At 29.6% G+C, this 43,868-nt stretch carries 50 protein-coding genes and 1 other annotated feature; of the genes, 38 read left to right on the plus strand and 12 right to left on the minus strand.

The window, feature by feature from the left end:
- Positions 1–96: 96 nt before the first annotated feature.
- The 9 genes from noc to rpmH form a co-directional block, all read right to left on the minus strand.
- A complete protein-coding gene (gene noc / locus EK368_RS10635) occupies positions 97–897 on the minus strand; it encodes a nucleoid occlusion protein (protein WP_129599554.1) in 801 nt (266 codons plus the stop codon).
- A gap of 122 nt (positions 898–1,019) precedes the next feature.
- The gene (gene rsmG, locus EK368_RS10640; protein ID WP_129599556.1) at positions 1,020–1,739 is read right to left on the minus strand and encodes a 16S rRNA (guanine(527)-N(7))-methyltransferase RsmG; all 720 of its coding nucleotides are present in this window, start codon (positions 1,737–1,739) and stop codon (positions 1,020–1,022) included.
- Positions 1,732–3,624 carry a tRNA uridine-5-carboxymethylaminomethyl(34) synthesis enzyme MnmG gene (gene mnmG / locus EK368_RS10645; RefSeq protein ID WP_129599559.1) on the minus strand — a complete coding sequence of 631 codons (1,893 nt, stop codon included), beginning with the start codon at positions 3,622–3,624 and terminating at the stop codon, positions 1,732–1,734. Before mnmG ends, rsmG begins: the two co-directional genes overlap by 8 nt.
- A gap of 12 nt (positions 3,625–3,636) precedes the next feature.
- The gene (gene mnmE, locus EK368_RS10650) at positions 3,637–5,016 is read right to left on the minus strand and encodes a tRNA uridine-5-carboxymethylaminomethyl(34) synthesis GTPase MnmE (RefSeq protein WP_129599560.1); all 1,380 of its coding nucleotides are present in this window, start codon (positions 5,014–5,016) and stop codon (positions 3,637–3,639) included.
- A 200-nt stretch (positions 5,017–5,216) separates the two neighbouring features.
- A complete protein-coding gene (gene jag, locus EK368_RS10655; protein WP_129599562.1) occupies positions 5,217–5,834 on the minus strand; it encodes an RNA-binding cell elongation regulator Jag/EloR in 618 nt (205 codons plus the stop codon).
- Position 5,835: 1 nt separating this feature from the next.
- Entirely contained in the window at positions 5,836–6,498 is a 663-nt protein-coding gene (locus EK368_RS10660; protein ID WP_243109405.1) for a YidC/Oxa1 family membrane protein insertase, read from the minus strand.
- A 26-nt stretch (positions 6,499–6,524) separates the two neighbouring features.
- A complete protein-coding gene (gene yidD, locus EK368_RS10665) occupies positions 6,525–6,734 on the minus strand; it encodes a membrane protein insertion efficiency factor YidD (RefSeq protein ID WP_129599563.1) in 210 nt (69 codons plus the stop codon).
- A 6-nt stretch (positions 6,735–6,740) separates the two neighbouring features.
- Complete coding sequence (gene rnpA, locus EK368_RS10670) at positions 6,741–7,076, minus strand: ribonuclease P protein component (RefSeq protein WP_129599564.1); 336 nt, start codon at positions 7,074–7,076, stop codon at positions 6,741–6,743.
- A gap of 152 nt (positions 7,077–7,228) precedes the next feature.
- Complete coding sequence (rpmH, locus tag EK368_RS10675; RefSeq protein ID WP_129599567.1) at positions 7,229–7,363, minus strand: 50S ribosomal protein L34; 135 nt, start codon at positions 7,361–7,363, stop codon at positions 7,229–7,231.
- Between the two features lie 581 nt (positions 7,364–7,944).
- Here rpmH and dnaA point away from each other — a divergent pair.
- From dnaA to trpS, 34 genes are all read left to right on the plus strand, one after another.
- Entirely contained in the window at positions 7,945–9,285 is a 1,341-nt protein-coding gene (gene dnaA / locus EK368_RS10680) for a chromosomal replication initiator protein DnaA (RefSeq protein WP_129599568.1), read from the plus strand.
- 233 nt (positions 9,286–9,518) lie between these two features.
- Positions 9,519–10,622, plus strand: coding sequence for a DNA polymerase III subunit beta (gene dnaN, locus EK368_RS10685; RefSeq protein WP_129599570.1), 1,104 nt, complete (start codon positions 9,519–9,521; stop codon positions 10,620–10,622).
- 72 nt (positions 10,623–10,694) lie between these two features.
- Entirely contained in the window at positions 10,695–10,904 is a 210-nt protein-coding gene (locus EK368_RS10690) for an RNA-binding S4 domain-containing protein (RefSeq protein WP_129599572.1), read from the plus strand.
- A gap of 21 nt (positions 10,905–10,925) precedes the next feature.
- On the plus strand, positions 10,926–12,035 hold the full coding sequence (gene recF, locus EK368_RS10695) for a DNA replication/repair protein RecF (RefSeq protein WP_129599574.1): 1,110 nt from the start codon (positions 10,926–10,928) through the stop codon (positions 12,033–12,035).
- A gap of 85 nt (positions 12,036–12,120) precedes the next feature.
- Complete coding sequence (gene remB / locus EK368_RS10700; protein ID WP_129599576.1) at positions 12,121–12,441, plus strand: extracellular matrix regulator RemB; 321 nt, start codon at positions 12,121–12,123, stop codon at positions 12,439–12,441.
- A gap of 89 nt (positions 12,442–12,530) precedes the next feature.
- Entirely contained in the window at positions 12,531–14,441 is a 1,911-nt protein-coding gene (gene gyrB / locus EK368_RS10705) for a DNA topoisomerase (ATP-hydrolyzing) subunit B (protein ID WP_129599578.1), read from the plus strand.
- A gap of 15 nt (positions 14,442–14,456) precedes the next feature.
- Positions 14,457–16,892 (plus strand): DNA gyrase subunit A, encoded by a 2,436-nt coding sequence (gene gyrA / locus EK368_RS10710; RefSeq protein WP_129599580.1) that lies wholly within the window; start codon positions 14,457–14,459, stop codon positions 16,890–16,892.
- A 120-nt stretch (positions 16,893–17,012) separates the two neighbouring features.
- Entirely contained in the window at positions 17,013–17,333 is a 321-nt protein-coding gene (locus EK368_RS10715) for an STAS domain-containing protein (protein ID WP_129599581.1), read from the plus strand.
- A gap of 6 nt (positions 17,334–17,339) precedes the next feature.
- Entirely contained in the window at positions 17,340–17,792 is a 453-nt protein-coding gene (locus EK368_RS10720) for an ATP-binding protein (RefSeq protein WP_243109406.1), read from the plus strand.
- Entirely contained in the window at positions 17,792–18,580 is a 789-nt protein-coding gene (locus tag EK368_RS10725; protein ID WP_129599583.1) for a SigB/SigF/SigG family RNA polymerase sigma factor, read from the plus strand. The genes EK368_RS10720 and EK368_RS10725 overlap by 1 nt, the downstream gene beginning before the upstream one ends.
- 26 nt (positions 18,581–18,606) lie before the next feature.
- A complete protein-coding gene (locus tag EK368_RS10730; protein WP_129599585.1) occupies positions 18,607–19,017 on the plus strand; it encodes a bacteriohemerythrin in 411 nt (136 codons plus the stop codon).
- Between the two features lie 156 nt (positions 19,018–19,173).
- The gene (locus EK368_RS10735; protein WP_129599587.1) at positions 19,174–20,145 is read left to right on the plus strand and encodes a polyprenyl synthetase family protein; all 972 of its coding nucleotides are present in this window, start codon (positions 19,174–19,176) and stop codon (positions 20,143–20,145) included.
- Between the two features lie 100 nt (positions 20,146–20,245).
- Entirely contained in the window at positions 20,246–21,298 is a 1,053-nt protein-coding gene (locus tag EK368_RS10740) for a polysaccharide deacetylase family protein (protein WP_129599589.1), read from the plus strand.
- A 188-nt stretch (positions 21,299–21,486) separates the two neighbouring features.
- Positions 21,487–21,837 (plus strand): ethanolamine utilization microcompartment protein EutS, encoded by a 351-nt coding sequence (gene eutS, locus EK368_RS10745; protein ID WP_129599591.1) that lies wholly within the window; start codon positions 21,487–21,489, stop codon positions 21,835–21,837.
- A gap of 10 nt (positions 21,838–21,847) precedes the next feature.
- The gene (locus tag EK368_RS10750; RefSeq protein ID WP_129599593.1) at positions 21,848–22,276 is read left to right on the plus strand and encodes a EutP/PduV family microcompartment system protein; all 429 of its coding nucleotides are present in this window, start codon (positions 21,848–21,850) and stop codon (positions 22,274–22,276) included.
- Positions 22,277–22,295: 19 nt separating this feature from the next.
- Complete coding sequence (locus EK368_RS10755; RefSeq protein WP_129599595.1) at positions 22,296–22,871, plus strand: ANTAR domain-containing response regulator; 576 nt, start codon at positions 22,296–22,298, stop codon at positions 22,869–22,871.
- Between the two features lie 12 nt (positions 22,872–22,883).
- Positions 22,884–24,299 (plus strand): sensor histidine kinase, encoded by a 1,416-nt coding sequence (locus EK368_RS10760; protein ID WP_129599597.1) that lies wholly within the window; start codon positions 22,884–22,886, stop codon positions 24,297–24,299.
- A gap of 98 nt (positions 24,300–24,397) precedes the next feature.
- Positions 24,398–25,828 carry an ethanolamine ammonia-lyase reactivating factor EutA gene (eutA, locus tag EK368_RS10765; RefSeq protein ID WP_129599599.1) on the plus strand — a complete coding sequence of 477 codons (1,431 nt, stop codon included), beginning with the start codon at positions 24,398–24,400 and terminating at the stop codon, positions 25,826–25,828.
- A gap of 19 nt (positions 25,829–25,847) precedes the next feature.
- On the plus strand, positions 25,848–27,212 hold the full coding sequence (locus EK368_RS10770; RefSeq protein ID WP_129599601.1) for an ethanolamine ammonia-lyase subunit EutB: 1,365 nt from the start codon (positions 25,848–25,850) through the stop codon (positions 27,210–27,212).
- A 30-nt stretch (positions 27,213–27,242) separates the two neighbouring features.
- On the plus strand, positions 27,243–28,121 hold the full coding sequence (gene eutC, locus EK368_RS10775) for an ethanolamine ammonia-lyase subunit EutC (RefSeq protein WP_202976469.1): 879 nt from the start codon (positions 27,243–27,245) through the stop codon (positions 28,119–28,121).
- A gap of 13 nt (positions 28,122–28,134) precedes the next feature.
- A complete protein-coding gene (gene eutL / locus EK368_RS10780) occupies positions 28,135–28,788 on the plus strand; it encodes an ethanolamine utilization microcompartment protein EutL (protein ID WP_129599605.1) in 654 nt (217 codons plus the stop codon).
- 8 nt (positions 28,789–28,796) lie between these two features.
- On the plus strand, positions 28,797–29,375 hold the full coding sequence (locus EK368_RS15275; protein WP_129599607.1) for a BMC domain-containing protein: 579 nt from the start codon (positions 28,797–28,799) through the stop codon (positions 29,373–29,375).
- Entirely contained in the window at positions 29,376–30,839 is a 1,464-nt protein-coding gene (locus EK368_RS10790; protein ID WP_129599609.1) for an acetaldehyde dehydrogenase (acetylating), read from the plus strand.
- 43 nt (positions 30,840–30,882) lie between these two features.
- Positions 30,883–31,167: an ethanolamine utilization microcompartment protein EutM gene (gene eutM, locus EK368_RS10795; RefSeq protein WP_129599611.1), complete on the plus strand. Its 285-nt coding sequence runs from the start codon at positions 30,883–30,885 to the stop codon at positions 31,165–31,167.
- A 55-nt stretch (positions 31,168–31,222) separates the two neighbouring features.
- Positions 31,223–31,975, plus strand: coding sequence for a cobalamin adenosyltransferase (locus tag EK368_RS10800; RefSeq protein WP_129599613.1), 753 nt, complete (start codon positions 31,223–31,225; stop codon positions 31,973–31,975).
- A 13-nt stretch (positions 31,976–31,988) separates the two neighbouring features.
- Complete coding sequence (pduL, locus tag EK368_RS10805; RefSeq protein ID WP_129599615.1) at positions 31,989–32,609, plus strand: phosphate propanoyltransferase; 621 nt, start codon at positions 31,989–31,991, stop codon at positions 32,607–32,609.
- Between the two features lie 18 nt (positions 32,610–32,627).
- The gene (gene eutJ, locus EK368_RS10810) at positions 32,628–33,449 is read left to right on the plus strand and encodes an ethanolamine utilization protein EutJ (protein WP_129599617.1); all 822 of its coding nucleotides are present in this window, start codon (positions 32,628–32,630) and stop codon (positions 33,447–33,449) included.
- Between the two features lie 12 nt (positions 33,450–33,461).
- Positions 33,462–34,124, plus strand: a complete 663-nt coding sequence (locus EK368_RS10815) for a hypothetical protein (RefSeq protein WP_129599619.1) — start codon at positions 33,462–33,464, stop codon at positions 34,122–34,124.
- 20 nt (positions 34,125–34,144) lie between these two features.
- A complete protein-coding gene (locus tag EK368_RS10820; RefSeq protein ID WP_129599621.1) occupies positions 34,145–34,417 on the plus strand; it encodes a EutN/CcmL family microcompartment protein in 273 nt (90 codons plus the stop codon).
- A gap of 25 nt (positions 34,418–34,442) precedes the next feature.
- Complete coding sequence (locus EK368_RS10825) at positions 34,443–34,730, plus strand: hypothetical protein (protein WP_129599623.1); 288 nt, start codon at positions 34,443–34,445, stop codon at positions 34,728–34,730.
- A complete protein-coding gene (eutH, locus tag EK368_RS10830; RefSeq protein ID WP_129599625.1) occupies positions 34,720–35,817 on the plus strand; it encodes an ethanolamine utilization protein EutH in 1,098 nt (365 codons plus the stop codon). Before EK368_RS10825 ends, eutH begins: the two co-directional genes overlap by 11 nt.
- A 15-nt stretch (positions 35,818–35,832) precedes the next feature.
- The gene (locus tag EK368_RS10835) at positions 35,833–36,294 is read left to right on the plus strand and encodes a cupin domain-containing protein (RefSeq protein WP_202976468.1); all 462 of its coding nucleotides are present in this window, start codon (positions 35,833–35,835) and stop codon (positions 36,292–36,294) included.
- Between the two features lie 66 nt (positions 36,295–36,360).
- Positions 36,361–37,515 carry a 1-propanol dehydrogenase PduQ gene (locus tag EK368_RS10840; RefSeq protein WP_129599629.1) on the plus strand — a complete coding sequence of 385 codons (1,155 nt, stop codon included), beginning with the start codon at positions 36,361–36,363 and terminating at the stop codon, positions 37,513–37,515.
- Positions 37,516–37,561: 46 nt separating this feature from the next.
- Positions 37,562–37,766 (plus strand) — a binding site (T-box leader).
- Between the two features lie 44 nt (positions 37,767–37,810).
- Positions 37,811–38,806, plus strand: coding sequence for a tryptophan--tRNA ligase (trpS, locus tag EK368_RS10845; protein ID WP_129599631.1), 996 nt, complete (start codon positions 37,811–37,813; stop codon positions 38,804–38,806).
- Positions 38,807–38,832: 26 nt separating this feature from the next.
- Here the strand turns inward: trpS and pdxT are convergent, their stop codons facing one another.
- Complete coding sequence (gene pdxT / locus EK368_RS10850) at positions 38,833–39,396, minus strand: pyridoxal 5'-phosphate synthase glutaminase subunit PdxT (protein WP_129599633.1); 564 nt, start codon at positions 39,394–39,396, stop codon at positions 38,833–38,835.
- The gene (gene pdxS, locus EK368_RS10855) at positions 39,397–40,275 is read right to left on the minus strand and encodes a pyridoxal 5'-phosphate synthase lyase subunit PdxS (protein WP_129599635.1); all 879 of its coding nucleotides are present in this window, start codon (positions 40,273–40,275) and stop codon (positions 39,397–39,399) included. It abuts the gene before it with no gap.
- A gap of 291 nt (positions 40,276–40,566) precedes the next feature.
- Between pdxS and EK368_RS10860 the strand changes: the two genes are divergently transcribed.
- Positions 40,567–40,770, plus strand: coding sequence for a cold-shock protein (locus tag EK368_RS10860; protein ID WP_129599637.1), 204 nt, complete (start codon positions 40,567–40,569; stop codon positions 40,768–40,770).
- 89 nt (positions 40,771–40,859) lie between these two features.
- A complete protein-coding gene (locus EK368_RS10865) occupies positions 40,860–41,453 on the plus strand; it encodes a YdcF family protein (RefSeq protein ID WP_129599639.1) in 594 nt (197 codons plus the stop codon).
- A gap of 2 nt (positions 41,454–41,455) precedes the next feature.
- On the opposite strand, the gene EK368_RS10870 is transcribed toward EK368_RS10865, so the two are convergent.
- A complete protein-coding gene (locus EK368_RS10870; protein ID WP_129599641.1) occupies positions 41,456–42,508 on the minus strand; it encodes a tetraprenyl-beta-curcumene synthase family protein in 1,053 nt (350 codons plus the stop codon).
- Positions 42,509–42,620: 112 nt separating this feature from the next.
- Here EK368_RS10870 and EK368_RS10875 point away from each other — a divergent pair, with 112 nt between their 5' ends.
- Both EK368_RS10875 and EK368_RS10880 read left to right on the plus strand, forming a co-directional pair.
- A complete protein-coding gene (locus tag EK368_RS10875) occupies positions 42,621–43,196 on the plus strand; it encodes a uracil-DNA glycosylase (protein ID WP_129599643.1) in 576 nt (191 codons plus the stop codon).
- Positions 43,183–43,755, plus strand: a complete 573-nt coding sequence (locus EK368_RS10880; protein ID WP_129599645.1) for a uracil-DNA glycosylase — start codon at positions 43,183–43,185, stop codon at positions 43,753–43,755. The genes EK368_RS10875 and EK368_RS10880 overlap by 14 nt, the downstream gene beginning before the upstream one ends.
- Positions 43,756–43,868: the final 113 nt, after the last annotated feature.

A 43,868-nucleotide genomic window follows, 5' to 3' on the forward strand; every position in this document is an offset into this window, starting at 1 on the left:
TCTCTAATAAAGTAATGGAGCAGGATTATGAACAATCCCACCCCAACTATTGACATAGAGCCACAAAAAGCTGCAGGATTAATGCCTGCAGCTTTTTTACTGATTTTTAGGAATTTTTACAACTACTTCTACATATTCGCCTTTATCTAATTGTTTATATTCTGCATTTAGCCCAGTTTCTTTAATCGCATTGTATGCATTTTTTAAAGTATTCAAATAGATTCTAAAATTAAAAGCACTTTTCATTCTCTGTTTTGAATTTTCTTCTATAGGCCTTGTCATTTCTTCTAATATTTCTGTGATTCTTTTTTCTGTCTTTTTTACATTTAAATCTTTTTCTATAATCTCTTTCATCATCATAAGTTGTAGCTTTTCATCATGAAGTTTAAGCAATGCTCTTCCATGTCTTTCTGTTAATCCATTTTCAATAAGCAATTCTTGTATTCTATCTGGAAGTTTTAATATTCTTAATTTATTGGCAATGGTAGATTGATTTTTTCCTACATTCTTTGCAATTTCTTGTTGAGTCAAATCATGATCTTCCATTAAATGAAGATATCCTAATGCTTCCTCTATAAAATTTAAATCTTCTCTTTGTAGATTTTCAATTAATGCCAAAACAGCAGAATCTTGGTCGCTCATTTCTGATACAATCGCTGGGATCATGTTAAGATTAGCAAGCTTTGCAGCTCTTAATCTTCTTTCTCCTGCTACAAGTTCATAACTGTCCTCACCTATTTTTCTAACACTAATAGGCTGTAGTACTCCATATGTTTTTATAGATTCACTCAATTCTTCGAGATTGCTTTTTTTAAATACTTTTCTAGGTTGATAAGGATTTGGTAATATGCAATCGACAGGAATTTGCAGAACCGCTGTGTTTTGATCTTTTATCATCACTGATCTTCCCCTTATACAAAACTATTCTAAATTATATTTATTCGTCAAAAATATGATACTTCCTTCCATTTTTTAAATTTTTTTCATACTTTTATTCAACAAAATACTTGACAATTTCATTATATTAGTGGTTTTTTAGTTGGAGTTCCTGCTTTTCTTGGGTATTTTGTTGGAGTTTCTTTAATCTTTTGTATCACAACAATATTATGATGAAGATCAGAGAAAGGAAGAGATATATCTTTTCTTTCTATAAATTTTCCTCCTAATATTTGAATGGATTTTTTTGCATTTTCCATTTCTTCATCAATATTAGGTCCCTTTTGACAAATAAAATATCCTCCAACCCTTACAAATGGCAAACAATATTCACATAAAATATTTAGTTGTGCTACAGCTCTTGCCACAGCCACATCATATTTTTCTCTAAAATTTTTATTTTGTCCATAATCCTCTGCTCTTCCATGTTCAAAGGATACATTTTTAAGATCTGTCTTAAGACATACTTCTTGTAAAAACTTAATTCTTTTATTTAAAGAATCTAACAAAGTTAATTTTATATCCGTATCATAAATATAAATTGGAATACCAGGAAATCCAGCTCCAGTTCCTACATCTATTATTGTATCACCTTTTTTTATATAAGGAAGACTCATGCAAGATAAAGAATCTAAAAAGTGCTTAATCATTACTTCCTGATCCTCTGTAATAGCAGTTAAATTCACATTTTTATTCCATTCTATCAAGAGATCTTTATAAGTTAAAAATTTATTAATTTGCTCTTCATTCAAAGAAATTCCTAGCTTTTTTGATCCTTCTCTTAAGATCTCTTCATTATTCATTTTTTTCACCTCTTCTTCTTTGTTGTTCTAAATAAATTAAAAGAACAGAAATATCTGCTGGAGATACTCCAGATATACGAGAGGCTTGTCCTACTGAAAGAGGTTTGATCTCATCTAACTTTTGTCTTGCCTCAATTCTTAGTCCTTCTATTTTGCTATAATCTATATCTGTACTTAATTTTTTCATTTCAAGCTTTTTAAATTGTTCTATTTGCTTTAATTGTTTATCAATATATCCTTCATACTTAATTTGTATTTCACATTGTTCTATTACTTCTATAGGAAGATTTTCTCGATTATTATCTGCTTCTTCTAAAGCCTTATAAGTAATCTGAGGACGTTTTAATAAGTCGTATAAAGAAATACTATTTTTTAAAGGTGCTTCATTCATTTTTTCTAATAAATCTTTAACTTGAGATGGCTTTATAATCATTTCTTTTAATCTTTTCATTTCTTCTTCTATTTTTTCTTTTTTATCTACAAATTTACAATACCTATCCTTTGTCACAAGTCCTATTTCATAACCTTTTTGTGTAAGTCTTAAATCTGCATTATCTTGTCTCAGTACAAGCCTATACTCAGAACGTGAAGTCATCATTCTATAGGGTTCATTTGTTCCTTTTGTTACTAAATCATCAATTAAAACACCTATATACGCCTCAGAACGATCTAATATAAAAGGATCTTTTCTATTCATTTTAAGGGATGCATTAATTCCTGCCATAAGACCTTGTGCTGCAGCTTCTTCATACCCTGAGCTTCCATTAAACTGCCCTGCTGAAAATAATCCTTCAATATCCTTACACTCTAATGTTAAATTTAATTGCAAAGGATCTATACAATCATATTCAATTGCATAAGCAGGTCTCATGATTTTTACATTTTCAAGACCTGCAATACTTCTATAAAATTTTACTTGTACGTCTTCTGGAAGACTTGTAGACATTCCTTGTACATACATTTCATTTGTATGTAACCCTTCTGGTTCAATAAACAATTGGTGTCTTTTTTTATCTGCAAATCTAACTACCTTATCTTCTATAGAAGGGCAATATCTAGGTCCTGTGCCTTCAATATCTCCTCCATACATAGCAGATCTATGAATATTTTCTTTAATAATTTCATGAGTATTTTCATTTGTATATGTAAGCCAACAAGGAACTTGCTCTTTTTCTAAAGAATCATTCATAAAAGAAAAAGGAACAATTCTCTCGTCTCCAGGTTGCTCTTCCATCTTTGAAAAATCTAATGTTTTTTGATCTACTCTTGCAGGTGTTCCTGTTTTAAATCTTCTCATATGAAGACCAATATTTTTTAAACTTTGAGTAAGCTTTTTAGAAGGAGCAAGTCCATTAGGTCCACTTTCATAATTGATTCCTCCTATAAATATTTTTCCTCCTAGATAAGTCCCTGTAGCTAAAATAACAGTCTTTGAATAATATACAGAACCAGTACTAAGTACTACACCCTTTACCTTTTGATCTTCTACAAGAATTTCAATAACTTCTCCTTGCTTTAAATCTAAATTAAGTTCATTTTCTAATACCTTTTTCATTTCCATATGATAAAGATTTTTATCTGCTTGAGCTCTTAGAGAGTGAACAGCAGGTCCTTTTGCAGTATTAAGCATTCTACTTTGTATAAATGCTTTATCAATATTAAGACCCATCTCTCCCCCTAAAGCATCGATTTCTCTTACTAGGTGTCCTTTTCCTGTCCCTCCTATAGAAGGATTACACGGAAGCATTGCTATAGAATCTAAATTGATAGACAATAACAAAGTACTATGTCCCATTCTAGCTGTAGCCAAAGCAGCCTCACATCCTGCATGTCCTGCTCCAATAACGATTGTATCAAAATTTCCTGATTCAAATTTTTCAAACATATATTTTTCCTCCTACTTTCCTAAACAAAAATTAGAAAATATTGTATCTAGTACATCTTCTCCTACTGTATCCCCTGTAATCTCTCCTAAATATTCCCATGTATTTTTAATGTCTACCTCTATAAAATCTAGTGCAAGTCCATCATCAATAGCTTTAATACCTTCTTTTATGCTACTTATTGCTCTCTCTAAAGCATTTTGATGTCTGACATTTGTAACAAAAGAAACTTCTCCTTGTTTCACTTCTCCTCCATAAACCATATTCACAATTGTATTTTCTAATTCTTCCATTCCTTCTCGTGATAAAACTGATAATTTGATTATTTTTTTGTTTGGAAGTATTTTTTGTATATCATCTTTCGTAAAAACTTCAGGAAGATCTATTTTATTAAGTATTACAATAGCTTGTCTATTAATCAGAAGTTTCATAATTCTTTGATCTTCATCTGTTAAAGGCTCTGAAGCATTTAAAACAAATATGATTAAATCTGCTTTATTAAAAAACTGTTTACTTCTTTCTACTCCTATTTTTTCTACTATATCTTCTGTTTCACGAATTCCAGCTGTATCTATAATTTTAAGAGGAATTCCTTTTATACTTACATATTCTTCAATTACATCTCTTGTAGTTCCTGGCACATCTGTTACAATAGCCCTTGATTCTTTTAAAAGAGCATTCATAAGAGATGATTTTCCTACATTAGGTTTTCCTATGATTGCAGTACTTAAGCCCTCTTTTAGAATTCTTCCTGTTTGAGCACTTTCTAAAAGCTCATGAATACCCTTATAAATATGCTTCGCTTTTTCCTTTAATTCATGATAAGTAATTTCTTCTATATCTTCATCTGGAAAATCAATATTTACTGTAATATGAGCCATCATCTCTAAAATATCATTTCTAATTTTTTTGACTTCTTTCGATAAAGATCCTTCTAATTGACCTAGTGCCACATCAAAACTTTTATCTGTTTTTGCACTAATAAGATCCATCACCGCCTCAGCTTGTGATAAGTCAATTCTTCCATTTAAAAAAGCTCTCTTTGTAAATTCTCCAGGTTCTGCCACTCTTGCTCCATATCTTAATACGATTTCTAATATTTTTTTTACTGGAACAATTCCTCCATGACAATCTATTTCTGCTATATCTTCAGCAGTATATGTAAAAGGTGCCTTCATATAAGTAACTAAAACCTCATCGATCACATGTTTTGTACTTGGATCTATAATTTTTCCATGAGTTAATCTTCTAGAGGAATAATCTTTTATAGATTTTCCTTTTGTAGGAATAAATATTTGATCTAATATTTTTATAGAATCTTCTCCACTTAATCTTACAATACCAATACCAGCTTCTCCTGGTGCAGTAGCAATAGCTGCAATTGTATCACTCATTTTTTTCACCTCTTTATTTAAATCCCTATATATTTTATATCAAAACTTCTCATCTTGCTATGATAAGTACTCTTTATATAAAAAATTTTTTCACTTCTATAGTAGTATGCCTCATAAATACAATGAAATTACACAACAATGAATTTATACTCTTTATAAGATAACAATAAAACCCAGTAATACCTACTGGGTTTTTAAGCTTATTTTGCTACAATAACAACTTTTCTATAAGGTTCTTCCCCTTCACTTTTTGTATATACATAAGGATGGTTTTGAAGAGTAGCATGAATAATTCTTCGTTCATATGGATTCATAGGCTCAAGAATAATATCTTTTCTTTTTATTCTTGCTTGACTAGCAAGCTTATTTGCAAGTCGTATTAAGGTTTGTTCCCTTTTTTGTCTATATCCTTCTGTATCTAGCACTACTCTTATGTAATCGTCCCTGTCTTTATTGACTACTAAGCTTACTAAGTATTGAAGGGAGTCTAGAGTTTGTCCTCTTCTCCCAATTAAGATTCCCATATCAGCTCCTATAATCTCTACTTCTAATTGATCCCCTTTTTGTTGTGTTTTACATTGTACCTCTATATTCATATCTTTAAATATATTTTTTAAAAATTCTATTGCTTTATCTCCTGGAGAATCTATAACAGTTACTCTTACTTTTGCTGGCTTTGTCCCGAAAAATCCTAAAATGCCTCTGCTGGGTTCTTCTATTACTTCAATTTCTACTTGATCACGTACAACTTTTAATTCATCTAGGGCATTTTTCACAGCTTCTTCTACAGTTTTTCCTGTTTTATCTGTGAATTTCATGTTATTTTAATTCCTCCTTAGTTGTTGCAGCCTTTGGCATTAAAACTTGCTGAACTATTTGGAATACATTACTTACTACCCAATATAAGCTAAGTCCTGCTGGAAAACCTCTTCCCATCCATAAAATCATAATTGGAAATACCATATTCATAGTTTTCATAGTTTGATTTTGAGCTGCATTTCCTGTACTTGCAGTATTCATAGAAAAATAAGTCGTAACAGCTGCAAGTATTGGTAATATAATCGTATCTGGTTGACTTAAATCCGGTATCCATAAAAAGGCTTCCTGTGTAGCATGAATAAAACTAGGATCTAAAATATATTTTGTAGGATCTTTTAGTACTGAAAAAAGTCCAAATATAATAGGCATTTGAATTAATAAAGGTAAACATCCTCCAACAGGGTTTACTTTATATTCCTTATAAAGCTCCATAGTTTTAATGTTCAATTTTTCTTTGTCATTTTTATATTTTTCTTGTATTTCTTTTAGTTTTGGTTGAATTTCACTCATTTGCCTTGTGCTTTTTAGCTGCTTTATAGTAAGTGGTACTAAAATTAATTTGATAATCACTGTAAATAATATAATAGATATACCATAATTTCCAATTAACTGATAAAACCAATTTAAAAGCAAACTCATGGGTTTAGCTATAATAGCTATCAAATTTTTTACCCCCTGTCATTTATATTCTATTTTAAAGGGTCATATCCTCCTGGATGAAAGGGATGACATTTTAATATTCTTTTTATACTTAATAAAATTCCTTTTATTGCACCATATTTTGTAATAGCCTCTACTGCATATTGAGAACAGGTCGGATAAAATCTACAAGTTTTATTTTTAAAAGGTGAAATATACTTTTGATAAACCTTCAGCATTCCTATTAATAGTTTTTTCAAATGATTTCACTTCAATATCTTAGATTTTTTTAAAATATGAGATATAGATTTCTCTACCTCTTGGTAAGAGGCATCATTTATATTGACTCTTGCAATAAAAATTAGATCATATCCTTTTTCTATTTGCTGATCATATATACGAAAAGCTTCTTTCATCAGTCTTCTAGCTCTATTTCTTTTTACACTATTTCCAACTTTTTTACTAGCAATAAAACCTATTCGATTGTCTACTTGATTATTTTTCATATAAAATACTACTAATTGTCTATTGGCTACTGAATTTCCTTTTGCATATATTTTCTTAAAATCAGCATTTTTTCTTAATCTTAATGTATCTTTCATTCATTTTCCTTCCTTTTTTCTACAAAGTACCCATTAGAATAAGATCTTCCTGTGGAAGGTTTATAGTAAGTAGAATTTGTTATAATACATATGAAATTATGAAAAATTCACAATTTCATATGTATTATAGAAAAAGGCCACTTTATGCGGCCTTATGCAGTCAGTTTCTTTCTGCCTCTTAATCTACGTTTTTTTAATATATTTCTTCCAGCTTTAGTACTCATTCTTTTTCTGAATCCATGTTCTTTTTTTCTTTGTCTCTTTTTTGGCTGATATGTTCTTTTCATATACAAACACCTCCTTCAAAACTTGCATATATATTTCAATGAATATAATGTACTCTAAAATTGAGCATTTACTAAATTATTATAACTGGCTATTAAAAATATGTCAAGGAGGTTATCTTTTTTAGTTTTTTGTGGATAATTTAAACACAGAATATTTTTGTTGTGGATAATTTTTGTCATATCATTGAAATCACTTTTTTATTTTGATATGATTAAGAAAGATTGTTTATATGTGAAGAAATTATTAACTTTATTCACTTTTATGCACAGGGTGTGGATAAAAGTGTGCATAACTTTTATCATATCTATTGATTTTCTTTTTTTTTCGCATATTTTTTATGTGTATATTTTTTTTCCATTTTTTTTCGTTTTTGTGTATAACTTTATAAACTTTTATATTACAAAACATTTATCCACATACTTATTCATTTCCTAGTTTATAATTTTTATACTGTTCGTTTTTAATTTTTTTATGATTCATCCACATTTTTTGTGGATATTTTGTGGATATTGGTTTTTTTTATATTAAAAAATATTTTTTCTTTTATTTGTCAAAGCTCTTATTAAAGGAGGTTATTTTTATGAACAATTACCTATCAGAAATATGGGAAGAAGCCTTACACCTCATCAAAACAGAATTAACCGAAGTAAGTTTTAATACATGGCTAAAGCCCATAGAACCTTTAAACATAAATGGAAAAACCATCGTACTCGCTGTCGCAAATGATTTTTCAAAAGGGATTTTAGAAGCTCGATATGCAACTTTAATTATCAATGCAATTAAACAAATTACCAGTGAAGAATATTCTCTTGCATTTACAGTACCAGGAACTGAAGCATATTTAAAAGCTTCTCAATCTCAACCTACAAAACAAATCAATAAAGATAGCTTTGACACTTTAAACCTCAATCCAAAATATGTTTTTGATACTTTTGTCATAGGAAATAGCAATCGTTTTGCTCATGCAGCTTCTTTAGCAGTTGCAGAATCTCCAGCTAAAGCCTACAATCCACTATTTATATATGGAGGAGTAGGTCTTGGAAAAACCCATTTAATGCATGCTATTGGTCATTTTATATTGGGTCAAAATCCTAATGCGAAAGTTGTATATGTATCTTCTGAAAAATTTACAAATGAATTAATTAATTCTATTAGAGATGATAAAAATGTGGAATTTAGAAATAAATATCGTAATGTCGATGTCCTACTAGTAGATGATATTCAATTTATTGCTGGAAAAGAACGGACTCAAGAAGAATTTTTCCATACTTTTAACGCTCTTCATGAAGCAAATAAACAAATTATTATTTCTAGTGACCGGCCACCAAAAGAAATTCCTACCTTAGAAGATAGATTAAGGTCTAGATTTGAATGGGGACTTATTACAGATATTCAACCCCCTGATTTAGAAACTAGAATTGCAATTTTAAGAAAAAAAGCAGAAATTGAAAATATAGACGTTCCAAATGAAGTAATGCACCATATTGCAAAAAAAATTCAATCTAATATTCGAGAATTAGAAGGTGCTTTAATTAGAATCGTAGCTTATTCTTCTTTGACAAATAAAGAAGTAACTATTGAACTTGCTAGTGAAGCACTAAAAGATATTATTGCATCTAGTCAACCCAAACAAATTACAGTCAATTTAATCAAAGAAGTAGTATCTGAACATTTTGGAATTAAATTAGATGATTTTAATTCTAAAAGAAGAACAAGATCTATCTCTTATCCAAGACAAATTGCCATGTACTTGTGTAGAGAGCTTACAGATTTATCTTTACCTAAAATAGGAGATGAATTTGGAGGACGAGATCATACTACAGTAATTCATGCTCATGAAAAAATTTCAAAAGACATTGAATCTAAACCTGAATTTAAAACAAAAATAGATGCAATTATAAAAGATATACAAGGAAAATAATACACACTGCTCTGTGTTTATTTTCTTAATAATATGTTTATAACTTATACTTTTATAAAATTGATATGTATATGTGGATAAATAGGTCCTATCTATTCACATTTTATTATTGTCCACAAATAAGTAATTGGTTTAATCATAAGGCTTATCCACAAATTCACAGGCCCTACTACTATTACTACTAAAAATTTATATTTATTTGTTATGTATATTTCAAAGGAGGTTATCCACAGATGAAAGTAATCTGCAATCAAAAGCTATTATCTTCAAGTATTAATACTGTTCAAAAAGCTGTTTCATCAAAGACAACTATGCCTATATTAAAAGGACTTTTAATAGAAACATATAAAGATGGTTTGAAATTAGTAGGTACTGATTTAGAAATTGGTATTGAAAAATATATGCCTGCAGAAATTTTAGATGAAGGATCTATTGTTTTATCTGCAAGACTATTAGGAGAAATTATTAGAAAACTTCCTGATGAAGATGTTGAGATAGAGCTAGATCACAATAATCATGTTATTATAAGATGTGCAAACTCAGAATTTACATTGCTTGCACAACCATCTTTAGAATTTCCAGAATTACCACAAGTAGAAGAAGACAAAGTGTACAAACTTCCTCAAGATCTTTTTAAAAATATGATTAAACAAACTGTATTTGCTACAGCAATAGATGAGACAAGACCTATTCTTACAGGTGTATTGATGGAAATTCAAGATGAAAAAATCAACATGGTTGCTTTAGACGGATATAGACTAGCTTTAAGACAAGGACATATCAAAAATATAGATAATAATAAAGTTGTAATTCCTGCAAAAACATTAAATGAAATCAATAGGATTTTGATGGAAGAAGAAAATACAGACATAGATATTTTCTTTACAGAAAACCACGTACTTTTCCACATGAATGAAATAAGAGTGACTTCAAGATTATTAGATGGAGAATTTATAAATTACAAACAAATTATTCCAAATGAATGCAAATCTAGAGCAAAAGTAAACACAAAAAATTTACTAAATAGTATAGAAAGAGCATCTCTGTTGGCAAAAGAAGGAAAAAATAATCTAGTAAAGTTGTCTGTAAAAGATGAATGTATGACGATTACTTCTAATGCAGAGATTGGAACAGTTTATGAATCTGTATCCATTCAACTAGAAGGAGAAGATATAGATATTGGATTTAATTCAAAATATTTTTTAGATGCTTTGAAAATAATAGACAGTGAAGAAGTTTATTTAGAGTTTACAACAAGTGTAAGTCCATGTATAGTAAAACCAGCAGATCATGAAAACTACACATATTTAATTTTACCAGTAAGATTAGTAGGATAGATGAAAGGAGTTCTCTAAAAAAATAAGGAGAACTCCTTAATTGCCTACTCTATATGAAAAGGAGTGATTGGTATGCATGAGTTAAAAATTGATGGAGAATATATTCAACTAGATAAAGCTTTAAAACTTGCAGATATAGCACAAACAGGAGGACATGCAAAATTTTTGATTCAAGAAGGGCTTGTGATTGTAAATGGAGATGTGGAACATAGAAGAGGAAAAAAGTTAAGGGATGGAGATATAATATCTTTTGAAAATATGAAAATCATTATTAGAAGTTAGAAATGTCAAGGGGTGCATGAGGTGTATTTGAATAATTTAAAAATAATTCAGTTTAGGAATTATCATCAACTGCATATTGATTTTCATCCTAAACTCAATATATTTGTAGGAGATAATGCACAAGGAAAAACAAATATATTAGAAGCTATTTATTTAAGCAGTACAGGAAAATCCTTTAGAACAAATAAAGATAGAGAATTAATTAAATTCGATAAAGAAAAAGCCTATATCAAAGTAGATGGAAAGAAAAAATATACAGATATTACTGTAGAAGTCAAATTAGAAGCAAATAAGAAAAAACAAATAAAAGTAAATGGGATGATTCTTAGTAGAAATACAGATATTTTAGATAATATTTATACAGTTATTTTTTCTCCAGAAGATTTAAAATTAGTAAAAGAAGGGCCATCTGAAAGAAGAAAATTTATAGATATGGAGATATCTCAAATTAAGCCTAGATATTTTCATAATTTAAATCAATATTATAAAGTATTGATACAAAGAAATAATCTTTTAAAAAAAATACATAATAAGAAATATATGGATACGCTTGAGATCTGGAATGATAAGCTCGTGGAATTAGGAAGCTATTTAATACATGAAAGATCTAAGTTTGTTCAAAAAATGATGCCTCTTAGTCGTTTAATTCATAGAAAAATTACTGAAAATAAAGAGAATCTTGAAATTAAGTATATAGAAAGTATTCCAATGAAAAATACATTAGAAGAAACTATAAAAAATTTTAAAGAACAATTAAAAAAATCATTAGAAGAAGATATACAAAAGGGAACTACTACTATGGGTCCTCATAGAGATGATCTAGGAGTTTTCATCAATGGTATGGATATTAGAAATTTTGGATCACAAGGACAGCAAAGAACTTCAGCTTTATCTTTAAAATTGGCAGAAATTGAATTGATCAAAGGAGAAACTTCTGAATATCCTATTTTACTTTTAGATGATGTTATGTCAGAATTAGATATAAATCGACAAAAATTTTTAATACAAACTTTAAAAGATGTTCAAATATTTATTACGACTACAGAGATCAGTTATTTGAATGAACGAGATGAAAATAAAGGATATATATTTTCTGTAAAAAATGCAAAAATTCAACGTGAAGAAATATAATTTTTTGTGTATTATAAAATATGCTTTTATATGTTGATATAAAAGGTTATAATATAGTTTGGAGTAATTTTAAGGAGGCGTTTTCATGTTTCTTCATTTAGGGAAGGATATTGTAGTCCCTATTCAAAATATCATATCCATTATTGATGCAGATTCCATCCAAAAATCAAAATATAGTAAAGAATTTTTCAAAACTGCTGAAGAAGAAGGTTTTGTTAGAAAAATATCTGATGAAAAAATAAAATCATATGTGATTACGGAAGAAGTACAAATAAAAAGAAAAGGAATGGAAAAAATAGTAAAAACTATTATATATTATTCACCGATCTCATCCATCACCCTTCAAAAAAGATCTAATTTTATAGATGAAATTCCTAGTTCTTACAATAGTTATCAAACTAGATAAATAAAAGATTAAAAAGATAACGAAAAATAAGGGATAAAAAATCCATAGCTTTTTGTGTGGTATAGATTTACAAAGTAGGGGGTAGAAAAATGACAGAACAAATCAAACAAGAATATGGCGCGGATCAGATACAAGTCCTTGAAGGGTTAGAACCTGTTCGAAAAAGACCAGGTATGTATATTGGGACGACAGGACCTAAAGGACTTCATCATCTTGTTTATGAAATTGTAGATAATAGTATAGATGAGGCTTTAGCTGGATATTGTAGTGTGATAGAAGTTGTAATAGGTAAAGAAAACTCTATACGAGTTAAAGATAATGGAAGAGGAATGCCAGTAGATATCCATCCTAAAATGGGAAAACCTGCGGTAGAAGTTATACATACAGTTCTTCATGCAGGAGGAAAATTTGGAGGTGGAGGATATAAAGTATCTGGTGGACTTCATGGTGTAGGAGCATCTGTTGTAAACGCCTTATCGGAATGGATGGAAGTAGAAGTAAGAAGAGATGGAAAAATTTATTATCAAAGATATGAAAGAGGAAAAACTATGACAGAGCTAAAGGTTATAGGTGAATCTGACTATACAGGCTCTGAAACTAGATTTTTGCCAGATAAAGAAATATTTGAGGAAACAAGCTTTAAATTTGAAACATTAGAGCATAGATTAAGAGAAATGGCTTTTTTAAATAAAGGAATTAAAATTAAATTAGTAGACGAAAGAGAAGAAAGTAAAAAAGAATTAGTATTTCACTATGAAGGTGGAATTAAAGAATTTGTAAAGCATTTAAATAAAAATAAAGATGTCATTCATCAAAGTATTATTTATTTTGATGGAAAAAAAGAAACTTCAGAAGTAGAAGTAGCTATGCAATATACAGATAAATATGTAGAAAATATTTATGCTTTTGCAAATAATATTAATACTCATGAAGGTGGAACTCATCTTATTGGGTTTAAGTCTGCTCTTACTCGTGTAGTGAATGATTATGCAAGAAAAAATAATATATTAAAAGAAAAAGAAGAAAACTTAATCGGAGAAGACATTAGAGAAGGTCTTACTTGTGTGCTTTCTGTAAAATTAACAGAGCCTCAATTTGAAGGACAAACAAAGACAAAGCTTGGGAATAGTGAGATGAGAGGAATTGTAGAAGCTGCATCTACAGAAGCTTTACAAGGATTTTTTGAAGAAAATCCACAAGAAGCAAAGGTGATTGTAGAAAAATCTATAAAGTCTGCTCGTGCTAGAGAAGCTGCAAGAAAAGCAAGAGAACTTACAAGAAGAAAAGGTGCATTAGATGGATTATCTCTTCCTGGTAAGCTTGCAGATTGTTCAGAAAAAGATCCAGCTCTTAGTGAAGTTTTTTTAGTTGAAGGAGATTCAGCTGGAGGTTCTGCAAAACAAGGACGTGATCGAAACACCCAAGCAATTCTTCCATTAAGAGGAAAAATATTAAATGTAGAAAAAGCAAGATTAGATAAAATATTAAATTCTAATGAGATTAGAGCCATGATTACAGCTTTTGGATGTGGAATAGGAGAGGATTTTGATGTTTCTAAATTAAGATATCACAAAATCGTTATTATGACAGATGCGGATGTAGATGGTGCTCATATTAGAACACTACTTCTTACATTTTTTTATAGATATATGAAACCTCTTATTGAAGGTGGATATGTATATATTGCTCAGCCACCTCTTTATAAAGTGAAAAAAGGAAAAAAAGAATATTATCTTTACTCAGATCGAGAACTTGACAAATTATTATTAGAAATAGGAAGAAGTGTAGATATTCAAAGATATAAAGGATTAGGAGAAATGAATCCAGAACAGCTTTGGGATACAACTATGGATGCCCAAAAAAGGACATTAGTCCAAGTAACTATAGATGATGCAGTAGCTGCAGATGATGTTTTTACAACCCTTATGGGAGATAAAGTAAAGCCCCGAAGAGACTTTATTGAAGAAAATGCAAAACATGTAAGCAATTTAGATGTGTAGTGAGGGGGAAGTAAAATGACCGAGGAAAAAAGTAAAATTATTCAGATTGACATAGAAGAAGAAATGAAAAAATCCTATATTGACTATGCTATGAGTGTAATTGTAGGACGAGCACTACCTGATGTTAGAGATGGTCTAAAGCCTGTACATAGAAGAATTTTATATGCTATGAATGAACTAGGAATGACTCCTGAGAAACCTCATAGGAAATCTGCTCGTGTTGTAGGGGACGTTTTGGCAAAGTACCATCCACATGGAGATAGTGCAGTTTATGATGCGATGGTAAGAATGGCACAAGATTTTTCTATAAGATATTTATTAGTAGATGGACAAGGAAACTTTGGCTCTATTGATGGAGATGGCGCTGCTGCTATGCGTTATACTGAGGCGAAGATGACTAAAATTGCATTAGAAATGCTTAAAGATATTGGAAAAGAAACAGTGGATTTCACACCAAACTTTGATGGAGAATTAAAAGAACCTGCTGTACTACCTAGTAGATTTCCAAATCTTTTAGTCAATGGTTCTAATGGAATTGCTGTAGGAATGGCTACATCTATTCCTCCTCATAATTTAGGAGAAGTAATTGATGCAACAATTAAACTTATAGATGATAAAGATTCTAATATAGAGGATTTAATACAGATTGTACAAGGACCAGACTTTCCTACAGGTGGAATTATTATGGGGAAAGAATCTATCAAAGAAGCTTATCGAACAGGACAAGGAAAAGTAATTGTAAGAGGCCAAGCTGAAATTGAACAAACCAATAAAGGTAAAAATCAAATTATTATAACAGAAATTCCATATCAAGTAAATAAAGCAAGGCTTATTGAAAAAATAGCAGAGCTTGTTCGTGATAAAAAAATTGAGGGTATATCTGATTTAAGAGATGAAAGTGATAGAAAAGGTATGCGTATTGTTATTGAACTAAAAAGAGATGCTAATGCTAATGTAGTTTTAAATAAACTATATAAACATACACAACTTCAAGATACTTTTAGCATTATTATGATTGCTTTAGTAAATAATGAACCTAAAATTTTAAATTTGTATGATATGATTTATTATTACTTAGAACATCAAAAGGATGTTATTACAAGAAGAACAAAATATGATTTAAATAAAGCAGAAGACAGAGCTCACATATTAGAAGGTCTTAAAATTGCTCTAGATCATATAGATGAAGTTATTAAACTGATTAGAAGCTCTAAAAATGTATCAGAAGCAAAGACAGGTTTAATGACAAACTTTGATTTATCTGAAAAACAAGCACAAGCGATACTAGATATGAGACTTCAAAAGCTTACAGGACTAGAAAGAGAAAAAATAGAAGCAGAATATGAAGAATTGATTCGATTAATTAATTATTATAAAGAGATTCTTGCCAATGAACAACTTCTTTTAAATATCATCAAAGAAGAATTAATAGAAATCAAAGAAGCTTATAATGATAAAAGAAGAACAGCTATTACAACAGTTTTAGATGAAATAGATATGGAGGATTTAATTGATGAAGAAGAGGTAGCTATAACTCTTACTCATCTGGGTTATGTAAAAAGACTTCCAGCAGATACTTATAAAAGTCAAAGAAGAGGTGGAAAAGGTATAACAGGACTTACTACACGAGATGAAGACTTTGTAGAAACTTTGTTTAGTACTTCTACTCATCATTATCTTCTTTTCTTTACTAATAGAGGACGAGTATATAGATTAAAGGCTTATGAAATTCCAGAAGCAAAGAGACAAGCAAAAGGAACTGCAATTGTTAACTTACTTCAACTTCTTCCAGAGGAAAAAGTAACAGCAGTGATTCCTGTTAAGACATTTGAAGAAAATCAATTTTTATTAGCAGCTACTCAAAGAGGAATCATCAAAAAAATGGATCTTTCTCAATTTGATACATCTAGAAAAGCAGGTTTAATTGCTATCAATCTAAGAGAAGATGATGAGCTTATTAGTGTGAGATTAACAGATGGCAATAAAGAGATTATGATGATTAGTAGAGATGGAAAAGCCATACGTTTTAAAGAAAAAGATGTACGAGATATGGGAAGATCTGCAATGGGTGTAAAAGGAATGAGCCTTGATGAAGAAGATATAGTTGTAGCTATGGAATTAGTAGAAGAGGGTAGTGATTTGTTAGTAGTGAGTGAGTTTGGTTTTGGAAAGAGAAGTTCTCTTGAAAATTACCATAGCCAGGCTAGGGGCGGTAAAGGACTTATTACTTACAATAAAAAAGAAAAGACAGGTAAGTTAGTAGGAGCAAAAGTAGTAAAAGATGATGAAGAAATCATGATCATTAACAAAAGTGGAGTGATTATTCGACTACAAATCAACGAAATTCCAACTATGGGAAGAATTACTCAAGGTGTAACTCTTATGAGAGTAGATGAAGATGATTATATTGTTTCTATTGCAAAAGTCATTCCGGAAGTAGAAGAAGAGTAAGTGCGCAAAAGTATATGACTTTTGCGTATTTTTCTGTGTTTAATAAAAAAAATATAGGGTAAAAATATATTAAAAATGTGCGTTGAAATAAATATATGAGAATGAAAGAGGGGTTTTGTTATGTCTATTCATATTCAAACAAATTATAACAAAGATGAAAATATTTGGATTGTAGATATTAAGGGAGAAATTGATATTTATACAGCCAATAAAGTAAAAGAAGACCTCAATAAAATGCTAGATGAACAAATGGCAGATTTTAAAATAAATTGTTTAGAACTTACTTATATAGATAGTACCGGTTTAGGCGTGTTAATAGGAATTTTAAAAAGATTAAAAAAAGAAGAAAAGAATATAAATATTGTAAATCCTAAGCCTAATATTTCAAAACTTTTTCATATTACTGGATTAGATAAAATTTTTGTAATAGAAGGGGAATAAAAAAATATGAAGAATATAAAATGTATAGAGAAGGTGGAGGAAAAAATGGGGGATCATTTCTCAATATCAGTTCCAAGTAAACCCGAATATGTAAATGTAGTTCGTTTAACAGCATCTGCAATTGCTTGTAGAATGGGATTTAATATAGAACAAATTGAAGATATAAAAGTTGCCATTGCAGAAGCTTGTACAAATGCTATTAAGCACGGAATCAAGAATAGAGAAGAAAATTTTAAAATTCAATTTTTAGTAGATGAAGAGAAATTAGAAATTGATGTAGAGGATGAAGGTCACGGATTTTCTTGTAATGAAATAGAAGAACCAGATTTAGAAAATCCAAAAGAAGGAGGCTTAGGTATATTTATCATTAAGTCTTTAATGGATGATGTGCAAATAAATTCTAATATTGGAAAAGGAACAAGTATTAAAATGATAAAATACCTAGGGGATGATCTTTAATGAAAAATATTTCTCGTGCTGTGTTAAATATAGATTCCAATTCCCTAAAAGCTATGAATGAGAAAGAACTTTTTCAATTATATAGAAATCAAAAAGATAAAAATATAAGAAATGAATTGGTGAATCGATATTTATATATAGCTGAAATTTTATCAAAAAAATATATAAACAAAGGAATTGAATATGAAGATATTTATCAAATTGCATCTTTAGGACTTATATTTGCCATTGAGAGATTTGATATTACAAAAGGATTTGAATTTTCAAGTTTTGCAACACCTACCATTATAGGAGAAATTAAAAAATATTTCAGAGATAAAGGATGGACTATAAGAGTTCCTAGAAGAATACAAGAGCTTTCTAAAAAAGTAAATTTAGCTAAGAATATGCTTAGTCAAACGCTTCAAAGAACTCCTAAAGTAATAGATATTGCAGATTATTTAGGGTGTACAGAAGATCAAGTATTAGAGGCTATGGAAGCGAGCCAAGTGTACACACCTCAATCTTTAGATATAAGCTATGATACAGGTGGAGACGATAAAGATGTACAGCTTAAGGATTTAATTGGATCAGAGGATGAAGATTTTCGTATTATGGAAAATAAAGATTTTATAAAAAAAAGTATGCAAAATATGAATGAAGCAGAAATAAAAATTATAAAGTATAGATTTTTTGATAATCAAACACAAACAGCAACAGCAAAATTATTAGATGTATCTCAAATGACAGTATCTAGAATGGAAAAGAAAATTATCGAAAAATTTAGAAAAGAATTAAATAAAATATAAGAAGAGGAGTTAAAGGAGAGAAAAAAATGTTTGAGTGGAGAGATGAATACAGTTGCGAAGTAGGTGAAATTGATCATCAACATAGAACACTTCTACAGATTGGATCAAAATTATATTCAATATTAACACTAAAAGATAGTGAAGATCGATATGATGAAATTATGGAAGTGTTAAAAGAATTAAAAAATTATACTATATACCATTTTGATTATGAAGAAAAATTAATGGAACAATATGGTTATGAAGATATAAAAACTCATAAAAGGCAACATAAATCTTTTGTAAATAAAGTGATTCAGTTAGAAAATCAAGACATTGAAGAAAAACAAAAGAAAATTACTTTGGAAATGATTACTTTTATAGCAGATTGGATTGAAAATCATATTTTAGTTACAGATCAAAAATATAAAGAATTTTTTCATACAAAAGGAGTATAACAACCTTATGTATTTTTAAAGTTTTTTTGTATAAATATGTTTTACGTGAAACAGTCTTAAAAGAGTAACTATTATAGTTACTCTTTTTTATGTTTATAAAAAGAAATATTAGTAAATACTCTATAAATAATCATTTATAGAAAGTAGGTTTGTAAGTTGTTAAAAACTATAAATAAAATAAATATTAAAGAAATAGAAGGAATGAAATGGTTTGAAGAAGAATTGGATGAAGTTATCAAAAATAGTAGTAAAGATATATATAACATTTGTAAAAAAAATATATTATCTGGAGGGAAAAAAATTCGACCAGCTCTTTTATTATCTTCTTCACTATGCTTTGGTCCATTAGTAAAGGAAGCTGTAATGGCAGCTGTGTCATGTGAATGTATTCATATGGCATCACTAGTACATGATGATATTATTGATCTTTCAGATACAAGAAGAAATAAACCTACAATTCATATAGAACATGGAAATCATGTAGCTGTTTTAGTAGGAGATTTTTTATTTGCAAAAGCTTTTGAAGTTCTTACAAAGCATGGACTTCTTCAAAGCATGGAAATTTTAGTAGATGCAATTAGTAAAATGTGCGATGGAGAAATTGTACAAGAAAAAAACAAATTTAATATGTATCAAACAAAAAAAGATTATTATGAGCGAAGTTATAAAAAAACAGGAGTTTTATTAGCTGCATGTACTCAAATTGGAGCAATCATAGGAGGAGCTTCTAATACAGAGATCAAAGCTTTAAAGTCATATGGAGAAAATATAGGATATGCATATCAAATTATAGATGATATATTAGATTTTACAGGAGATGAAAAAATATTAGGAAAACCTATAGGAGCTGATTTAAAAGAAGGAAATATAACTCTTCCTATTATTAAACTTATAGAAGATCAAGAATATAAAGAATGGATAGAACAAATCATAAAAAAAGAGAAAAGCAAAGAGATGAATATAGAAATTATAAAGATTTTAAAAGAGAAAGATATTTTACAAAAAACATATGATGAAGCTATATATTTTATTGATCAAGCAAAAAAAAATTTAGAGTATATAAAAAATTCATCTTATAAATATTTTTTATTAGAAATTACAGATCAAATTATAAAAAGGAAAAAATAATAGATTATTTTATCTATTATTTTTTCCTTTTTTGTATTATCATAGTATAGTATGAAACAAAACAAGTCATCTATGATGAGTTAAATGAAAGGGGAAAATTATGAAAAAATATATAGTGAGTATGATGATTTTATTTATTACTATTATGTGTGTACCATATGAAGTAACAGGAGAAACAATCATTAATACTGTACAAATTAAATCATCTGATTATGATAAAGAAGATCTAGATGTGCCTTTATGGGTATTTGAAAAAGAAGGATTTTCAGTTGAGGTAAAGGAAAAAAATATTATACTTACGAATCCTTCATATACTGGAAAATTTGACATAGGAAGAAATCATGTAGAATCAAAGAATCAAAAGTTAATACTTTATATACCAATCAACAAAATCAATGATAGACTTTATGTAAAAAAGTCTATAGCAGATTCTATATTAGGAGAAAATTTATATGATGAGGAAGTTCCTGTACTTTTGTATCATCATTTATTAAAAGAATATGACAATAAAGATAAAGAAAATGTATGTGTGTTATCTGTAGATGAATTTCACAGACAAATGAAATTATTATATGATAAAAAATATTATACCGCTACATTAAAAGAGTTAGAGCTTTATATTAAAGGAGAAATATTACTTCCTCAAAATAGTATAGTAATTACTTTTGATGATGGATATAAAAGCAATACAGAATATGCTTATCCTATTTTTAAAAAATATAATTTCAAAGGAGTTATTTTTGCAATTACAGATTTAATAGAAGATGGAGATTTTCCTTTTTCTCCTTATAAAATGCAACATATAGATTTTAAAAGTATGAATAAATACAAAGATGTTTTTGAATTTGCTAGTCATACTCACAAAATGCATGCAGTAGATGAATATGACCAAAGCTATTTAGTATCTAAGACTAAAGAAGAAGTTATCAAAGATCTTAAAAAAAGTATGGAGCTTTTAGATACAAAAGCAATTGCTTATCCATATGGTCAATATAGTATAGAAACATTAAGAACACTAAAAGAAGTTGGATTTGAACTAGGGTTTACTATTTGGAGTGGAAAAGTCAAAAAAGGAGATCATCCATTTATTTTAAATAGAATTAGTATTTTTTCATACACTACATTAAAAGATTTTGAAAAGATGATTCAATAGTCTATAAAATGAAAAAATTTGCAGAAAAATGTTGTATATAAAATAAAAAAATGTTATAATTGACATATTAAAATATGTACTGCACAATGGGGTGTAGTAAAATGAGCGATGGAGCTTGCAAAGGAAAACGATACATTTCTTTGTCAAGCTCTTTTTTATATAAAGGTAACTCTTAGAAGGGTGATAGAATGGAAAATAATGAAAAACAAAGAGTAATACAAGAATATGTACCAGGAAAACAAGTTACTCTGGCACATTTAATCGCAAATCCTCAAGAAAATATATATAAAAAAATTGGTCTTTCTGGAGAATATCATGATGCAATAGGGATTCTTACCATTACTCCTAGTGAAGCTGCTATTATTGCAGCTGATGTAGCAACTAAGTCTGCTGGAGTAGAAATCGGTTTTGTAGATCGTTTTAGTGGATCTTTAGTCATTGTTGGAGATGTATCTAGTGTAGAAGCTGCTTTACAAGAAGTTTTAAATTTATTAGAGAATACATTGTTTTTTACACCTACACAAATAACTAAATCTTAGGAGCGTAAAAATGAAAAAAATTATGTTTGTAGGAAAAAGTGGGAGTGGAAAAACTACACTTATGCAAGTGTTGAATCATTATGATATTGAATATCAAAAAACTCAGACAATAGAATATGAAAATAATATTTTAGATACTCCAGGAGAATATATAGAGAATGTAAGGTTTTATAATGCTTTGATTACATCATCTTATGATTGTGATATAATTGGTTTCGTAAAGGATTGTACAGATATGGAGTGTATTTTTCCTCCTAAATTTTCATCTATTTTTACAAAACCTGTTATAGGTATTATTACAAAAATAGATAAAAATCATAACAATATTATTAATGCAAAAGAATGTCTTATCCAAGCTGGAATAGATGACATTTTTCAAGTCAGTGCTCTTCATGACAAAGGGATAGAAGCATTAAAAAAATTTTTAGGATGCATATAGACCTAAAGGAGGAGAATCAATGAAAAAAAGAATAGTAATAGCCGATGATGAGCCTATTACTAGAATGGATATTAGTGAAATATTAGAAGAAGCTGGATACGATGTAGTAGGACAAGCTTCTGATGGATTTGATGCTATTGAATTATGTAAGAAATTTAGGCCTCATTTGGTTTTAATGGATGTAAAAATGCCACTTTTAAATGGAATGAAAGCAGCAAAGGTCATCAAGGAAGAAGAACTTGCAGATTGTATAGCACTATTAACAGCATATAGTAGTAAAGAATTTATAGAAGAAGCAAAAGAAGTAGGGGTAATGGCGTATATTGTTAAGCCTATAGATGAAAGAAATTTACTTCCAGCTATAGAAGTGGCTTTGGCTAAAAGTGAAGAGATAAAAAAAATTAAAGGTGATATAAAAAAAACAAAAGAAAAATTAGAAGCAAGAAAGTTAATTGAGAAAGCAAAAGGAATACTAGTTAAAAACCATGGGATATCTGAAGATGAAGCTTATAATAAAATTAGAAAATTAAGTATGGATAAAAGGTATCCAATGCAGACGATTGCTCATGCAATTATTATGAATGATGGACTTTAAAAGGTAAAAAATATGTTAAGACATTTATGTAAACTTTATACAGAGCTTCAAGATGAAGATATTCAAAGGTTAAAAGATATAGAAAAAAAGCTTTTATTCATTGCAGATTTATTAAGAGCAGATGTGTTTATAGATTGCTTAACGAAAGATCCTGATAAAGCTGTAGTAGTAGCAGAGGCTAAACCTACTACTAGTGAGTCTATGTATGATCGATGGGTGGTTGGAGAGTTTGCTTGTAGAAAAGATGAACCAGCAGCTTTAAGAACTTTAAATATAGGAATTGCAACAAGAAATTTAAAAGCTGTTACCCAAGAAAATAAAACAGTCATTCAAAATACAGTTCCAATTAAAAATGATGATGGAAAAATTATTGGAGTGATTATTACAGAACAAAATGCAAGTAAAATGATTAAAACCCATGAACAAATGGAGATTTTATCAGAAACTACTGAACAATTAGCAGAAACTTTGGTTGCTTTTCAATATTATAATGAACATAATATTACACAGCATATTCATGAAGGAATTGTTACTTTTAATCAAAGAGGAATTGTTACTTATGTAAATCCAGGAGCAATAGAAATATATAAAAAAATAGGTTATCAAGATGATATTAGAGGAATGCATTTTAATAATTTAGTTTTAGATGGAACTGCTTTTCGAAAAATTATACAAGATAGATTTTGTGAAACATCTGAAGTAGATTTAGCAAATTTCTCTTTTCATATTCGATATGCGGTCACAACACAAAAGAATATAGTAGATGGTGTAAATATGCTAATAAAAGATATAACAGAAGAAAAGAAAAAAGAAAAAGAATTAATTTTAAAATCTGTGGCCATAAAAGAAATACATCATAGAGTGAAAAACAATCTTCAAACCATAGCAAGTTTATTGAGACTTCAATGTAGAAGGATTGACAATGATTTGGTTAAAAAAGCTTTTCATGAAAGTATTAATAGGATTTTAAGTATTGCACTCACTCATGAACTGTTGGCTCAAAATGGTGTAGATCATGTAGATATTAAGACAATTATATGTAAGTTAAAAGATACTACTATTAATTATGGTATGGATCCTGAAAAAGACATCAAAATAGAAGTAGAAGGAGATCATTTTCTTGTGAATTCAGATCAAGCTACATCTATTGCATTAGTAGTCAATGAATTGTTGCAAAATTCAGTAGAGCATGCTTTTAAGAATCGAAAAATAGGTACTATACAAATTAAAATGAAAAGAGGGACTATTTCCTCAACTATATCTGTAATAGATAATGGAGTAGGATATAATGTAGAAGATATTCGAGAAAATAGTCTAGGACAAAGTATAGTCAAACAAATTGTAAAAGATAAACTATCAGGAAATATTAATATAAAGTCGGATCAAAAGGGAACCAAAGTAGTATTTGATTTTAAAAATGAATCATAAACACAATGAAGTGTTTTAAAAAAGGCAAAGAGGCCAAAGAGATATTTAGTGTAATATCTTTTTGGTCTCTTTGTTTTTGAAAGAGAGGAGGTAATCCAATGAAAGAATATATACTCAGTGTAGGTATTGATATAGGTACATCTACAACACAATTAGTTTTTAGTAGGATTACAATTGAAAATATGGCATCTTCAGCTTCTGTTCCTAGAATTAAGATTGTGAATAAGGAAGTTGTGTATAGAAGTGATATTTACTTTACTCCATTATTATCAGAAAAAGAAATAGATGGCTTAGGAGTTAAAAAGATTATAGAAAAAGAGTATCAAAATGCAAACATAACAGCTAAGGAAGTAGATACAGGAGCCGTTATTATCACAGGAGAAACAGCAAGAAAAGAAAATGCAAAGGAAGTACTAAAAACATTAAGTGGTTTAGCAGGAGATTTTGTAGTAGCAACAGCAGGTCCAGATCTAGAAGGAATTATAGCCGGAAAGGGTGCGAATGCTGCAAAATTTTCAAAAGAAAAAGGTTCTGTAGTCATTAACTTGGATATAGGAGGAGGAACTACCAATATAGCTGTGTTTAAAAATGGTGAAGTTATTGACACATCATGCTTAGATATTGGAGGAAGGCTCATCAAATTAGATCCAAATACTTTAAATGTAAGATATGCTTCAGAAAAAATAAAAAAATTAAGTCAAACATTAGGAATTCATATAGTAGAGGGAGAAAAAATCAAAAAGGATGATCTAAAAAAAATCACAGATCAAATGGCACAAGTTATAGAGGAAGTCATAGGTGTGAAAGAAAAATCTTCAGCCTTAGACCTTATGATTACAGATCATGATTTAAGAAGGGATTATTCTATTGACTATGTTTCTTTTTCTGGAGGGGTAGCAGATTGTATTAAAAAAGATTACAAAGAGCTGTTTTCTTATGGAGATATAGGTATATTACTAGGAAAATCTATACTAGAATCTGAAGTTATGGATAAAAAAGATATATATGAATCTGCAGAAACCATAAGAGCTACAGTAGTAGGAGCAGGTACACATACGACAGATATCAGTGGTAGTACTATAACTTTTACAGAAAAAGTTTTACCACTTAAAAATATACCTATTTTAAAGCTTACTGAAGAAGAGGAAAGAATGCCTTTTGAGAAATTAAGTGACATTATTGCTCAAAAGTTGAAATGGTTTCATCTAGAAGATGAAAAACAGCAAGTGGCATTATCCTTTAAAGGGATGAAAAACAGTAGCTTTGAAGATATACAAAATATATCTAAAGGTATTATAAAAGGAATGGATAGCATTATCAAAATGAATGGACCTTTGATTGTAATTGTTGAAAATGATATGGCAAAGGTATTAGGACAAACATTAAAAAATCAACTACATTTTAAAAAAGATGTAGTTTGTATAGATTCAATAAAGGTTGAAAATGGAGATTATATTGACATTGGTAATTCTTTAGCTAATGGCAAAGTAGTTCCTGTAATTGTTAAAACTTTATTGTTTAGTTACTAAAGTTGAGAGGAGAGAAAGTATGAGACTAAAGACCAAGCTTTTTGGAACTGTATACCAGTTTCAAAATATTAAAGAAGTACTAGCAAAAGCAAATGAAGAAAAATCAGGAGATAAGCTTGCTGGTATTGCTGCAGAGTCAGTAACAGAAATGATTGCTGCTAAAGAAGTACTTAGTAATTTAACATTACAAGATTTAAGAAATCATCCAGTAATTCCGTATGAAGAAGATGAGGTAACAAGAATTATCCAAGATGGAGTAAATGAAAAAATATATACAGAAATTAGGAATTGGACAGTTTCTGAATTAAGAGAATGGATTTTAAGTCATAGTACAACTGGAGCAGATATAAGAAGAATCAGTAGAGGTCTTACAAGTGAAATGATTGCAGCAGTTGCAAAAATTATGTCTAATTTAGATCTTGTATATGGAGCCAGTAAAATAAGAGTGACAGCTCATTGTAATACAACAATAGGACTTCCAGGAACATTATCTTTCAGACTTCAACCAAATCATACTACAGACAATTTAGATGGGATTATGATTTCTTTATATGAAGGATTAAGCTATGGAGCTGGAGATGCAGTGATTGGATTAAACCCTGTAAATGATACAGCAGATAGTGTATACAACGTATTAAAAATGTTTGAAGAAATCAAACAAAAGTGGAGTATTCCAACACAAAATTGTGTACTAGCTCATGTAACTACTCAAATGGAAGCAGTCAAAAAAGGAGCACCTTCTGATATGATTTTCCAAAGTATAGCTGGAACGCAAAAAGGAAATGAAGCTTTTGGTTTAACAGCAAAATTATTAGAAGAAGCACATGATTTGATGCTAAAAGAAGGAACATCTACAGGACCTAATGTAATGTATTTTGAAACAGGTCAAGGATCAGAGCTTTCTTCAGATGCTCATTATGGAGTAGATCAAGTTACTTTAGAAGCTAGATGCTATGGATTTGCAAAAAAGTTCAATCCATTTTTAGTCAATACAGTAGTTGGTTTTATAGGACCTGAATATTTATATGATAATAAACAAGTAACTAGAGCAGGACTAGAAGATCATTTCATGGGTAAATTGACAGGTATTCCAATGGGTGTAGATGCTTGTTATACAAATCATATGAAAGCTGATCAAAATGATATAGAAAATTTATCAGTACTTCTTGCAGCTGCTGGATGCAATTATTTTATGGGTATTCCTCATGGAGACGATATTATGCTTAATTATCAATGTACAGGATATCATGAAGCACCTACATTAAGAGAAATACTACATTTAAGACCTATAAAGGAATTTGAACAATGGCTTGAAAAAATGGGCATTTATGAGAATGGAAGATTGAGTGAAAAAGCAGGAGATGCATCTATATTTTTAAAATAAATCGTGGAAAAGTAAGGAGGGAAGAATATGATCTCACAAAAAGATATTAAAAGTATTATTGATCAAGTTATTAATGAAATGAATGAAAATGATGAAAAGGATAAAAAAATACAAGAACCATGTAGTGTAGAAAAATCTTGTACAGATGAAAATATTAAAGATATTACAGAAATAGATTTAAGAAAAGAGTTATTAGTTCCTAATGCAGAGAATAAAGAAGTGTATTTAAATTTAAAAGAAACTACTCCTGCTAGAGTAGGAATATTTAGGGCTGGGCCAAGATACAAAACACAAACATTATTAAGATTTAGAGCTGATCATGCAGTAGCACAAGATGCAGTTTTTACAGATGTTGCAGAAGATTTTATTGAAGATATGAGACTCTTTAGTATTACTACGATGTGTCATGATAAAGATGAGTATTTGACAAGACCCGATTTAGGAAGAAAATTTGATGACGAAAACAAAAAAATAATTCAAGAAAAATGCGTGAAAAACCCTCAAGTACAGATATATATTTCAGATGGCTTAAGTTCAACAGCTATAGAAGCCAATGCAAAAGATGCCCTAGCTTCTATTATGCAAGGATTAAAAGAATACAACTTAAAAATAGGAACACCATTCTTTGTAAAATATGGTAGAGTACCAGCCATGGATTCTATATCTGAAATAGTAGACGCAGAAGCTACTGTTGTATTAATTGGGGAAAGACCAGGTCTAGCAACAGGAGAAAGTATGAGTTGTTACATGGCTTATAACGCAAAGGTTGGTATGCCTGAATCTAATAGAACTGTGATTTCTAATATTCATCAAGGGGGAACACCAGCTGTGGAAGCTGGGGCTCACATTGCAGAAATTATTAAAAAAATGCTTGATCAAAAAGCAAGTGGATTAAATCTAAAACTGTAAGGGAGGTAAAATTATGCGTAATGATCCAATACGTCCTAATGTATTGAGTGTGAAATTAGTACCAAATGTAGATATGGCTATGGCAAAAAAATTAAATTTAGAATCAGGACATAGAAGTATAGGAATTATTACTACAGATTGTGATGATGTAGGATATACAGCTTTAGATGATGCTACAAAAAAATCAGATGTAAAAGTAGCATATGCTAAATCTTTTTATGGTGGAGCTGCCAATGCAAATACAAAATTAGCAGGAGAATTTATAGGAATATTATCAGGACCTAATCCTGCAGAGGTAAGAAGTGGGTTAAATGCTGCAATAGATTTTATACAAAATGAAGCTTGCTTTTATAGTGCAAATGAAGATGATTCTATTGCATATTATGCTCAATGTATATCAAGAACAGGATCTTATTTATCTGAAGTAGCAGGTATTCAAGAAGGAGAAGCTGTAGCTTATCTAATTGCTCCTCCAATAGAAGCAATGTATGCTTTAGACGCTGCATTAAAAGCTGCAGATGTGAGATTAACTGAATTTTTTGGACCCCCTTCAGAGACAAACTTTGGTGGAGGTTTATTAACAGGAAGTCAGTCAGCTTGTAAAGCTGCTTGTGATGCATTTGCAGATGCGGTGAAATTTGTTGCAGACAATCCAACGAAATATTAGGAGATAGAATGAGGGGACAAGCATTAGGTTTTATAGAAACCTATGGGTATATTGGAGCCATTGAGGCATTAGATGTATGCTTAAAGTCTGCAGAAGTAGAGATCGTTGATTGCCAATTGGTTACAGGAGGCCTAGTTACCATTATTATTAAAGGAAATATCAGTGCAGTAAAAGCAGCTATTGATGCTGGAGCATTTGCAGCAGATAAAGTAGGAGATGTGGTAGGAGTTAATGTTATTGCAAGAGCTGGAGAGGGTATTGAAAAGATTATTTATTCTAAAAAAGATATAGAACAAGTTAAAGATACAAAAAAACAAGAAAATATAGTTCAGTTACAAGAAGAGGAATATATAAAAGAAGTTTATGAAGAAACAATTGATACAAAAATTGAACAAAAATCAATTATTTATAAAGGTCAAAAAATAGAAAAAAACAATTTGAAAATATTACAAGAAATGAAAGTAGTAGAGTTAAGAAGATTAGCAAGACAAATAGATGGATTAGATATAGATAAAAAACAAGTAAAATTTGCAAAGAAAGATGAACTCATAGATGTTATTACTAAATATTTTGAGGAGGTGGAATAGATGGTGATTGAAGATAAAGACCTCCAATCTATTCAAGAAGTAAGAAATTTAATAAAAAAAGCAAAAGAAGCACAAAAGGAATTTGAAAAATTTAGTTCTGAAAGAATTGATGAAATTATAAAAGAAATGGCAAAAGTAGCTTCAAGAGAAGCAGAAACTTTAGCAAAGATAGCTGTAGAAGAAACAGGCTTTGGAAAATGGCAAGATAAAGTGATGAAAAACAGGCTAGCTAGTGAAAAGTTATATCAATATATAAAAGATATGAAAACTTTAGGAATTATTCGTGAGGATCATGAAAAGAAAATAGTAGAGATCGGTACTCCAGTAGGTATTGTTGCCGGACTCATTCCATCTACAAATCCTACTTCAACAGTAATTTATAAAACAATCATTGCACTAAAAGCAGGAAATGCAATTATATTTAGCCCTCATCCAAGTGCATTAAAATGTATCAAAAAGACTGTTGAAATCCTTCAAAAATCAGCAATAGAAATGGGTGCTCCACAAGGCTTAATAGGATGCATTAGTATTCCTACTATAGAAGGAACTAATGAGTTAATGAAGCATGATGACATTTCTCTCATTTTAGCAACAGGTGGATCAGCAATGGTAAAAGCAGCATATAGCTCAGGAACACCTGCATTAGGAGTTGGACCTGGAAATACACCAACTTATATAGAAAAAAGTGCAGATATAGAGCTTGCTGTTAAGAGAATTATTGCAAGCAAAACTTTTGATAATGGAACAATATGTGCATCAGAACAATCCATTATTACAGATGAATGTATTAAAGATCAAGTAAAAGAAGAGCTTATCAAAAGAGGGGGATATTTCCTTACAGGAGATAAACTTCAAAAAGTTATAGCTATTATGGAAAGACCAACTGGAGGAATGAATCCTAAAATCGTAGGTAAATCAGCACAAGATATTGCTAAGATGGCAGGTATTGAAATTCCTCTTGGTACAAAAGTGCTATTATGTGAAGAAAAAGGAATAGGAAAGAAATATCCTTTTTCTAAGGAAAAACTAACAACTCTTCTTGGTTTTTATACAGCAAAAGATTGGAAAGAAGCATGTGAAATTTCTTATGAATTATTAGAAAATGAAGGAATTGGTCATACATTAGCTATTCATTCTAATAATGAAGAAATTATCAGAGAGTTTGCTTTAAGAAAACCTGTATCAAGATTTTTAGTGAATACTCCAGCTTCTCAAGGAGGAACAGGGCTTAGTACAAATCTAGCACCAGCATTTACCCTAGGTTGTGGTGCAGTAGGAGGAAGTGCTACATCTGATAATGTAACTCCTATGAACTTAATTAATATAAGAAGAATGGCTTATGGAGTAGATGATTTAGGAATACAAAAAGAGAAGGACAATAAAATAAAAGATGTATTTAGTAATGTAGATATAGAGTCTATCACCAGATTAGTATTAGAGCAGTTAAAAAATATTGAGAAATAATAAAAATATAAAATAATAATGAAAATATGAGGAGGAGTTATAAATGGCAAGTATGAATGCATTAGGAATGATTGAAACAAAAGGATTAGTAGGAGCAGTAGAAGCAGCAGATGCAATGGTAAAAGCAGCAAATGTTACTTTAATAGGAAAAGTACAAGTTGGTGGAGGATTAGTAACAGTTATGGTAAGAGGAGATGTAGGAGCAGTAAAAGCAGCAACAGATGCAGGTGCTGCAGCAGCAGAAAGAGTTGGAGACTTAATTTCTGTTCACGTAATTCCAAGACCACATGGAGAAGTAGAAACAATCCTTCCTAAAGTACAAGAATAATTAAAAACCCGGGCTTATTAAGTCCGGGTAAACTTAACAAAAAGGAAGTGAGTGAATGAGGGTACTAACAGAGGCTGCTCTTCGTGAAATATTTAAAAATAAAATTCCTTCACAGTATTATGTAGATCAAGATATAATCATTACCCCTTCTGCAAAACAATATCTCAAAGAAAAAAAAGTTGAATTGATTATAGGTAAAAAAGAAGAAGAAATCAAAAAAAATGTATATGAACCTCTTGAAATACCAGATGAAAGAATTATACCTAAATATAAATCTTATGAAGGTGGGGCATTTGAAAAAAAACCTGAACATATGACACAGCTTTATAAAAATATATTAGTATCTAAAGATCATCCAAGAATTGTTTTAAGAGGAAAATTAGATAGTTTTCAATCTCAAATCCTTGAACTTCAAGTTTTTGCTCATCAAAAAAAGATGGATCAGATGCTTAATGAATTAAATGAAATTTTAAATTTTGTAAGAGATATTTTAAAAGCAGAAGTTTTAGAAGAAACTTTAAAAGAATTTAATCTTTTAGGACTAAGTCCTCAAGAGTTAAGAGATCAATCTCATCAACCAAAAAAATATTTTGGGATAGATCATATCTTTCCAAGCTATGAGATGGGAGAGATACTGATAAAATTAAATACTTTAAGAAGCAGTTCAAGAGAAGTAGAAATTTTAGCTATCAAGGCTTTTAAAAGAGAATATGAAGTAGATAGATTAGATATTATAAAAGCCTTAAATCGTTTAAGTAGCGTTATATATATTATGATGTGTAAATTTAAGGCTGGGTTATATCAGTAAAAGAGGTGTAAAAATGCAAGATCAATTGGTAAACAAAATTGTAAAAAAAGTTATAGAGAACTTACAACAAAAAAAGGATATTCCAGTTGAAGTATCTGCAAGACATGTTCATTTGAGTGAAGAGCATATGAAAATATTATTTAAAGATGAATTAAAAAAGAAAAAAGAGTTATCACAACCAGGTCAATTTCAGTACGAAGAAAGAGTGACATTAATAGGACCTAAGGGTGTCATGAAAGGAGTTTCTATACTAGGACCTGCAAGAGATAAAACTCAAGTAGAAATATCAAAATCAGATGCAAGAACACTAGGAGTGAATCCTCCTGTAAGAGAATCAGGCAAATTAGATAATAGTGCTTCTATTTATATAGCAACAGATCAAGCAGTAATTAAAGCTGAGGAATCTGTAATCGTAGCTCAAAGACATATTCATATGAATAAAGAAGATGCCAATAATTTTGGTGTAGAAGATAGACAGCTTGTAAGTGTAAGAGTAAAAGGTGAAAGACCTATTATTTTTGAAGATGTATTAATTAGAGTGAGTGAAAAGTATCATTTAAGTATGCATATTGATGTAGATGAATCAAATGCATTAGGATATAAAAATGGAACTACTGGAGAAATCATGATATAAGAAGGGAGAAACTTTTATATGCATTTTCAAAATGCAGATTTTTTGATTAAGCAGGTCGAAGAAAGTATTCATAAAACAAAACCCTTTCAAAATAAAGATCATTTACTCGTAGGAGTAGATTTAGGTACAGCATATATTGTTTTAGTAGTATTAGATGAACAAAAAAATCCTATTGCTTGTGAGATGGAGTTTGCTCAAGTATTAAAGGATGGATTAGTAGTAGATTATATAGGAGCATGTAAAATTGTAAAAAAACTTAAGGAAAGATTAGAAGAAAGAATAGGAGTAGAACTAACTAGGGCAGCTATTGCAGTACCACCAGGAACAACTGAAAACGACTGTAAAACTCATAGATATGTAGTAGAAGGTTCAGGAATGGAAGTAACAGCAGTTTTAGATGAGCCTACTGCTGCAAATGCTGTCTTAGAAATAGAAAATGGGGTCATTGTAGATATTGGAGGAGGAACTACAGGTCTTTCGATATTAAAAGATAAAGAAGTTATTTACACAGCAGATGAGGCTACAGGTGGAACACATCTATCTTTAGTCATATCAGGAAATTATAAAATATCTTTTGAAGAGGCAGAAGAACTAAAAAAAGATAGAACAAAGCAAAAAGAAATTTTTACAATTGTTCGTCCTGTCATTCAGAAAATGGCTACTATTGTAAAAAAACATATTCAGTCATTTGAAGTGGATAATATTTATCTAGTAGGTGGGACTTGTTGTTTAGAGGGGATTGAGGAGGTATTTGAAAAGGAGATAGGAATTTCTACTCACAAACCATACAATCCTTTCTTGGTTACACCTTTAGGAATTGCTATGAATTGTACAAGCTAAGGGGGTGAACCTATGAATACACAAAATTTGATTCAATTAATAGCACAAGAAGTAATAAAAAAATTAGGAGAATTTGATATAGAAAAAAATAGATCAGAAAAAATTCTAATTGCAGATAGTAGATCTATTGAAAATGAAAAACTATATGAGAAGCTGACTTCTATATGGAAAAATACAAAATTTATAGATCATTTTTCACATGAAGACTGCAAGGATTTAGATTACATTATTGTTCCAAATATTTCTAATAAAGATCTAGCAAGAATTGCACAAGGTATAGATGAAGGAGAAGTGGCTAGTGTAGTAGTAGATGGTATTTTATATGGAAAAAAAATAATTGTTTTAGAAGACGGTATTTATTATAGAAAATTTGAAGCTTCTTCTAATCCTCATTTTTATAATTTATTAAGAAATTACGAAAAAACCCTCATAGATTTTGATATAGAAATTATAAAAGAGGAAAACCTTTTTCATTTTCTAAAAAATCAAGAAAAAAATAAAAAAGAAAATATGACGATGGAGAATAAAATCAATAAAAAAGTGATTACTCAAGTAGATGTTGAAAAATTATATGATCAAGGATTTCAAACCATATATATAAATGAAAAATCCATTCTATCACCTCTTGCACAAGATTATATTCGTATGGAAAAAATAGATATCCTTAGAGAATAAGGGTAGGAAGGAAGAAGTATATGATTATAGGAAAAGTAGTAGGAAATGTATGGGCTACAAGAAAAGAAGAGGGTTTAGGAGGACTAAAACTTCTTGTCATTCAACCTATAGATTATTGTACAAAACAAACTATGCCAACCTTTGTAGCAGTAGATAGTGTAGGTGCTGGAATTAGCGATATTGTTTTAGTAGTAAGGGGAAGCTCTGCAAGATATGCAGCGAATAGACCTGATGCACCAATTGATTCTACGGTCGTAGGTATCGTAGATGAAGTGGAAGTAGATAAAAATTAATAAAGGGTTTGAAGGATGTGAAAATATGGGAAAAATATTAGTTACAAAAAATAATATAAATCAATATATATGTGAAAATAAGATTTATTTAGATAAAGAGATGATTCTCTCCCCTGGAGCAAAAGATATTTTAAGAGATAAAAATATTATGATTGTATATGAACAAAAAGATGAGATTCTAGATATGAAAAATTCTATATGTCGTATTCTTTTAGAGGATTACAATATAGAAGATGATAAAACGAGAGATAAGATTCTTCAAAAAGTATTGAATAAAATTAATAATGAAAAGGGGGAACAAAATGAGCATTAATGAAATTATTGTATATATCATGGTAATTTTTATGGTATTAGGAGCCATTGATAAGATTTTAGAAAATAGATTTGGTTTAGGAGAAAAATTTGAAGAAGGTATTATGGCAATGGGATCTTTAGCTGTAGCTATGGTAGGAGTTGTTTCTTTAGCTCCTGTTCTTGCAAAGGTTTTAAAACCTATTGTTGTTCCAGTATATGAAAAATTAGGAGCAGATCCAGCTATGTTTGCAACAACTTTACTAGCCAATGATATGGGAGGATACCCCCTAGCTATGGAGCTTGCTCAAAGTCCAGAGGCAGGTCTTTTTGGAGGATTGATTTTAGGTTCTATGATGGGTCCTACAATTGTATTTACTATTCCAGTAGCTTTAGGAATCATTGAAAAAGAAGATCATAAATTTTTAGCAACAGGTATATTAGCAGGAATTATCACTGTTCCGATTGGGTGTTTAGTAGGAGGATTAGTAGCTGGATTTGAAATTTCAATGATTCTTAGTAATCTAGTACCTATTATACTTGTAGCTTGTATTTTAGCATTAGGTCTTTGGATCATACCACAAATAATGATTAATGCATTTACTATTTTTGGAAAGATAGTAGTAGCAGTGATTACTATTGGACTTGCAGCTATTACAATAGAAACATTAACAGGAATTGTAGTTATTCCAGGAATGGCACCTGTAACAGAAGGAATTGAAATTGTAGGTTCTATTGCATTAATGCTTGCAGGGGCATTCCCTATGGTTTATGTCATTACAAAAGTATTCAATAAACCATTAATGAAGCTTGGAAAAGTTTTAGGTATGGGAGAAGTAGCAGCAGCAGGAATGGTTGCTACTCTTGCGAATAATATTCCTATGTTTGGACTTATGAAAGATATGGATGATAGAGGAAAAATTATTAATATTGCTTTTGCAGTAAGTGCATCCTTTGTATTTGGAGATCATCTTGGGTTTACTGCAGGTGTAAATCAAGATATGATTTTTCCAATGGTTGCAGGAAAGCTTGTTGGAGGAATTACAGCAGTGTTATTAGCTATGTTTATTACTAATAAAACTATGAATAAAAAAGAAACAGTAAATTAAAAGAAAGTAGGTGTTTTGATGAATATAAATGAAAAAGTATTAGAGGAAATTATTAAGAAAGTAATTGAAGAACAAATGAAGAATACAAAAGAAACATTTCAAAAGCATGTAGATGATAGTGGTATTATATCCATAAAAGCAGATACAGTTGAGTGTAAAAGATTTGATACTGGAAAAGAAAATGATCAAGTATATCTTACAGATGTATTGAGCCTACAAGAAAGTCCAAGATTAGGATGCGGAATGATGGAAATGAAAGAAACAACTTTTGATTGGACTCTTCAATATGACGAAGTAGATTATATTATTGAAGGAAGTTTAGAAATTATTATAGATGGAAGAAAAGTGATAGGAAATAAAGGTGATATTTTATTTATACCTAAGGGATCTAGTATTCAATTTAGTGCTCCTAATCATGCAAGGTTTATGTATGTAACTTATCCTGCAAACTGGGAAGAGATAGCAAAAGCACAATAAAATCAAAAGAAAACTGTATAAAGGATACAGTTTTCTTTTATAGCTATAAAATAGGAGGAAAACATTATGGGAATATTTCAAACAAAGACTAAAATTTATTATGGAAATGATCCTTTAAGATACTTTGACAAAATGCAACAAAAAAAAGTATTAATTGTTACAGATCCATTTATGATAAAATTTAAGTTAGTTCAAAAAGTAACAGATTTATTACAAGAAAGAAATATAGATTATACAATTTTTAATGAGGTAGAACCAAATCCATCTGTAGAAACTGTAACAAAAGGTCTTTATAAAATGATTGAAGCAAAACCTGAGGCTATCATTTCTATAGGAGGAGGATCAGCTATAGATGTAGCAAAAGCTATGATTTATTTTCATTTAAAGGCACAAAAAAAGCTAGTAGATGATAAAAATATGCAAAAGCCACTTTTTATAGCTATTCCTACTACTAGTGGAACAGGCTCTGAAGTAACAGCTTTTTCTGTAGTAACAAACACAAAAGAGCATACAAAGATAGCTCTTGTAGATGATATGATGATTCCGGATATAGCTATATTAGATTCTCAGTTTACAAAAAGTGTTCCTCCTTCTGTTACAGCAGATACAGGAATGGATGTACTGACTCATGCCTTAGAAGCATATGTAGCAAAAAATGCTTCGGATTTTACAGAAATCTATGCAAAAAAGGCAATACAAACTGTGTTTCAATATCTTTTGAAGGCTTATACAAATGGAGATAACTTAGAAGCTAGAGAAAAAATGCATTTTGCTTCTTGTATGGCAGGAATTGCATTTACCAATGCGGGATTAGGAATTAATCATAGTTTAGCTCATGCCTTTGGAGGAGTTTTTTCATTATCTCATGGAAAATCAAATGCTATTTTATTACCTTATGTCATTGCTTATAATGCATACTATGATCAACAATGTGCACAAAAATACACTGAAATATCAAGATCTTTAGGGCTACCTTCTCAAAATACGAAAGAAGGAGTAATAAGCTTAATTGAAATGATTAAAATATTTAATGAAAAAATGATGATTCCTCTAAAAATCCAAGAAGTAGGGATAGAATATGAAGACTTTAAAGAAAAACAAAATCAGATAGTAGAGTATGCTATGGAAGATATATGTACAACTACAAATCCTAAAATACCGACAAAAGAAGACTTGATAAATATTTTAGATAAAGCATACAAAGGAGCTATTATTTCATAAAAAAATTGAATAAAATTTTAAAAAAGGATATAATAAATTATATATAGAAAAATCATTGAAGAAGAATAGTAAGTATAAGAAAGGTTATAGCGATTTGGGGATGGTGAGAGCCCAGAACTATTTTTTATACTGAATGGACTTTTGAGTGTAAATCTGAAATGAGTAGGATTTAACGAATATTTCCACGTTACGGAATAAAGAGGACACGAGTCAATTAGAGTGGTACCGCGGGATAGAATCTCGTCTCTATTTATAGAGACGAGATTTTTTATATATTAAATTAGGAGGAGATCATATGGATAAAAAAGTTATATTTAGTGGAGCACAACCTTCAGGCAAATTAACTCTTGGAAATTATCTAGGAGCTTTAAAAAATTGGGAAGGACTTCAAGATGATTATGATTGTTATTATTGTATTGTAGATTTACATGCTATTACAGTTCCACAAGAACCTAAGAACTTAAGAAAAAATTCATTAGAGGCATTAGCGCAATATTTAGCATGTGGACTAGATCCAGAAAAAAGTACTATATTTATTCAGTCTCATGTAAGTGCTCACATAGAACTTGCTTGGGTACTTAATTCTATTTCTTATATGGGTGAGTTAGGAAGAATGACTCAGTTTAAAGAAAAATCTCAAAAAAGTGAAGCCAATTTGAATGCAGCTTTATTTACTTATCCAGTACTTATGGCTTCAGATATTTTACTTTATCAAACAGACTTAGTTCCTGTAGGAGAAGATCAAAAACAACATTTAGAATTAGCTAGAAATTTAGCACAAAGATTTAATAATAAATATAGTGATACCTTTAAAGTTCCAGAACCTTATATTCCTAAAGTAGGAGCTAGAATTATGAGTCTTCAAGAGCCTACAAAAAAAATGTCTAAATCAGATGAAAATGAAAATGGATATATCTTATTAATAGATGATTCTGATGTTATTTTAAGAAAAATAAAAAGATCAGTAACAGATTCTTTAGGAATTGTAAAGTATTCAGATGAACAGCTAGGAATTAAAAATCTTTTAAATATATATTCTAAAATATCAGGAAAAACAATAGAAGAAATAGAAAATATGTATGAAGGAAAAGGATATGGAGAATTTAAAAATGATACGGCAGAAGTGATTATAGAAGGACTTAGACCTATTAGAGAAAAATATGAGGATCTTTTAAAGAATAAAGATTATCTTGAAGATATATATGCAAAAGGAGCACAAAAAGCACAAAAAACTTCACTAAAAACATTAAGAAAAGTTTATAAAAAAGTAGGATTTATTCCCGGGAAATAAATATAAGCTCCAAAAGGAGCTTATATTTATTGAATCATAGTTAAAAAGTATTGATGCATTCTCAAATCATCTGTAAGTTCTGGATGAAAGGAAGTAACCAAAATATTATTTTGTTTGGCCGCTACAATTTTTCCATTTACTATTGCTAACACTTCTACGTTTTTTCCTACTTGCTCAATATAAGGAGCTCTAATAAAAACCATAGGGAAAGGTTTATTGATTCCTTTTATTTTTTCATAAATACAAAAGCTTCCAAGCTGTCTTCCATATCCATTTCTAACTACAGTAATATCTATGAGAGGCATATGGATTCTTTCATCATTTGAAATTTTTTTCGCAAGAAGAATCATTCCTGCACAAGTTCCCCATACAGGAAGACCTTGTGAAATTTTTTTTTCTAATGATGATTTCATATGGAATACATCTAAAAGTTTACCAATAGAAGTACTTTCTCCTCCAGGAATAATCAAAGCATTAATATTTTCTAAATCTTCTTTATTTTTTACTAAAATAGAGTTTATATTTAAATTTTTTAATATATTTACATGTTCAATGAATGCCCCTTGTAGCGCTAATATCCCTACAATCATTTACCAACCTCTTTTAGATAACTTCATATCTTCAGATAAACTTTGTACAGAGATACCATTCATAGCTTCTCCTAAATCCTCTGATAATTGTGCAAGGATAGAAGGCTCATTATAGTGTGTTACTGCTTTTACAATAGCTTCTGCTCTTTTTTGAGGATTTCCTGATTTGAATATACCAGAACCAACAAATACACCATCACAGCCTAATTGCATCATTAAAGCTGCATCAGCAGGAGTTGCAATTCCACCAGCAGCAAAGTTTACTACAGGGAGCTTTCCAGTTTTATGAACATATTGAATCAAATCATAGGGAGCTCCTAACTCTTTTGATATATTCATCAATTCTTCTTCTCCCATGCCAACTATTTTTCTAATTTGAGAGGTCATGGTTCTCATATGTTTTACAGCTTCTACCACATCTCCTGTTCCTGCTTCTCCTTTTGTACGAATCATAGAAGCCCCTTCTCCTATTCTTCTTAGAGCTTCTCCAATATTTCTTGCTCCACAAACAAAAGGTGCTTTAAATTTTGTTTTATCAATATGATATAAATGATCTGCTGGGGTAAGTACTTCACTCTCATCAATAAAATCTATTTCTATCGCTTCAAGAATTTGTGCTTCTACAAAATGACCAATTCTAACCTTTGCCATTACAGGGATGGAAACAGCCTTTTGAATTTTTTTAATCATTTGAGGATCAGACATTCTAGCGATTCCACCATCACGTCTAATATCTGCTGGAACTCTTTCAAGAGCCATTACGGCACAAGCGCCTGCTTGTTCTGCAATTTTAGCTTGTTCTTCGTTGGTAACATCCATAATGACACCACCTTTAAGCATCTGAGCTAAATTTTTATTCAAATCATATCTATTTTCCATAACAATCCCTCCTAAAAAAATAATTGTATCTATTTTATTTTATATTATTTCATAAAACCAAACAAAAATCAATACTATTTAGGTACAATAACAAAAATACATAACAATATAGATACAATCTGAAAATTATTGCTTTAGGTTCCTTGTTATTCAAAACCATAATTTTCTATTTATTCTATTTAATACAATGAAAAATGAAGAATATTATAAATTTTAAATTGACATAATAAGAGATAGATGGTATTCTAAAGAAGTAAAAATAAAAATTTAAATGTTTTGGAGGATTTTTTAATGAAAACAGGCGTAGTTAAATGGTTTAACAGTGAAAAAGGATTTGGGTTTATTTCTGTAGATGGAGAAGATGATGTATTTGTACATTTCTCAGCAATCCAAGGAGATGGATTCAAAACTTTAGAAGAAGGACAAAAAGTTGAATTTGAAGTAGTAAAAGGTGATAGAGGACCTCAAGCTGCTAACGTAGTTAAAGCATTCTAATATGTAGACTACAATCAAAACCTTGGATTAAGCTCCAGGGTTTTTTATTTTTTAGAGAATAAAAATTATTAATTTAAAGGAATGGATCTATGAAAAAAACTATAGAAAAATGGAAAAAAGGAACTAAAGTTATTTTTTTGATTTGGCTGATTTCTTTTTTTATAATACAAGGATTTATTTTAAGTGATGCAAAACTAGATTCTATTGATGAGATTAATTACATAGTTGTTTTAGGAGCAGGACTAAAAGGAGAAACTTTATCTCAGACATTGCTTTATAGAATGAATAAAGCATTAGAATATTTATACAAATATCCAAATGCAAAGGTTGTAGTAAGTGGAGGACAAGGTAGGGGAGAAGATATTAGTGAAGCAGAAGCTATGAAAAGGTTTTTAATTCAAAAAGGAATCCATGAAAGTAGAATTATCAAAGAAGATAAATCTACTAATACATTAGAAAATATAAAGTTTTCAAAAGATATGTTACAGAAAACAGAAAAAAAAGAAATTCATGAAATTGTTATTATTACCAATGGATTTCATTTATTTAGGGCAAAATTGTTAGCAAGAAGAAATGGGCTTATTTCATATGGAATACCTTCTAAAACCGAAATTTATTTATTACCCAGATATTATTTAAGAGAGTATTTTGCAGTTATAAAATCATGGATTTTTGATAAATAAACTTATATAATTTTTTTCTTTCTTAAAAGTTTACAAGATTGATAAAGAACATAAGTGCTTAATGAACTTTGATGAATAATATTTTTTGCAATATCTTTTTCTTGTTTCGTTTTGGGATCAGAAAGATACATAGAAATCAGTCCTTCTATAATAGTCATATGAAAAATTGGATTTTCAAGATATTGTGATTTTTTATATGAATGCTTCAAAAAATATAGTATTCTATTTTTTTTGTAATCTTCATTTTTATAAAAAGATACAAAGTTTAAATCTCCAGAAAGCTCGTCTTCTCTTTGATCAATAAAATAATCAAGTAAAATATGAAAACCGCAAATCCAAGGAAAATATGCATCCATTGTAGCATCAATTGTATCTGTATTAAGATTTTTATTTTGTGCTAAGGTACACAGTAGAAATATACATAAGGTAGATCCTGCTGCTGCTGAGAATTCCCAAGTAGATAAATCTTTATATTTACATAAATAAGGATGTGACCAAGCTTTCATCTTTTCTTCTCGTTTTGATAAAGAGATATGTTTATAGCTTTGCATTTGACTATATAGTTTAGCTAAAGATAAAACTTTTTCTTCAATTAAAGAATAAGAAGGAAGAGTTTTTATATATAATTTACAGGTATGAACTAAAGAAAATAAATATCCTCCATCATTTTTATAGGGGTATTCACTATAATAATCACAAAAATATTCATTAGGTGTTAGTGCGTCTAAGATAGCTTGGTGAAGAGTATAGAATGCTTTTTCATCTTCTATGCCAGCTCTATCACAAAGATTGTCTAAGTAATCACTAATGGTTTGTAAAGCCACTATAAATCTAATGAGATCTGTATTGATTTTATTTGTATATAAGCTATAAATACAACCTCCTTGAGCATGAAAGGATTTGTTTTGTATACTTTCTACAGCTTGTCTACAAAGTATAGGATCAGGAATATTTTGAGCGTAGTCCTTCCAATAGGAAAGTTCATTTTTTACTTGAGGAAATACTTTTTTTACAAATTTATAAATTAATTTTGATTGATAAATTTCTTTTTTCATACTATCACTCTCCATAGATTGTTATACTATTTTAGACAAAGAAGGAGGAAGTTATGCTCCTTTGTCTAATTATATGAAAAGAAGTATGATATTATGATCAGGAGAGATTGTCATGTATACACTAGAAGCAGTAAAAGCATTTACTTATGGATGTAAAAAATGTAAATTATATAAAACAAGGACAAAAGTAGTATTTGGTCAAGGAAGCCCCTATGCTGATATTTTATTTATAGGAGAAGGACCAGGATATAATGAAGATCAACACGGAAAGGCTTTTATAGGTCCAGCAGGAGAGCTTCTTACAAAAGCTATAGAAGGAATTGGAATGAAAAGAGAAGAGGTGTATATTGCAAATATTGTAAAATGCAGACCTCCCAATAATAGAAATCCTCAAGAAGATGAGATAAATAGGTGTATACCTTATTTAAGATGGCAAGTAAAAATTATAAATCCTAAAATTATTGTGTGTCTTGGTTCTATTGCTGCAAAAAATATTATAGGTCATGAATTAAAAATTACAAAACAAAGAGGAAAATGGTATTTTAAAAAAGGCATATGGATTATGCCTACTTTTCATCCTTCTGCTGTACTTCGTGACGATCTTAAAAAAAGACCATTTTGGAAAGACTTTAAGGAAATTTATAAAAAATGGGAAGAATTAAAAGGAGATCATGATGAAAAAAGATAAATTAAATTTGTTAAAGGAAGAATGTATAAAGATAAGTACAGAGCCTACTGTGTTTGGAGAAGGAAATGTAGATGCTAAGATTATTCTTGTAGGAGAAGCTCCAGGAGCCAAAGAGGTTGAGCTTAATAAGCCTTTTGTAGGAGCTGCTGGGAAAAATTTAGATGAGTTTTTAGATATATTAAAGTTAAATAGAGAAGATTTATATATAACAAATGTAGTAAAAATAAGACCTTATAAAGTCAATGGAAAAACAGGAAGAAAATCAAATAGACCACCGAATAAAGAAGAAATAGAGAAATATGAAAAATATCTCTTTAATGAAATTCAAATCATTCAACCTAAAATTATTGTAACTTTAGGAAATGTTCCTTTAAAAACTTTATTAAAGGATAAAAAAGTAACGATTGGACAACATCATGGGAAACCTATAGATGAAGGAGAATATTTTATTTTTCCTCTTTATCATCCTGCGTCTATTATATATAGAAGAGAATTAAAAGAAGTGTATATAGAGGATTTATATAAACTCAAAGATTTTAAAATGAATTTAAAAGCCTAAGCATTTTGCCTAGGCTTAGTTTGTAGACAAAGTCATAAAAAACGTCACTGAATTTTCAAATTTGGAAAATATAAAGAAACGATCGAAAATAGCATTACAAACTCGCTATGCTC

The organism is Anaerophilus nitritigenes (assembly GCF_004138215.1).
In the GTDB taxonomy this organism is placed as follows: domain Bacteria; phylum Bacillota; class Clostridia; order Peptostreptococcales; family Thermotaleaceae; genus Anaerophilus; species Anaerophilus nitritogenes.

Coding starts and splice junctions, on each gene's coding strand:
- noc (WP_129599554.1), bottom strand. CDS start 897: ATGATAAAAGATCAAAACACAGCGGTTCTGCAAATTCCTGTCGATTGC.
- rsmG (WP_129599556.1), bottom strand. CDS start 1,739: ATGAATAATGAAGAGATCTTAAGAGAAGGATCAAAAAAGCTAGGAATT.
- mnmG (WP_129599559.1), bottom strand. CDS start 3,624: ATGTTTGAAAAATTTGAATCAGGAAATTTTGATACAATCGTTATTGGA.
- mnmE (WP_129599560.1), bottom strand. CDS start 5,016: ATGAGTGATACAATTGCAGCTATTGCTACTGCACCAGGAGAAGCTGGT.
- jag (WP_129599562.1), bottom strand. CDS start 5,834: ATGAAATTCACAGATAAAACAGGAAAAACTGTAGAAGAAGCTGTGAAA.
- rnpA (WP_129599564.1), bottom strand. CDS start 7,076: ATGAAAGATACATTAAGATTAAGAAAAAATGCTGATTTTAAGAAAATA.
- rpmH (WP_129599567.1), bottom strand. CDS start 7,363: ATGAAAAGAACATATCAGCCAAAAAAGAGACAAAGAAAAAAAGAACAT.
- dnaA (WP_129599568.1), top strand. CDS start 7,945: ATGAACAATTACCTATCAGAAATATGGGAAGAAGCCTTACACCTCATC.
- dnaN (WP_129599570.1), top strand. CDS start 9,519: ATGAAAGTAATCTGCAATCAAAAGCTATTATCTTCAAGTATTAATACT.
- EK368_RS10690 (WP_129599572.1), top strand. CDS start 10,695: ATGCATGAGTTAAAAATTGATGGAGAATATATTCAACTAGATAAAGCT.
- remB (WP_129599576.1), top strand. CDS start 12,121: ATGTTTCTTCATTTAGGGAAGGATATTGTAGTCCCTATTCAAAATATC.
- gyrB (WP_129599578.1), top strand. CDS start 12,531: ATGACAGAACAAATCAAACAAGAATATGGCGCGGATCAGATACAAGTC.
- gyrA (WP_129599580.1), top strand. CDS start 14,457: ATGACCGAGGAAAAAAGTAAAATTATTCAGATTGACATAGAAGAAGAA.
- EK368_RS10715 (WP_129599581.1), top strand. CDS start 17,013: ATGTCTATTCATATTCAAACAAATTATAACAAAGATGAAAATATTTGG.
- EK368_RS10720 (WP_243109406.1), top strand. CDS start 17,340: ATGAAGAATATAAAATGTATAGAGAAGGTGGAGGAAAAAATGGGGGAT.
- EK368_RS10725 (WP_129599583.1), top strand. CDS start 17,792: ATGAAAAATATTTCTCGTGCTGTGTTAAATATAGATTCCAATTCCCTA.
- EK368_RS10730 (WP_129599585.1), top strand. CDS start 18,607: ATGTTTGAGTGGAGAGATGAATACAGTTGCGAAGTAGGTGAAATTGAT.
- EK368_RS10740 (WP_129599589.1), top strand. CDS start 20,246: ATGAAAAAATATATAGTGAGTATGATGATTTTATTTATTACTATTATG.
- eutS (WP_129599591.1), top strand. CDS start 21,487: ATGGAAAATAATGAAAAACAAAGAGTAATACAAGAATATGTACCAGGA.
- EK368_RS10750 (WP_129599593.1), top strand. CDS start 21,848: ATGAAAAAAATTATGTTTGTAGGAAAAAGTGGGAGTGGAAAAACTACA.
- EK368_RS10755 (WP_129599595.1), top strand. CDS start 22,296: ATGAAAAAAAGAATAGTAATAGCCGATGATGAGCCTATTACTAGAATG.
- EK368_RS10760 (WP_129599597.1), top strand. CDS start 22,884: ATGTTAAGACATTTATGTAAACTTTATACAGAGCTTCAAGATGAAGAT.
- eutA (WP_129599599.1), top strand. CDS start 24,398: ATGAAAGAATATATACTCAGTGTAGGTATTGATATAGGTACATCTACA.
- EK368_RS10770 (WP_129599601.1), top strand. CDS start 25,848: ATGAGACTAAAGACCAAGCTTTTTGGAACTGTATACCAGTTTCAAAAT.
- eutL (WP_129599605.1), top strand. CDS start 28,135: ATGCGTAATGATCCAATACGTCCTAATGTATTGAGTGTGAAATTAGTA.
- EK368_RS15275 (WP_129599607.1), top strand. CDS start 28,797: ATGAGGGGACAAGCATTAGGTTTTATAGAAACCTATGGGTATATTGGA.
- EK368_RS10790 (WP_129599609.1), top strand. CDS start 29,376: ATGGTGATTGAAGATAAAGACCTCCAATCTATTCAAGAAGTAAGAAAT.
- eutM (WP_129599611.1), top strand. CDS start 30,883: ATGGCAAGTATGAATGCATTAGGAATGATTGAAACAAAAGGATTAGTA.
- EK368_RS10800 (WP_129599613.1), top strand. CDS start 31,223: ATGAGGGTACTAACAGAGGCTGCTCTTCGTGAAATATTTAAAAATAAA.
- pduL (WP_129599615.1), top strand. CDS start 31,989: ATGCAAGATCAATTGGTAAACAAAATTGTAAAAAAAGTTATAGAGAAC.
- eutJ (WP_129599617.1), top strand. CDS start 32,628: ATGCATTTTCAAAATGCAGATTTTTTGATTAAGCAGGTCGAAGAAAGT.
- EK368_RS10815 (WP_129599619.1), top strand. CDS start 33,462: ATGAATACACAAAATTTGATTCAATTAATAGCACAAGAAGTAATAAAA.
- EK368_RS10820 (WP_129599621.1), top strand. CDS start 34,145: ATGATTATAGGAAAAGTAGTAGGAAATGTATGGGCTACAAGAAAAGAA.
- EK368_RS10825 (WP_129599623.1), top strand. CDS start 34,443: ATGGGAAAAATATTAGTTACAAAAAATAATATAAATCAATATATATGT.
- eutH (WP_129599625.1), top strand. CDS start 34,720: ATGAGCATTAATGAAATTATTGTATATATCATGGTAATTTTTATGGTA.
- EK368_RS10840 (WP_129599629.1), top strand. CDS start 36,361: ATGGGAATATTTCAAACAAAGACTAAAATTTATTATGGAAATGATCCT.
- trpS (WP_129599631.1), top strand. CDS start 37,811: ATGGATAAAAAAGTTATATTTAGTGGAGCACAACCTTCAGGCAAATTA.
- pdxT (WP_129599633.1), bottom strand. CDS start 39,396: ATGATTGTAGGGATATTAGCGCTACAAGGGGCATTCATTGAACATGTA.
- pdxS (WP_129599635.1), bottom strand. CDS start 40,275: ATGGAAAATAGATATGATTTGAATAAAAATTTAGCTCAGATGCTTAAA.
- EK368_RS10860 (WP_129599637.1), top strand. CDS start 40,567: ATGAAAACAGGCGTAGTTAAATGGTTTAACAGTGAAAAAGGATTTGGG.
- EK368_RS10865 (WP_129599639.1), top strand. CDS start 40,860: ATGAAAAAAACTATAGAAAAATGGAAAAAAGGAACTAAAGTTATTTTT.
- EK368_RS10870 (WP_129599641.1), bottom strand. CDS start 42,508: ATGAAAAAAGAAATTTATCAATCAAAATTAATTTATAAATTTGTAAAA.
- EK368_RS10875 (WP_129599643.1), top strand. CDS start 42,621: ATGTATACACTAGAAGCAGTAAAAGCATTTACTTATGGATGTAAAAAA.
- EK368_RS10880 (WP_129599645.1), top strand. CDS start 43,183: ATGAAAAAAGATAAATTAAATTTGTTAAAGGAAGAATGTATAAAGATA.